This window comes from Nitrosospira sp. Nsp1 (genome assembly GCF_900100985.1).
Lineage (GTDB): Bacteria > Pseudomonadota > Gammaproteobacteria > Burkholderiales > Nitrosomonadaceae > Nitrosospira.
Genome location: NZ_FMUF01000004.1, coordinates 173,015 through 218,687, shown reverse-complemented (window position 1 = coordinate 218,687; position 45,673 = coordinate 173,015). Strand labels below are relative to the sequence as shown.

General features: G+C 53.6%; 40 protein-coding genes, 1 tRNA gene and 1 pseudogene (1 of these 42 only partly in view). 16 read left to right on the top strand and 26 right to left on the bottom strand.

The genetic code is table 11. The features are described from left to right. The 5 genes and pseudogenes from BLP78_RS04305 to BLP78_RS04280 all read right to left on the bottom strand — a co-directional run. Positions 1 to 182: pseudogene (locus BLP78_RS04305) on the bottom strand (cytochrome c oxidase subunit II); the annotation flags it as partial. Positions 183 to 695: 513 nt separating this feature from the next. Continuing rightward, a complete protein-coding gene (locus BLP78_RS04295) occupies positions 696 to 1,748 on the bottom strand; it encodes a metal-dependent hydrolase (RefSeq protein WP_090456859.1) in 1,053 nt (350 codons plus the stop codon). Positions 1,749 to 1,803: 55 nt separating this feature from the next. Beyond that, complete coding sequence (locus BLP78_RS04290) at positions 1,804 to 2,424, bottom strand: TetR/AcrR family transcriptional regulator (protein WP_090456857.1); 621 nt, start codon at positions 2,422 to 2,424, stop codon at positions 1,804 to 1,806. A 299-nt stretch (positions 2,425 to 2,723) separates the two neighbouring features. Then, positions 2,724 to 6,623 carry a translocation/assembly module TamB domain-containing protein gene (locus BLP78_RS04285; protein ID WP_176752778.1) on the bottom strand — a complete coding sequence of 1,300 codons (3,900 nt, stop codon included), beginning with the start codon at positions 6,621 to 6,623 and terminating at the stop codon, positions 2,724 to 2,726. Between the two features lie 46 nt (positions 6,624 to 6,669). Next, on the bottom strand, positions 6,670 to 8,475 hold the full coding sequence (locus BLP78_RS04280) for an autotransporter assembly complex protein TamA (RefSeq protein WP_090456853.1): 1,806 nt from the start codon (positions 8,473 to 8,475) through the stop codon (positions 6,670 to 6,672). A 453-nt stretch (positions 8,476 to 8,928) separates the two neighbouring features. Between BLP78_RS04280 and ftsH the strand changes: the two genes are divergently transcribed. After that, complete coding sequence (ftsH, locus tag BLP78_RS04275) at positions 8,929 to 10,764, top strand: ATP-dependent zinc metalloprotease FtsH (protein WP_218118914.1); 1,836 nt, start codon at positions 8,929 to 8,931, stop codon at positions 10,762 to 10,764. Between the two features lie 467 nt (positions 10,765 to 11,231). Continuing rightward, the gene (locus BLP78_RS04265; protein ID WP_090456845.1) at positions 11,232 to 12,596 is read left to right on the top strand and encodes a DEAD/DEAH box helicase; all 1,365 of its coding nucleotides are present in this window, start codon (positions 11,232 to 11,234) and stop codon (positions 12,594 to 12,596) included. 143 nt (positions 12,597 to 12,739) lie between these two features. Here BLP78_RS04265 and BLP78_RS04260 read toward each other — a convergent pair whose 3' ends face one another. Genes BLP78_RS04260 through BLP78_RS04240 form a run of 5 tightly spaced genes read right to left on the bottom strand, consistent with a single transcriptional unit; the run spans position 12,740 to position 15,856 of the window. Beyond that, complete coding sequence (locus tag BLP78_RS04260) at positions 12,740 to 13,126, bottom strand: group II truncated hemoglobin (RefSeq protein ID WP_090456843.1); 387 nt, start codon at positions 13,124 to 13,126, stop codon at positions 12,740 to 12,742. A 46-nt stretch (positions 13,127 to 13,172) separates the two neighbouring features. After that, entirely contained in the window at positions 13,173 to 13,997 is an 825-nt protein-coding gene (locus tag BLP78_RS04255) for an alkaline phytoceramidase (protein ID WP_256330038.1), read from the bottom strand. Positions 13,998 to 14,031: 34 nt separating this feature from the next. Then, the gene (radA, locus tag BLP78_RS04250; protein WP_090456841.1) at positions 14,032 to 15,393 is read right to left on the bottom strand and encodes a DNA repair protein RadA; all 1,362 of its coding nucleotides are present in this window, start codon (positions 15,391 to 15,393) and stop codon (positions 14,032 to 14,034) included. Positions 15,394 to 15,395: 2 nt separating this feature from the next. Further along, positions 15,396 to 15,650: a ParE family toxin-like protein gene (locus BLP78_RS04245; RefSeq protein WP_090456839.1), complete on the bottom strand. Its 255-nt coding sequence runs from the start codon at positions 15,648 to 15,650 to the stop codon at positions 15,396 to 15,398. Between the two features lie 5 nt (positions 15,651 to 15,655). Next, positions 15,656 to 15,856, bottom strand: a complete 201-nt coding sequence (locus BLP78_RS04240; protein WP_090456837.1) for a hypothetical protein — start codon at positions 15,854 to 15,856, stop codon at positions 15,656 to 15,658. A gap of 535 nt (positions 15,857 to 16,391) precedes the next feature. Here BLP78_RS04240 and BLP78_RS04230 point away from each other — a divergent pair. Then, on the top strand, positions 16,392 to 18,041 hold the full coding sequence (locus tag BLP78_RS04230) for an MFS transporter (RefSeq protein WP_090456833.1): 1,650 nt from the start codon (positions 16,392 to 16,394) through the stop codon (positions 18,039 to 18,041). Between the two features lie 276 nt (positions 18,042 to 18,317). Beyond that, entirely contained in the window at positions 18,318 to 19,016 is a 699-nt protein-coding gene (locus BLP78_RS04225) for a pirin family protein (protein ID WP_090456831.1), read from the top strand. Positions 19,017 to 19,101: 85 nt separating this feature from the next. Here BLP78_RS04225 and tilS read toward each other — a convergent pair whose 3' ends face one another. Together tilS and BLP78_RS04215 are read right to left on the bottom strand one after the other, a co-directional pair. After that, positions 19,102 to 20,532 carry a tRNA lysidine(34) synthetase TilS gene (gene tilS, locus BLP78_RS04220; RefSeq protein ID WP_090456829.1) on the bottom strand — a complete coding sequence of 477 codons (1,431 nt, stop codon included), beginning with the start codon at positions 20,530 to 20,532 and terminating at the stop codon, positions 19,102 to 19,104. Beyond that, a complete protein-coding gene (locus BLP78_RS04215; protein ID WP_090456827.1) occupies positions 20,501 to 21,469 on the bottom strand; it encodes an acetyl-CoA carboxylase carboxyltransferase subunit alpha in 969 nt (322 codons plus the stop codon). The genes tilS and BLP78_RS04215 overlap by 32 nt, the downstream gene beginning before the upstream one ends. A gap of 300 nt (positions 21,470 to 21,769) precedes the next feature. Here BLP78_RS04215 and BLP78_RS04210 point away from each other — a divergent pair, with 300 nt between their 5' ends. Together BLP78_RS04210 and BLP78_RS04205 are read left to right on the top strand one after the other, a co-directional pair. Further along, the gene (locus tag BLP78_RS04210) at positions 21,770 to 22,864 is read left to right on the top strand and encodes a porin (RefSeq protein ID WP_090456825.1); all 1,095 of its coding nucleotides are present in this window, start codon (positions 21,770 to 21,772) and stop codon (positions 22,862 to 22,864) included. Between the two features lie 206 nt (positions 22,865 to 23,070). After that, complete coding sequence (locus BLP78_RS04205; RefSeq protein WP_090456823.1) at positions 23,071 to 24,744, top strand: ABC-F family ATPase; 1,674 nt, start codon at positions 23,071 to 23,073, stop codon at positions 24,742 to 24,744. Here BLP78_RS04205 and ampD read toward each other — a convergent pair. The 4 genes from ampD to ispB form a co-directional block, all read right to left on the bottom strand. Beyond that, entirely contained in the window at positions 24,733 to 25,293 is a 561-nt protein-coding gene (gene ampD, locus BLP78_RS04200) for a 1,6-anhydro-N-acetylmuramyl-L-alanine amidase AmpD (protein ID WP_090456821.1), read from the bottom strand. The two genes, BLP78_RS04205 and ampD, sit on opposite strands and share 12 nt — an antisense overlap. Before the next feature lie 73 nt (positions 25,294 to 25,366). Then, positions 25,367 to 25,606, bottom strand: a complete 240-nt coding sequence (locus BLP78_RS15920) for a PP0621 family protein (RefSeq protein WP_090456819.1) — start codon at positions 25,604 to 25,606, stop codon at positions 25,367 to 25,369. A 468-nt stretch (positions 25,607 to 26,074) separates the two neighbouring features. Then, positions 26,075 to 26,151: transfer RNA gene (locus BLP78_RS04190), tRNA-Pro, on the bottom strand. 169 nt (positions 26,152 to 26,320) lie between these two features. Beyond that, on the bottom strand, positions 26,321 to 27,289 hold the full coding sequence (ispB, locus tag BLP78_RS04185) for an octaprenyl diphosphate synthase (protein WP_025041533.1): 969 nt from the start codon (positions 27,287 to 27,289) through the stop codon (positions 26,321 to 26,323). 190 nt (positions 27,290 to 27,479) lie between these two features. Here ispB and rplU point away from each other — a divergent pair, with 190 nt between their 5' ends. The 5 genes from rplU to BLP78_RS04160 all read left to right on the top strand — a co-directional run bounded on the left by rplU (position 27,480) and on the right by BLP78_RS04160 (position 30,980). After that, positions 27,480 to 27,791, top strand: a complete 312-nt coding sequence (rplU, locus tag BLP78_RS04180; protein WP_090456817.1) for a 50S ribosomal protein L21 — start codon at positions 27,480 to 27,482, stop codon at positions 27,789 to 27,791. Positions 27,792 to 27,802: 11 nt separating this feature from the next. Then, on the top strand, positions 27,803 to 28,060 hold the full coding sequence (rpmA, locus tag BLP78_RS04175; protein WP_090456815.1) for a 50S ribosomal protein L27: 258 nt from the start codon (positions 27,803 to 27,805) through the stop codon (positions 28,058 to 28,060). 82 nt (positions 28,061 to 28,142) lie between these two features. Continuing rightward, the gene (cgtA, locus tag BLP78_RS04170; protein WP_090456812.1) at positions 28,143 to 29,207 is read left to right on the top strand and encodes an Obg family GTPase CgtA; all 1,065 of its coding nucleotides are present in this window, start codon (positions 28,143 to 28,145) and stop codon (positions 29,205 to 29,207) included. A 284-nt stretch (positions 29,208 to 29,491) separates the two neighbouring features. Beyond that, positions 29,492 to 30,610: a glutamate 5-kinase gene (gene proB / locus BLP78_RS04165; RefSeq protein WP_090456810.1), complete on the top strand. Its 1,119-nt coding sequence runs from the start codon at positions 29,492 to 29,494 to the stop codon at positions 30,608 to 30,610. 40 nt (positions 30,611 to 30,650) lie between these two features. Continuing rightward, the gene (locus BLP78_RS04160) at positions 30,651 to 30,980 is read left to right on the top strand and encodes a protein tyrosine phosphatase family protein (protein WP_090456808.1); all 330 of its coding nucleotides are present in this window, start codon (positions 30,651 to 30,653) and stop codon (positions 30,978 to 30,980) included. A 65-nt stretch (positions 30,981 to 31,045) separates the two neighbouring features. Here the strand turns inward: BLP78_RS04160 and BLP78_RS04155 are convergent, their stop codons facing one another. The 5 genes from BLP78_RS04155 to BLP78_RS04135 form a co-directional block, all read right to left on the bottom strand. After that, positions 31,046 to 31,561 (bottom strand): CNP1-like family protein, encoded by a 516-nt coding sequence (locus BLP78_RS04155; RefSeq protein ID WP_090456806.1) that lies wholly within the window; start codon positions 31,559 to 31,561, stop codon positions 31,046 to 31,048. Then, complete coding sequence (locus BLP78_RS04150) at positions 31,561 to 32,148, bottom strand: DUF3501 family protein (RefSeq protein WP_090456804.1); 588 nt, start codon at positions 32,146 to 32,148, stop codon at positions 31,561 to 31,563. The genes BLP78_RS04155 and BLP78_RS04150 overlap by 1 nt, the downstream gene beginning before the upstream one ends. A 159-nt stretch (positions 32,149 to 32,307) precedes the next feature. After that, on the bottom strand, positions 32,308 to 33,639 hold the full coding sequence (locus BLP78_RS04145; protein ID WP_090456800.1) for a heterodisulfide reductase-related iron-sulfur binding cluster: 1,332 nt from the start codon (positions 33,637 to 33,639) through the stop codon (positions 32,308 to 32,310). A 120-nt stretch (positions 33,640 to 33,759) separates the two neighbouring features. Next, positions 33,760 to 34,179 carry a rubrerythrin family protein gene (locus BLP78_RS04140; protein WP_025041542.1) on the bottom strand — a complete coding sequence of 140 codons (420 nt, stop codon included), beginning with the start codon at positions 34,177 to 34,179 and terminating at the stop codon, positions 33,760 to 33,762. A 346-nt stretch (positions 34,180 to 34,525) separates the two neighbouring features. After that, complete coding sequence (locus BLP78_RS04135; RefSeq protein WP_090456798.1) at positions 34,526 to 35,476, bottom strand: D-2-hydroxyacid dehydrogenase; 951 nt, start codon at positions 35,474 to 35,476, stop codon at positions 34,526 to 34,528. Positions 35,477 to 35,828: 352 nt separating this feature from the next. Here BLP78_RS04135 and BLP78_RS04130 point away from each other — a divergent pair, with 352 nt between their 5' ends. Then, complete coding sequence (locus tag BLP78_RS04130) at positions 35,829 to 37,520, top strand: DUF262 domain-containing protein (protein ID WP_090456796.1); 1,692 nt, start codon at positions 35,829 to 35,831, stop codon at positions 37,518 to 37,520. 131 nt (positions 37,521 to 37,651) lie between these two features. On the opposite strand, the gene BLP78_RS04125 is transcribed toward BLP78_RS04130, so the two are convergent. Further along, complete coding sequence (locus tag BLP78_RS04125) at positions 37,652 to 38,536, bottom strand: DMT family transporter (RefSeq protein ID WP_090456792.1); 885 nt, start codon at positions 38,534 to 38,536, stop codon at positions 37,652 to 37,654. A gap of 105 nt (positions 38,537 to 38,641) precedes the next feature. Here BLP78_RS04125 and dapC point away from each other — a divergent pair, with 105 nt between their 5' ends. From dapC to prmB, 4 genes are all read left to right on the top strand, one after another. Beyond that, on the top strand, positions 38,642 to 39,886 hold the full coding sequence (gene dapC, locus BLP78_RS04120) for a succinyldiaminopimelate transaminase (RefSeq protein ID WP_090456790.1): 1,245 nt from the start codon (positions 38,642 to 38,644) through the stop codon (positions 39,884 to 39,886). Between the two features lie 8 nt (positions 39,887 to 39,894). Beyond that, positions 39,895 to 40,716, top strand: coding sequence for a 2,3,4,5-tetrahydropyridine-2,6-dicarboxylate N-succinyltransferase (gene dapD, locus BLP78_RS04115; RefSeq protein WP_090456788.1), 822 nt, complete (start codon positions 39,895 to 39,897; stop codon positions 40,714 to 40,716). Positions 40,717 to 40,934: 218 nt separating this feature from the next. Further along, complete coding sequence (dapE, locus tag BLP78_RS04110) at positions 40,935 to 42,068, top strand: succinyl-diaminopimelate desuccinylase (RefSeq protein ID WP_090456786.1); 1,134 nt, start codon at positions 40,935 to 40,937, stop codon at positions 42,066 to 42,068. A gap of 121 nt (positions 42,069 to 42,189) precedes the next feature. Continuing rightward, entirely contained in the window at positions 42,190 to 43,086 is an 897-nt protein-coding gene (prmB, locus tag BLP78_RS04105; protein WP_090456783.1) for a 50S ribosomal protein L3 N(5)-glutamine methyltransferase, read from the top strand. 151 nt (positions 43,087 to 43,237) lie between these two features. On the opposite strand, the gene rluB is transcribed toward prmB, so the two are convergent. From rluB to dnaX, 4 genes are all read right to left on the bottom strand, one after another. Beyond that, a complete protein-coding gene (rluB, locus tag BLP78_RS04100; protein WP_371128850.1) occupies positions 43,238 to 44,146 on the bottom strand; it encodes a 23S rRNA pseudouridine(2605) synthase RluB in 909 nt (302 codons plus the stop codon). Between the two features lie 108 nt (positions 44,147 to 44,254). Continuing rightward, on the bottom strand, positions 44,255 to 44,851 hold the full coding sequence (gene recR, locus BLP78_RS04095) for a recombination mediator RecR (protein WP_090456779.1): 597 nt from the start codon (positions 44,849 to 44,851) through the stop codon (positions 44,255 to 44,257). A gap of 107 nt (positions 44,852 to 44,958) precedes the next feature. After that, entirely contained in the window at positions 44,959 to 45,282 is a 324-nt protein-coding gene (locus tag BLP78_RS04090; protein WP_197272916.1) for a YbaB/EbfC family nucleoid-associated protein, read from the bottom strand. A gap of 15 nt (positions 45,283 to 45,297) precedes the next feature. Beyond that, a protein-coding gene (gene dnaX, locus BLP78_RS04085; protein WP_090456777.1) for a DNA polymerase III subunit gamma/tau crosses the window boundary here: on the bottom strand, positions 45,298 to 45,673 show its 3' end. It continues 1,253 nt past the right edge of the window; only the last 376 of its 1,629 coding nucleotides appear in the window; the start codon falls outside the window, past its right edge; its stop codon occupies positions 45,298 to 45,300.

The window sequence follows — 45,673 nt, the reverse complement described above, 5'->3', positions numbered from 1 at the left end:
ACGAATATCACCAGGCATATCCATAAAACCAGCGTGTGAAGATCATATATCTGCTGGGCTATCGGCGTTTGCGGCTCGGGCAAGTTTAACTGGTAAGGATCCGCCGCTGCCGCCATTCCCAGTCCGGAATACAATGCGGTCGCCACAATCCCAACTATGGTTGCTGCTGCTTTGCTACTCATATCTCCCCCCACCTGGTCGCTGATTGCCAATGATGAGAATCCTTATCCAAGCCGGATAAAAAACCTTGATAATTACCGGTCTTATCAGCTTCTTCCGGGAATGAATCCAAAGTCGCTCCGGTCGAACATTAAGGATAATCGGACTCTCATATCCGGTATCGAATCGTATTGCGCAACGCGTGTTGAAACCTTGATAAATGTCAACTTTCATGAAGATTTCCAGAAGAAAACGGGTTTGGGATCGTCGAGTGACTGATCTCGCGCCATGGCACTATGACGTCAGCAAGAGCGCGCGCACGAGCAGCTTGATTGCCGCATCGAGCGCAATTCCTGCCGGATGGCTAAGCCCGATGAGCGTAGCCATTAGTGACGCGTAACTTCGGGGTGGATGCTGAGTCGGGTGACTTTATGGATGAGCCCCGGGTCCTGGATGCTGAAGCGGAAAACTCTTTTCAGCTTTTTTTTGTATATTCGACTACGGATATTTCCGCTAATCCCTTCAGGTTGGTCTCTTCAAAAGAGTCCCTGCTTATGTTCGAGCCGCCAGGGACCTGCGGGACTGTCGCGGCACAGGCCGAATACCAGAGATGGCGGGAGCGAAGGAACGGTAAAGCGTAAATCGAGAAACGACACGCAAACGCCATTTCCTGTGGGCTCGATCCGGTTGAGCGCAGGAAATGCTGCGAACCGGCGAAACGGTGCAAAAATATCCTGCGTCCATGCTTCATGGGCAAGATGGCGCTGGGAATCCGTATCGCCAAATCGCCCACGTCGTATCCATTTTGCGGCCGAGGCTGGCTGGTAGCCTGCGGCAATCTTCTCCCACGTGCCCAGTATTCCACTTGCTGGATCCGGCGGCTTGCGGCTATGGGTTCGCCATAGATCGATCGAAGCAACCTGATAGTCATCGCCATGGCTGACGATGACCTTCCAGTAAAAAGGCGACAGCGGTTGAGGAAAAGCATGGACTTCGGCTTCGAACAACCCGCTATTTTCAGCGTAGACCTCGCCCACCTTGACTGCGTGAGAATGCAGAACGCCCTGAAACCCTACGTAGCCTCCTAAAACCAGGAGGGCGATCACGGCTGGACGCCGTCCCTGAGGCCGGAGCATGGCTGCTACCAGGCCGATTGCAATAATTGCGGTGAAATAGGGGTCGATTATAAACGTGAATGGAATGGCGAAACGATGACGGGAAAAGGGTGCCAGCAGCATCGTGCCGTAAGCGGTAAATACGTCGCCCGCGATATGAATGGCTATGCCCAGAGCGGCCGTACTATAGATCGCCCGCCACGAGTAGCGTTGTCGCAAGATAAGGGAAAGCAGCCAGGCTAGCAGCAATGCCCAGGCGGGCAAGAGTATGATCGAATGAGTAACGCCTCGGTGCAGGGTTACGTAGGTGAGCGGATCAAACAGGCGCAATACAAAATCGCAATCGGGAAACGCGGCTGCCACGAACCCGACCGTCGTGCGCACGCCTGACGTCAACTCACCCGGGGCCGGCCTCATCGGCGCGGTTGCCCGCGCCAGCAGTGCGCCGCTTAAAGCATGGGTCAGCGTGTCCATGCCGCTTCAGTAACGATGAGAGCGATACGTGCGTTTGGGCTCGGGCTCAGGTACCTCAGGTACCTTGTGGCGCTTTTTCGCTGCCTCCTCTTTCTTCCATGCTGCGACCGGTAAATACAAAGCGATCCAGGTTCTCGGCCATCGAGAGGCACCCGTTGAGAAACCGGCCGGTTCTGGCTGCACCGGGAGAGTTATCGCTCATCCAATGGATGAACGTAGCCAGATAAATCGTGGTGAGCCCGGTCTCTTCCAGGGCGCGCCGGAAATAAGTGGCATCCCGGCCCGCCGCCTCGCGCATCCATTGAACCGTACGGCTGATACGCATCAGTGCCGGAAGCTGAATATGGATGTGCCCCGGCTCCAGTTTGCCGTAGATCATCTGCCGGGTTGTCTTGCGATACGGATACAGCGCGCCAAGCCATGTCATGATCAAGCGGTGAAGCCGCCGGCGCGGCGTCAGATATATAAAGTCGGAAGCCTGCGCGGCTTTGAGCATGGCGCTATCGGCTCGCTCGAACCAGGCATCGACAATGTCCTCTTTCTCGCGAAAATGCGCACGCACATCGTCCAGGCTGATTCCCAGCACAGCCGCCACATCATGCAGGCGCACGGCTTCCCATGATTTCTGCTCGCCGAGCCCAACCGCGGCATCGACAATCTGATCGGATGTTGCCATATTTCCTCCGATGAGTTATTGATTCGGAATGGAAAAATATTTCAGCTCAATCTGGCTTAAAGTGTAAAACACATCCATCGCATTATCAATACCGGCGGCTCGTATGACGGGCGTGATCGGAAATGCCAATGAGATAGCCTGGTCACATCAGGCTTACATCAAGCGGCCAGGTATACCATGTGCCAGGTGTAATCATTAACCCCTTGCTCATGGCCGGCATGACCGCCCGGCCTGTGCTTCAGCGAAAATATGCTTTTGCTTTTATCCGGTTATCCTCGATCATCTCCCCTACCGCGAATTCAGTCGAACCGCAACGTATAAAGCACGTCTATTGCATTATCAATACCCGCTCGTGTGACGAGATTGATTCTGGGGGTAAGCGTATAGGTGAGTTTGGTTACGCCGACCACGGCAGTCAGTCCTTGTTCATAGCTGATATAGGCTCGCTTCGAAAGTCGTTTGCCGACAATGCCGACCTGCCCCATCAAGGCATCGCTTCCCGCCTGTTTTATGGTTAGCTCATCCACGCCGATCGCCTGGCTGATCTTGTCCGTGATGCCCCCCGATTGCCCACCCAGAATAGACGCGGCTGCGGCGAGCAGCAATGATGCATCAGCTTTTCCTCCAGGGGCGCGGCCCAGTGCGATCCATGAAAGTTTCTCGAGATCGGGTACAAGCGGGGTAGATACCAGCCGTACTTTAGGTTGACGTACGCTTCCGGTCACTTCGACGCCGGCCTCTACCGCCAGCCCTTTGCGCACGGCAAGTACATTCAGCGCGGGATCGTCAATCGGCCCCTTGAAATCAACGATACCCCGCTCTACCGCCAGACGCTGGCCATAAGCTTCGAAACTGGTATCGCGCGCAGCGATGGTGCCAATGGCTCGCAATCGATGCCCGGGCTCGCCGCGCAGGCTCAACTGGCCAGCCAGTCTTCCCTCGAGACCCGAGGCACGGATATAGAATTGATCGCCCAGATCGAGGTTGGCCTCCATATCGACCCGCAAGCCCTTTCGGTCGGGCTGATGGTCAGAGGACGCTCCTCCCGTAACGATGACATCATCCGGCAAGTGCGGGCTACCGGCAGTTGGCTGGGCAATCAACCCCGCCTTTGCGGCAAGGCCACCCTTCAAGGTGAGCATGTTGTTTTCCAGGCTGGCGCGACCATTTCCCGAAGCAATGATCCAGCGATCCGGCCGCTGTGCCAACGGCACGAGGTCGGCGATAATTTCCAGATTACCGCGCTGCCCCTTTAAATCCATCACACCCGATGCCCTCAAACTGCCCGGCCCTTTGGCAAGCTTCAGGTTCTTGAGCAGCCGGTCATTGGGCGGGGGCACGTGAGGAGCGGTAAAATTCAGAACATCCATATGTAAGGATTCCTGGTCGAAGCTCGCCGACAGTTTTCCCTGCTCAAGCCGCACGCCCTGCTCCAGCAGCGCCAACGCCAGATCGTCGCCGTATATCTGCCCGTCCAGACGAGGGCTGCCGAAAGTGCCGACGACATCCGCTCGCAAGGCAAGCCGCCCCCCCGTTCGTATATTGTCATCGAACGCCGGACCAGCCCAGGAAATATCGTCCATATCGACGAGTAGATTTCCCGTAAGGGTTGCAGCGGGCAGTACCGTCCAGTTCATGGCAGACTCGGCGGATCTTGTGACAGGCATGGAGAGTGAGGCACTCGCCTCACCCAGGCGCTTTCCTCTCGCCTTGAATTCTCCCGTCAATCTCCCGTCCACGGCCTGGGCAGCGAGCTGAAGCGTCTGCAAACCCAGCGGCAGCGGCGAGTCGCCCCCCGGTAATATCCAGTCGCCACTTTCACGTGCAACGCTAAGGCTCCCCGTCAGCCGCGCCCCCGATGCGATGTCCCATTTGCCGCCCAGCCGAAGTGCTTCATTATCTTTCGGCCCGTTCTCGACTGCATCGGCGCCAAGGCGCAGTCCAATCCCGGTAAAATTACCCCTGCTACTCCATATTTGGGGCGTCCACTCAATTCCATCGATCTGCGCGGTTCCGCCGGCAACGATAAACTTTGCTGCGCCAAACGATACGTGCCTGGCGCTCATGCCCAGCGGCGCCATACCCGCCAGCTGAAAGGAAAATCGACCGGTTCCCGACAGTTCGGATAATTCTCCCAACCATTGCGCGTTTTGCCACTGCTGAGCCGGTTTGTTCAATTCGCCCGCTGCTCGCACCACCAGGCTCTGGTGGTCATTCAGGCGAGCCGCTATCCGTACTTCGTGCCGCGATCTTTTACCTTCCACTTCCAGCTTCAGATTCTGCAACATGCTTTTTGTCTTCGTTGCATAATCCGCGGCCGTTATCGTTAATGCGACGACATCGCCATGCAGGCTGCCATCGGCCGCTACACTGCCAAAATGGTGCTCGCCTGGAAGCGCAAGATTATTCCCTTTTGCATTGAACGTCATATCCGGCCATTGAAAACCATGTTCTGAAAAATCGGCGGAACCGCTCTCCAGCACCGCCCTGGCAGCAAGGGAACCGCTGAGTCCGTGCCCGATCTGTACAAGAGCCGGTGCGGCAAGCTCGAATTGCAACTGGTCACCTTTGCGGCCGAAGCCGCCGCGCGCGGTGAAATGATTGCTACCGAGCCGCACCTCGACCTCACCCTTGACTCTACTGAAACCCGCAACCTCGACCCGCCCATGACCGCTCACGGGCTGTTTTACCACGTGACTGTTCCCCATCTTGAAATGTATCGCGCCTGCCGGGCCGGCTGCTGTCTCCCCGCCCGCCGCTCCAGGCTCCAGCTCGCCCGTCAACTCCAGCGCTGCGTTGAGGCTCGTTTGCGGCGCCTGTACAAATGCGGAAACATCGAAATTCTGGAGCCTGCCTTCGAAATTAAATGCCCGTGGTCCGCTTAGCCCAAGTTTGCCTTGACCTGTAAGCTGGGACCGGCCATGGCTGAGGCGCATCTTGTCCAGTGTCAAGGCGTCACCTGCCCGTACTACATGGGCATCCAGACGCAACTTCCTGTCGTGAAGCGACAGAATAGCGTCTTGATTCCGCGTGTCGCCGCTGAGCTTTACCTTACCATTCAGGCTTGCCGGGCGCAGGCGCGTATCAAGCTTGGCGGGATCAATGCGGCTGATTATCAGATCCGCTGATCCTGTCGCCTCCTTGAGCTGCCAGGCAAGGCTTCCCGAAACGGTTCCCCCGCCTGCCGCCACCAGCGTCAAATCGTTGAGCTGGAGCAATTCGGCAGATAATATCGGTTGCGCACGCGCCTGAAGCACAGGTAAGCCGCCCTGATCAAGCGGCTTGGGCGCATTGTTCTCCACCGAAACGCTACCTTCGAGCTGCCCGGCAACAACCTCGTGCAGGTTTGCCTGCACCGTGAGACTCGCTGTCGGCGCACCTGCAGAAAAAACATGCGGATCAAGTCCGCTCACAGACAAGCTCAGCCCGGCGATAACAATAGGACCATAAGGCTGCAGTTGCGCTTCGCCCTGCCCTGTCAACCCGGCGCCGCTCCCTTTCGCTGTCATGTCGAACCGCTCCAGGTTGCCTTTAATGATGGCTGAAATACGCGAACCGGTGGTTCCAAGCGCCGGGAAATCGGAATTCGCAAGCTCGGCCAGTTCAGCTTCGGCATGTAGATCGAATGGCCTGATACCGTCCAGCTGGCCCGACGCGATCAATCTGCCGAATTCGAGGTGGGTGCGCAACCCGGATAACCGATGCCTCCGGCCGTTGCTTTCCAACCCCGCCATGAGCTCTGCCGCGACAAATACTGGCCTGCCGCCCTCTTCATTCATTACGCGTAACGTGCCGATATCGAGTTTATGCAAAGACAGCGAAAAAGGCAGCTCCAGGCTTGCGGGCAAGGATTTTGGTTGCGAAGAGGGTGGCGAAACGATCTCCACTTCTTTCGCCGACAGTGCTGTAATCGTCACATGGCCCGAACGTAACTCACCGGGTTGCCAGTTCAGTTGTACATCTCTTGCGATGACAAGCAGATCGTCACTCGCGAAGCGAATGGTCCGTGCGCTGATCGATCCCGAAAGCGCTCCATCCAGTTCTTCAAACGAGAGATTGTCGCCGCTGATATGCGAGACTGCCGATGCGAGCGACTTCAGCCCGGAAGTGCTTGTCGATAGCCAGATGCCGATGCCCGCAGCCAGGGTAACGAGGGCAACAAGCACTAGCGCGGCCCATCGCCATCGCCATTTTTTCATGGCGGATTTTTCAGTCTGACCTTCCGGAAAGTTCGGCATGTTCTTTTTAGAATGCTACGGCAATCGAAAAATGCAGGCGCAATTTGCCGTCACGTTGCCCGCGCGCGAGATCGAGCGCCAGCGGCCCAACAGGGCTGCGCCAGCGGACACCTCCTCCGTATCCAACCGCAAGATCGAGCTGACGTACACTGTCGGCAGCATCACCGACATCGGTAAATACGGCGGCGCCCCACTCACGCGTAAACCAGTGATTGTATTCAATCGTACCGGTAGCCATGGTTCGGCCGCCCACTATGGCTTCACCTTCGCGTACACCCAGATGCTGGAATGCATAACCGCGCACGGACTGGATGCCACCGGCACGGAACAGGTATTCCTGAGGGATACCAAAGCGCGATGGAGCAAACGTATACCCCAGCTCGCCGCGCAGCAACAGCACATCGCGTTTCCCGATGGGGTACCAGAATTGATGCCTTATATAGGTGCGCAGAAAATTTTGATCAGATAACGCCTGTTTGCTTCCGCCTCCGATACGCACTTCCGTTACCATCCCATCCCGTGGGAACAATGGATCGTCCACTGAACGATAGCGCAACTGCGCGTCCAGTACCAAAGTCTCGTTTATCTGATGCAGTCCCCCCTTGGGCGCCCGGTCTTCCCGTTGCCAGTTAAGCGCAAAGCGGGTTTCCGTTTTGTCATACAGTTGATTACGGCTTATGCCTACCTTCTCGCGTACGGTTTCCAATTCCTGAATAAAAGTTCTTTCGGCACCTGCTCCCAGAGAAAACCAGCGGCCGGCCTGGTCCCGCACGCTTTCGACGGTAGTGGATAGCGTTTGGCGTTTTTGTTCCAGGCGCAATCCGCCATTCAGCAGCAGCGCACGGTCCAGAAAATTATTGTTGGTGTAATTGATCTCGCCTCGCCCGCCGGTATTGGAGCTGTAGCCTGCCCCAACCGAGACGCGCTGCGACTGAGCCTCCGATAAAACCACCTCCACCGGTGCTGCCTGATGCGTCACTGCATCAGGCTTAATGTTGACGGCTGCTGAGTTGAACTGCGGGAGGTTTTGCAGTTTCGTCTGGAATGAGAGCAATTGATCTCGCCGATAAGAATCGCCCACTTTGAATGGAGCCAGCCCGGTGATCAGCGTTGGATCATAGCGGCTGAGTCCCTTGATCTCCAGATTTCCAAAGCGAAAAGCAGGACCGGAGTCCACTATCACCAATAGCCGCGCCTTATGAGAATCTGAATCCACCTCCGCCTTGCTTTCTTCTATCTCCGCTGCGGCATAATCCTCCGCCGCCACGCTGGACAAGAGTATTGCTTTGGCTTCTTCCCAGGCTGGCGAGCGAAATGGCTGGCCCGCGCCCAGGGGCCAGGCAGCTCGCAGCTTTTCGATACGCGCGCGCCGCCCGGACTCATCAGTTGCCAGATCTCCCTTGAATTCGATATCGACTTCTGTAACGAGGGTGCGGGGTCCCGGTATGACTTCCAGCACCGGGATTGTCCCGGGAATGGCATGGGGCGTCGCGGAATGCAAGGTCATGGTCGGCGTGTAGTAGCCTTCGGTCGCGAGCAACTCGCTTATTTGCTTCCGTGCCCGGCGCATGAAAGTCGCGCGGTCGGTTTCATCGACCAGTTGCGTCATCGGTAGCTGAAAATGCGTTTTCAGCAAATCGCGCAACGGTTCCGGTGCTGAAATGGTGACTGCCGGCGGCGTGTTTTTGGCATCGGATTGCTGTGCATTGGCGACGCCGCCATTTCCCACCGTAAAAAGGATGAGCACCAGAAGGCGTACTGATATCCGTATTTGCGCCGGATGGATACGAGAAAGGGATTTCGCAACAGACATGAACGAGACAGGCTGTTTGAATACGCTACCGGAGCCCACTAAAAATAATAAGTGAATCCGGACGATGAGTTGAGAGACCGGCGTATGCCCCAACAGCCGTTTATCGAGCTGGGAGCCAACAATACCATTGATTTCTATGCAATTTCGCCTATGCTTCTATTTGGCGGTCCAGGCGGACCATCAAAGTAGAACTCATTTAGTGTTTCGCCGTCAAGCCGAGCGGTCGCAGGACCGGTCATTGCGTGCGTCGTTTTTAGCTGAAGAAATAAAATGCAGTTTCAATCCTGTACGCCCCTTGCGGAAGCGACTTTTTAGTGCATACCATGCATACGCCATGCCCAGATCTTCGCCCAGCCCGCGCCATGCTGAACAAACCCTTTGCTGAATTGTCTCTAAGCACAAGCACTTTGCAATAAGGATGGTATGGATAAGATAAAACAAATGGGGAATCCCATAGACAAGAAAACGCAAATCAATTTCTGGTACGTCATCATTGCGATACTCGGCATCCTGGTTGTACAGAATTGGTACACGAAATACACAAAGGTCGAGCCAATCCCCTATAGCCGCTTTCATGAATTGCTCGATCAGGACAAGATCGCGGAGATCGCGATCACCGAAAACCATATTTACGGCTCACTCAAGAATGAAGGCGCCGATGGGTTAAAGAATTTCGTTACCACGCGCGTAGAGTCCGAACTGGCTGATAAGCTGGATAAGCACAACGTTATCTATACCGGCGTGGTTCAGAGCACGTGGGTTCGTGACCTGCTGTCCTGGCTGCTGCCGATGGCGATTTTTGTCGGGATCTGGTTATTTATCATTCGACGCATGAATCCGGGGGGCATGAGCGGCGGCCTGATGTCGATCGGCAAAAGCCGTGCCAAGGTATTCGTGGAGACGGAAACCAAAGTCACCTTCGCGGATGTCGCCGGCGTCGATGAAGCAAAAGAAGAATTGGTCGAGATCATCAATTTCCTGAAGGACCCCAAAGAGTATGGCCGCCTTGGCGGACGCGTGCCCAAAGGTATCCTGCTGATCGGTCCGCCCGGTACCGGCAAGACCCTCTTGGCCCGCGCGGTCGCGGGCGAGGCGGGTGTCCCGTTCTTTTCCATTTCCGGCTCCGAATTCGTCGAGATGTTCGTCGGCGTTGGCGCCGCGCGGGTGCGCGATCTGTTCGAGCAGGCACGACAAATGGCGCCCGCCATCATATTTATCGATGAGCTGGATTCACTGGGGCGGGCTCGTGGCGCATATGGGATGGGTGGGCACGACGAAAAAGAACAGACACTGAATCAGCTACTGGCTGAGCTCGATGGTTTCGATCCGAAAAGCGGCGTAGTGTTGCTGGCCGCAACCAACCGGCCCGAGATCCTCGATCCCGCATTATTGCGGGCGGGGCGGTTCGACCGCCAGGTGCTGGTGGACCGGCCGGACAAATTGGGCCGTGAGCAGATTCTCGCCGTTCACCTGAAAAAAGTGGCGCTCGATACCGATGTCAAGCCTGAGCAGATCGCAGCATTGACGCCAGGATTCACCGGAGCGGATCTGGCGAATCTGGTCAATGAAGCGGCGCTGCTTGCAACCCGGCGTTCTGGTACCTCGGTCACGATGGATGATTTCAATAACGCCGTTGAGCGGGTCGTCGCGGGCCTCGAGAAACGTAACCGTCTGCTCAACCCGGAAGAGCGGCGCGTCGTCGCATTCCATGAGCTAGGCCATGCCCTGGTAGCCCTGGCCTTGCCGGGCACTGACGAGGTGCATAAAATTTCGATCATTCCCCGGGGCGTCGGCGCGCTGGGCTATACGATCCAGCGTCCGACAGAAGACCGGTTTCTGATGAGGCAAGCCGAGCTGGAAAACAAGATGGCGGTGCTGCTGGGCGGCCGCGCGGCGGAACAAGTGGTATTCAGCGAGATATCGACCGGTGCATCCGACGATCTTATCCGCGCGACCGATCTTGCCCGCGCGATGGTGTTGCGCTACGGGATGAGCGATGCCCTGGGCCACGTCGCCTATGACCGCGAACGATCGACTTACCTTCAGCCCGGTGTACCGATGCCTCAAAGCCGGGACTACAGCGAGGAAACCGCAAATGCGGTCGACAGCGCCGTGCGCGCGCTTGTCGATCATGCGCTGGAGCGTGCTATCGGCGTTCTAATGGTTAATCGTGCGCTGCTTGACCGGGCCGCGGAGGAACTGCTCAAGACCGAAACCCTGAACGAGCCCCAGATAGAAGTGTTGAAGCGCGAGATAATCGCTCAGGCCGCGCATCCGGCGAAAGCCTGATGTGAAGAAGAGGCGATAAGCACGGCGGCGTGCGTCCGAGTTCTTCATTTGCCAGTCCTTATCTTTTCTTAAAAATATTTTCTATACGAACACTGATTCGTGTATACTCGCCGCTTCGATGAAAAGCCCCTACTGTCTTTCCGGGTTTTTATCGGTTCATCGTTCCTGACCTCTCTTCGATTTTCAAGCCTCCAACGGAAATTGTGCGGTACCGTGGTTAGCGGCGATGTCTTATATGTACGCTTGCGCCAACGGTATTTTGCCCATCAATTTCGGCAACCTTTTCTGTTTGCGCGCGTTAAAGCGCCTCTATGAGTCCAGGTTTCTGGCCGAGACAAGCGCAAAAGAAATTGCTCCTCGCATGTCAATGACTGCAAGCAGCAAAACTTTTGATCACGCTCCGCTTGGCCTCGAACCTCGAATTCTCATGAGGTGCATATTTTTTCATTTAATAGGAAAAAAACAACGTGTCTTTTGAAAATCTGAATCTACACCCGCTTATCCTCAAAGCTATCATCGACTCAGGCTACACCACGCCCACTGCCATCCAGGAGCAGGCCATTCCCGAATTGCTGGCTGGTCACGACATCATGGCTTCCGCCCAGACGGGTACCGGCAAAACCGCTGCATTCATGTTGCCGGCGCTGCACCGCCTTGCCACGCCATCCAGCGTACACAGCCGTGGACCGCGCGTACTGGTCTTGACGCCGACGCGCGAACTCGCACTTCAGGTGTCCGAATCCGCTGCCAAATACGGCAAGCATCTGCCCCGCGTCCGGGTCGTAAGCATTCTTGGCGGCATGCCATACCCGCTGCAAAATAAACTGCTTTCACAACCGGTAGATATTCTGGTAGCAACGCCTGGCCGCTTGATCGATCACATCCAGCGCGGCCGCATTGATTTTTCGCGCCTGGAAATGCTGGTGCTGGACGAAGCCGACCGTATGCTGGACATGGGTTTTATCGATGATGTCGAAAGAATCGCTTCCGCCACACCCGCAACTCGCCAGACGCTGCTTTTTTCGGCCACGCTGGATAGCGCGATAGACAATGTCGCGGCACGGCTGCTGAAAACCCCCAAACGCATCCAGGTTGCGGCACAGCAGGCGCGACTCGACAATATCGAGCAACGTCTGCATTATGTCGACGATCTTTCTCACAAGAATCGGCTGCTGGATCATCTTTTACGTGATCTGGCCTTGAAACAGGCCATCGTCTTCACTGCCACCAAACGCGATGCAGATACGCTTGCCGACAATCTTTCCGCCCAGGGCCATGAAGCCGCCGCCTTGCATGGCGACATGAATCAGCGTGATCGCACGCGTACGCTGAGCAAGCTTCGCGGTGGCGCACTACGGGTGCTGGTGGCAACCGATGTCGCAGCACGTGGAATCGACGTGGTGGGCATCACTCACGTCATCAATTTCGATCTGCCAAAATTTGCCGAAGACTATGTGCATCGTATCGGCCGCACCGGCCGTGCCGGCGCATCAGGGATCGCGGTATCATTTGCTTCGGGCAAAGACGGCATTACTCTGAAAAAGATCGAACGCTTCACCGGCCAGCGAATCGAATCGCACGTGGTGCCGGGTCTTGAGCCCCGGTTCAAGCCGCGCACCGGAACAGGTGGTGCGCCCAGCGTCGCCCATAAACGCAATCGCACGTGGTCAAATGACGGCGGCCGCTCCAGCACCGCAAATAGTGCCAACGGTAACTGGGATAATAGCCGCAGCCGTTCGTTTGGCGATAATCGCACCGGTACGCGGGGTAATGCAGCAGGAAATACGTTCAGGAATAGCAGCGCTCCCGGATCTCACTTCAGAACCAAGTAACAGATCACATTTATAATGCAAATGGCCCGGATTCAGCGTCGAAATCGCTGAATCCGGGCCGTTTGCGTTAACTGATACAGTTCCCCGGATATGCCCATACCAGTTGCCGGAGTATTGCGGCGTGGCACGAATGAATCGTTCTCTTATTCCGGCTGGTTACGCATGAAATCGGCAGTCTGATAGAAAGCCTTGGCGAGATTTTTGCACAATTCCTCGTCCAATCCAACGTCCGCCATCGCACGATTCATGCAGTCCAACCACTGGTCACGCTCCGGAGCGGCTATCGGGAAAGGCTTATGACGGGTTCGCAGGCGCGGCTCGCCATGTTTTTCGGTATACAGGGATGGGCCGCCTGTCCAACCGGATAGAAACATGAACAACTTGTCTCTCGAACTGCCCAAATCCTGCGGATGAAGTTTACGTATGCCGTAATAGTCCGGGTCTTCATCCATCAGATCGTAAAAACGGTCCACCAGGCGACGGATAGCTGTTTCACCACCTATCAGTTCATAAGCTTCTACAAGATGCACTTCACTCTCCTATCTTATTCTTCAATCATCAGTCGCTATACAAGCGCTACGACAAGCGTGCAACGCTCGGCTCCGGCCGTTCCAGTTTCTCCGGCAGGGGCTCACGTTTTCCAAGCATGTGCAGGATACAGTAAACACCGGCGGCGGCAAGCAGATGCTTTACCGTATGACCGCTTATCACATGACCGAGATCATAAATTTCCTGATCCTCGAGTTCCGCAAGCTTGGCAAAGCCATAGAGCGCAAGCGCCACGTAAATATCAGCTCCGCGGGTATATCTCGACCGGAAAAAAATGGCAAGCAGAATAACCGCCAGCAATGAATAGAACTGTACGAATACGTAAAAGTTCAGATTGCCGATGCCACGCTGTTCACTCCAATGCCAGTGCACCACCGTTCCTGCTCCAATCGCGACCAGCACAGGCAGCAATCGCGAGCCCAGCTTTGGATTGACGCGTTCGTTGAGCGTTGCGGCGAGCAGTGCGGTTATACCGATGGCAATCGGTAGCCGGTCCCACATCAGGCGGTCGTTATCGGGCATCAGGTGATAATAGCCCGAGCCAAAGCAAGCCATTGCCACACTCAGGAAAAGAATCAGGTAGGGCCAGCGTTCGGACGGCTCGACGAATACCCCCGCTGCCCGCCACCCGCAAGGGTCCAGCAGAAACCGCAAACCTGCTACGCCGACAAACAGAAAGGCAACGCCGGAAGTGACATCACAAAAATTCGGTATGTCGAAAAAGTTGCGCGCATCGGCAAACTGATGATACGCCTGGGGCTGGGGAATAGGCGGCACAATCGCTGCAATCAGGAACATCCCGGCTGAAAGAATGCCCAGCCACCACAACCGGGAACGCATCCGACCCTCCATGTCCCTTCTCCCGACTTATACCCACTGCAGCGCTTCACCGCCGCATTTGCGCAACGGCTTCCTCCACCCGTTCCACCGCAATGACCTCGATACCGGAAATCGCCTGCTTCGGCTTGTTGGCCTTAGGGACGATGGCCTGAACAAATCCCAGCTTCGCGGCTTCCTTCAGCCGTTCCTGGCCGCGCTGGACCGGGCGTATCTCTCCCGCCAACCCGACTTCACCGAACACCACCGTTTTTTCCGGCAGCGGCTTGTTCTTGAGTGAAGAAACAATAGCCAGCAATACTGCCAGATCCGCACCCGGTTCCGTAATTTTCACACCACCCACCGCATTGACGAACACATCCTGGTCAAAACACGCGATGCCGGCGTGGCGGTGCAATACCGCCAGCAACATCGCCAGACGGTTCTGCTCCAGCCCCACGCTGAGTCTTCTGGCATTAGGCGCATGGGCCTCATCCACCAGCGCCTGGATCTCCACCAGCAGCGGCCGGGTGCCCTCCTGCGTCACCATGATGCACGATCCCGGCACCTGCCCCCCATGGTGGGAAAGAAACAGGGCCGAAGGATTGCTCACCTCGCGCAAACCCTTTTCGCTCATGGCGAATACGCCGAGTTCGTTCACCGCGCCGAAGCGGTTCTTGAAAGCTCGAATCAGGCGAAAACTGGAATGGGTGTCGCCCTCGAAGTAGAGTACCGTGTCCACCATGTGCTCCAGCACGCGCGGCCCCGCCAGTGCCCCTTCCTTGGTGACATGGCCCACCAGAATGATGCACGTGCCGCTGGCTTTCGCCAATCGTGTCAATTGAGCGGCACACTCGCGCACCTGCGCGACCGAACCCGGCACCGATTGCAGCGCGTCGGAATAAATCGTCTGGATGGAATCGATTACCGCGACATCCGGTTTGCGTTCCGCCAGTGCTATCTGGATTTTTTCCAGCCGTATTTCCGCCAGAAAATGTATCGCCTTGGCATCCAGGGTCATGCGTTGTGCCCGTAGCGCCACCTGCTGCGCCGACTCCTCGCCGCTCACATATAATACGTTACCCGTAGCGGATATTTTCGACATATGACATAGTGCTTGCAGCAACAGCGTGGATTTGCCGATTCCCGGATCTCCCCCCAGCAGCACCACGCCGCCATGCACCAGGCCGCCACCCAACACCCGGTCAAATTCGGCCATGCCGGTGGAGTAACGCTGCTCTTCCCCCGTCTTCACCTCGCTCAAGCTTTGCACCTGTCCTGTTTCGGATACCGGCGTAAAGCGGGTCACGGTTTTTTCGGCGATTGCCTCGACCAGTGTGTTCCATGCCTGGCAATGCGGGCACTGCCCCTGCCATTTCAAGGTCTGGCCGCCGCATTCGGTGCAGGAATAAGTGGATTTGGGTTTAGCCATTTTTAAGAAAATAATTTGTCATAGTCCGCATGGCTACCGATCCAGAGCCAGACCAATCCTTTATCGGTTTCTGCGGCAATTGCGCGGTAATGCACGCCGACTCTGGCGGACCAAACTTTTCCAATCTTTTTGAACTGTAATGACGGGTGGGAAGGATTTTGTTGCAAAAGCAGGAAATTCTTGTCGGCGAGGTCACGAACCGTTGTCGGCAATTGTTGATAGCAACGCCAGAAGCGAGTTGATGTGAAATGCTTCAAGGCGTCTAAAGTGGAGCCGTTTTTCCATTTCGGTGTTCAGTCAACGCTTCTTCCATGAAAGCATCGAATTTGCCGGCATAGGAATCTGCTTCAATTTGCCGGTCCCATCTGCTGCTTTCGTAATCGGCAAACCACGCAGCAAGCTCGGCGAAAGCTTTATCATCAAGGCCTTCAATCTGTTTTTCAATCAGTTTTATGTCGCCCATATCCTCTCCATTCGTTTGATATTTTGACAACACCATTTTAATCCGTTCGAAAGAAATTGTTCCAGTTCGGTAGTCGCAAAACTTATGAGCGCATTCATCGTATTTTTTTTCTTTGAAATATACCGCCTAACTTTTGCAAAAAAACTCTGTAAACAATATGCTTTAATTTGGATGATAAAACTGGGGGAGCGTCTTACAACGGCGAACAGCGCTAGCGAAATGAGTCTCAAACAAGCAAAAACTCCGAAAGCAAGCTCATGGGGCTCCGGGAATGTTAACAACAGCACTCAAAACCTACGAAAATAATGATAATAGTATCGGTTATTCTAACTCACCAATAAAGATACTGGATCACCAAACTGTAATACTTACACTGATGTCTTCGTACAGATTTCTTCACTCGAATCCAACCTGTTAGAAGGGGATAGACCTTGGAAGAACTTTAAATAACGCCTATCATTCATTCAGTCTGAATATCTATAGGTCAGGGTAAGCAAGAGCAAAACAGTCACATTTTTGTAGTCGGGGTTTCCTGATGAGCACGTCCACCAACGATAACCCCTCGAACACCTTGATCCCCGGCGCGTACTCGCCGCTCAAGATACAGACGTTCAGATTTTTTTGGCTCGCATCTCTCGGTTCCAATATCGGTACCTGGATCAATGCGGTAGCCTCCGGCTGGGTGATGACCGACCTTTCCCCTTCGCCGGTGATGGTGTCCCTCGTACAGGCAGCGGCATCATTGCCGATGGTACTGTTCGCGCTGGTCGCCGGTGCGCTCACCGATATCGTCGACCGGCGCCGCTATTTGCTCGCAACACAAATATGGATGGCGTTTGCAGCCGCCACGCTGGCTTTCCTGTCCGGCATCGATCAGCTCGATGCCTGGTATCTATTGATACTGACCTTCGCCATGGGCATCGGAGCATCGATGGCAACACCTGCAATGAATGTCACCGGCCTCGAACTCGTTCCCAGAAACCTGCTGCCGCAAGCGGTTGCCCTGAGTTCGCTGTCGATGAACCTCTCGCGCTCCATCGGCCCCGCCATTGGCGGCCTGATGCTGTCCCAACTGGGCCCATGGGCGGCCTATAGCCTTAACGCAATCTCGTTTATCGGCATGATACTGATGTTGTGGCACTGGAAACCTCAACCGGATGAGCGCTCTCTGCCGCCTGAGCGCTTCTTCCAGGCACTGCGTGCGGGATTGCGCTATGCGCGCATGGCATCGCCGTTTCGCGCCGTCCTGATCCGTGCCACCGCTTTCATTGTCTTCACGATTTCCGCATGGGCGCTGCTCCCGCTGATCGCGCGCAATGAGCTTGCGGGCGGACCGGCAACCTATGGATTTCTCCTGACCTTTGTCGGCATTGGCGCGGTCGGCGCTGTTATCAGTTTACCGAGGCTTCAGACACATGTCTCGCGTGACCGCCTGGTACTTGTCGCGAGCATAGTGTATGCGCTGACCACTGTCGCCCTGGCGACGATCCGGAGCGAAGCGGTACTGTACGGAGTCATGCTGATTTCCGGCGCCGCCTGGGTCACTGTCCTGTCTTCGCTGCAGGTCGCAGCGCAGATCTCGGTGCCCACCTGGGTTCGAGGCCGTGCATTATCGCTCTACATCATGGTGATCTCCGCCGGAATGGCACTCGGCAGTCTGCTATGGGGATGGTTTGCCTCGGAAGCCGGCATTCCAGCGGCTCTGGTGGTCTCGGCCGCAGGTGCCGTGGCGGCGGCATTGGCTGCGCGCGGATTCAGCCTGGGAGCACAGGAAGCGCCTGACCTGGCGCCATCCGATCATTGGGCGCCGCACCCGCCCGCCGCGGAGGAACTGGATCGGCGCCGGGGCCCGGTCCTGGTGACTATCGAATACGAGGTTGCGCTGGACCAGCGCGTGGCCTTCCTGGATGCGATGCAACCGCTCGGCGCGTTACGCCGCCGCGATGGCGCGTTTGCCTGGAGCATCTTTGAGGATATTACCGTGCCCGGCCGCTATGTCGAGCTCTTCCAACATGACTCGTGGCTCGATCATTTGCGTCAGCACACGCGCGTCACGCGCGAGGATCAGCGTGTTCAGGAAAATGCCCTCAGTTTTCACACAGGCAGCAAACCCCCAAAGGTTACTCATTTTGTCGGCGGTGCGCCAGTGACGCTCACGGACAGTTCAGTTGCAGCGAGCCCATAAAATGGTGGGCTTGCCTTGCTGGCAGCCTGTCGGGCTTGAAGAATCGCAGCGAAAAAGTGACTGGGTGAGGGCAGATTTTGCGGATTTTGAAGGCCAATAGTTATTCTATTGGTCGAAAAAGCGGCAAAATATGAACCGCCCAGACGCTTTTGCAGCCGATTTCCTTTAAGTCCGATAGGCTGCTAAGTTCGCCTGCTTCGTTCTCGCCAATTGCGGGTGCATTCGCCGCAAACGTTTCCCTGCCCTTATTTTCATTATCCACAAGGAGAACAAATCATGATAGATATACGTCGCGCCCAGGATCGCGGTCATGTCAATCTTGGCTGGTTGAATTCCTGGCACAGTTTTTCTTTTGGGGATTACTACGACCCCAAACATACCCAGTTTCGTGCGCTGCGCGTAATCAACGATGATACCGTCGAGCCGGGGGGTGGTTTTGGCACGCATGGGCACCGCGATATGGAAATCGTCAGCTACGTGCTGGAGGGCGCGCTTGCGCACAAGGACAGTATGGGCACCGGCTCCATTATTCGCCCGGGCAGCGTGCAGCGCATGAGCGCGGGCACGGGTGTGCAACATAGCGAGTTCAATCCCTCCCAGAGCGAAAAAGCCCATTTTCTGCAAATCTGGTTCTTGCCCAACAGGACAGGAATTTCTCCCGGCTATGAGGAGAAATATTTTGACGACACAGAAAAGCGCGGGAGATTACGATTGATTGCTTCGCCGGATAGCGCTGATGGGTCCGTAAAGATTCACGCCGATGCGAAGTTATTCGCCGCGCTGGTGGACGACGGCGAGCGGGTTGAGCAAACTATCGTACCGGGTGGCTATGTTTACGTTCACGTCGCGCGCGGCGAGGTATCGCTGAACGGTACCCGCCTGCACGCAGGTGACGGTGCCAGCCTTACGGATGAAAGTCACCTGGTTCTCGATCAAGGCCAGAAAGCGGAGGTGCTTGTTTTCGAGCTGGCATAAGCCAAGGATGGCGGATGACCGACGCTGAGTCCAGCTGCATCCTTCCCTCAACCGGCAGAATCGGCCCAAAGCATGCTGACGCTAATCAAACAAGTCGGGTATCAGGCTGCCACCGGATTACCAGGCTCGGTTCTCCTACCGTCGCCTGGAAGTCGGAATTCACGCCGATTCGCGGCACGCACACGAGATGTTCACCACTGAATATCAGCGGCAGCATTTCCCGCTCCCATGGCGGGAGCGATGCCTCGCGTAAAAGATTCTTGAGGCTGCGGCGCGGGCGTTTGCGATCCGGACGCAGACGCTCGCCGCCATGGCGCGGACGGATCGTTACCGGATGTTCCGAAAGTTTTTGCAGATTGATCCCCATGCCGCTATCGTGCGTGAATATAAGCGTACCACCTAGCTCGGCAATAACCAGTTGCTTTTCTCCATGCCAGGGCACCTGCCAATCCACGGCCAGCAAGTCATCAGGTCCTGGCATGTCCCGGTTGCGCATGTGAACCACGCCTTTGAAGCAACGAACTTCGGCATTGCCGAAAATCACCCGCAGTTTTGAGCCTGGGCCGGAAGACAGCAGTTGCCGCAGAATTTCTTCGAGCTTTATTGTACTGGGGAGTATCGCGCCCTGCTGCGCCAGGGTGTAGCGCAACAGATTTCTGGCACGAGGAAAACTCAATTTCCGCAAATCTTCAATGTGAAGTTTTCCAGGAACAATACATTCCCTGCTGTCAGCTTCGGCTAATTCATCCAGCAGAGTGGATGCCTCCGCCATATGTCGGCTTGCACGCAGGAAAGTCGTGCGATAAGAAGGAAAACGCTTCTCCAGTAGAGGGAAAAACTCATGACGCAGGAAATTCCGATCGAAAGATACATCTTCGTTGCTCTCATCGGTGACCCACTGCAAACTATTCTCTCTGGCATACTCTTCGATCTCGTGCCGGGACACGTCAAGTAATGGCCTGAGTATTCGCAGCCTGCCATCCAGCGGCCCCGACTGCTCGTCACCGGCTTCTGATCCTAGTTTACCGTTTCCCTGCGCCAGATTCCTGACGACCGGCATCGCGCTCAAGCCCTTCACACCCGCTCCGCGCAGCAATTGCAGCAACAGGGTTTCAGCCTGGTCGTCCAGATGCTGAGCCAGCACCACGTAATCCGCTTTGATTTTTTCGAATATCCGGTAGCGCTCGTCACGAGCGAGCGCCTCCAGGCTGACGCCGGGTTCCCGCCTGATTTTCAGCTCGGCAATTTCGAGGGGAATGCTTCTGGATCGGCATAGATCCCGGCAGAATTCGCTCCACTTGTCTGTGTTGGGGCTAATGCCGTGGTTGACGTGAATGGCCGAGAGCGAAAACTGCATTTCAATCGATGCCGGCACCAGCAAATCCAGCAGCACGACTGAATCCACTCCGCCGCTCAATGCAATAGCCAGATGATCGCCGCACTGAATCTGCTCACGCAGCACATTTTCAGTCCTGCGTGAAATGCTATTTGATTTTGACTTCCTTGAATTTGCCATATCCCATCAGCCGCTCAAAACGTTTCTCCAGCAATAATTCCGTGGAGTAGCCTTGTAACTGCTTGAGCGATTCCTGCAATGATTTCCTGGCGGACTGCATGGTAGCCAGATAATCGCGATGCGCTCCGCCTGGTGGCTCACTGATGATCTTGTCAATCAGTCCCAAGGTTTTGAGGCGATGAGCCGTAATGCCCATGATCTCGGCAGCTTCCGGCGCCTTGTCCGCGCTCTTCCATAAAATGGAGGCGCAACCTTCAGGAGAGATGACGGAGTATGTTGCATATTGCAGCATCTGCACCACATCCCCCACCGCCACTGCCAGCGCCCCGCCAGAACCGCCCTCGCCGATAACCGTGCAGATCACCGGTACTTTCAGTTCCGCCAGTACAAAAAGATTTCGTCCAATAGCCTCTGACTGGCCGCGCTCTTCCGCGCCGATGCCCGGTGATGCGCCCGGCGTATCGATGAAGGTAATTAAAGGCACACTGAATTTTTCCGCCAGGCGCATCAGGCGCAATGCCTTGCGATAGCCTTCAGGCTGGGGCATGCCGAAGTTGCGATGAATTTTTTCCTTGGTGTCACGTCCTTTTTGCTGTCCGATAACCATTACCGATTGCCCATTAAACCGTGCTAATCCGCCGATGATGGCGTAGTCATCGGCAAAACTCCGGTCTCCGTGAAGCTCTTCGAAATCGGTGAATAGATGCTGGATATAGTCAAGCGTATTAGGGCGCTGTGGATGTCGCGCGACCTGTGAAATCTGCCAAGGTGTAAGCTTCGCATAGATGCTGTTGGTCAGCGATTGACTCTTTTTCTGCAGACGCAGGATTTCGGCTGAAATATCCACCGCTGAATCGTCCTGTGCAAAGCGCAGTTCTTCAATTTTTGCTTCAAGTTCAGCGATGGGCTGCTCAAAATCCAGAAAAGTAATTTTCATGCAACACGGGCGTAAATTTAAAAACGCAATGATACAGGATCATGCGTCACCCAAAAAACGCATTCCGGGTAAAGAGTAAAAATGGATGAAATGCGGGCGTTACCTGCGCCGGGTTTTAACGAACCTTCAGGGTAGTTGCGTCTCATTTTCAAGGCCGGCGTATCAACAGCGGCGTCCCCTTTGCTGTAAGCTGTTGGAGATATCGTACACATAGATCCGGCCGCCTGTCGAGCCGAGAGATCTCCATCCATTGCCGTGATATATGCCAAATCCCGAGCGTCAAGATATTTCAGCCTGACAATGACAATGCTTCTCGCATCCGCTGCTTTCCTGCCGGTAAGCGGGATAGCGCATGCAAAGGATTACACGGCCGAAACAAACGGCCCGCCATCGCCGTTTTCCCTCAGTGGTTATGCGGAAGCCTACTATGACTTCGATGTCAATAATCTTGTCGGTAAAAAGCCGTCATTTCTGGTCAGCTATAGCAAAAACGATCAGCTTGCGCTAAATCTGGCTTTAATCACGGGCTCATATATGACAAACAATACCCGGGCCAACCTCGCGTTCGCCACGGGTAGCTACGTGACTGCGAATTATGCAGCCGAACCCGGTTTTTTAAAACACGTCTACCTTGCGAATGTCGGCATGAAACTATCCGCGGATAAAAATCTGTGGCTGGATGCCGGCATTCTTCCCTCTCATATTGGTTTTCAGAGCCCGATAGGCAAGGATAATTGGACATTGACCAGAAGTATCAGCGCGGAAAACACACCCTATTTCGAAACAGGCGCCAGAATCAGCTACACGTCGGAAAACGAAAAATGGTATTTGAGTGTAGTAGTTGTGGATGGGTGGCAGCGCATTCAACCTGTGGCGGGTAATACTACCCCCGCATTCGGTACACAAATCACTTATAAGCTTTCACCAAAAATAACCTTGAATAGCAGCACATTTATCGGCAACGACAAATCTGACATTGCCAGGCTCATGCGGTATTTCCACAATTTTTATGGGACCTTAAAGCTGAATGACAAGCTTACCGCGATGGTCGGCTTTGATATCGGTACCGAGCAGAAGCACAAGAACTCTTCCGGCATGAATACATGGTTCAATCCAGAGATCATGCTGAGATATACCCCTTCGGCAAAAACCGCTATTGCGGCCAGAGCGGAATACTACGATGACAAGCATGGCGTAATCATCCCATCCGGCACAACTAAAGGTTTTAAAATATTGGGCCTCTCGATCAATTTTGATTACAAAATAGCCAATAACATATTATGGCGCGTCGAGGCCAAGACATTGCGCAGCAATGACAACATTTTTACCAGGAATGACGGCAACACGTCCGCCAACAGCATATTTACGACAACATCGCTGGCGGTCAGCTTCTGATTAATTTACGCCTGCCGAACCCTTGCCGAAACTCCGCTGATTCAATAAGCATATTATTTTGGATGGTCAGGAGTAATCCGTTATTCATAAAGGATAATAGGAACCTTTCCGGAAACACTCCAGTATATTCGGCGGACCCTATCAAACTCCATTGCCAAAAACGTGTAAAATAGAGGGTTTTTCAAATCCTTTTCAGGCATATCACTTTGATCACCACAGCCAATATTACCATTCAATTCGGGGCCAAGCCCCTGTTCGAGAATGTCTCGGTCAAATTCGGCGACGGAAACCGCTACGGCCTGATCGGCGCCAACGGCAGCGGCAAATCCACTTTCATGAAAATCCTCGGGGGCGACCTCGAGCCGACTTCCGGCAATGTCAGCGTTGACTCCGGCGAACGTGTAGGCAAATTGCGGCAGGATCAGTTCGCTTTCGAGAACTGCCTGGTAATCGACACCGTGATGATGGGGCACGATGAGTTATGGCGCGTAAAGCAGGAGCGCGACGCGATCTATGCCAATCCGGACGCCACCGAAGCGGAGTACATGCACGCTGCGGATCTTGAAGCGCGATTTGCCGAGCTGGACGGGTATTCGGCCGAAGCGCGTGCCGGAGAATTATTGATGGGAGTGGGTATCCCGTTGTCCCAGCACACGGGTCCGATGAACGCGATAGCCCCCGGATTCAAATTACGCATATTGCTGGCACAGGCATTGTTTGCCGATCCCGACATCCTGCTGCTGGACGAACCGACCAACAACCTCGATATCAACACTATCCGCTGGCTTGAAGATGTCATCAACGCCAGCAAGAGTACCATCGTCATCATCTCTCATGACCGCCATTTTCTCAACAGCGTCTGCACTCACATGGCCGATCTGGATTACGGGGAGATCCGCATCTACCCCGGAAACTACGACGACTACATGACCGCATCCACCCAGGTGCGGGAGCGCATGCTGACCGACAACGCAAAGAAGAAAACCCAGATTGCCGAATTGCAGTCGTTCGTCAGCCGCTTTTCCGCCAACGCCTCCAAAGCACGGCAGGCCACCAGCCGTGCGCGCCAGATCGAGAAGATAAAACTGGAAGATGTAAAGCCTTCCAGCCGGCAGTACCCCTACATCCGCATTGATGTGGACGAACGTGAAAAACTGCATCGTCTGGCGGTGTCGATACAAAGCATCGACAAGCGGTTTCCCGGCATGGAAAAACCAATACTTCACAAATTCAGCCTCAACGTCGAAGCGGGCGAGAAAATCGCCATCATCGGCCCCAACGGTATCGGCAAGACCACGTTGCTGCGCTGTCTGGCGGGGGACCTGGCGCCCGATGCGGGAGAGGTGAAATGGACGGAGAAGGCTCGCCCCGGTTACTTTGGCCAGGATCATGCCGCCGACTTTGAAACAGATATGTCGCTCACAGACTGGATGACGCAATGGCGGCGCCAGAGCGATGATGATCAGGCTGTGCGCAGCGTGCTTGGAAGACTGCTGTTTTCCGGCGATGAAGTAAAAAAATCGGTGACGGTAATTTCAGGAGGCGAGGAAGGGCGGATGTTGTTCGGCAAGCTCATGTTGCAAAAAAACAATGTGCTGCTCATGGACGAACCGACCAACCATCTCGACATGGAATCCATCGAATCCCTCAATGCCGCATTGGAAAAATATACGGGCACGTTGATCTTTGTCTCCCATGACCGGGAATTCGTATCCTCGCTGGCAACGCATATCATCGAAATGAAGCCGGATGGAATCAACGATTTCAAGGGCAGCTATGAAGATTATTTGAGGGGAAGTCAGGTCGCCGTACCGGACAACGCCGGCTCCCGGAGCGGTAACCCTGCATCCAAGGAAAAAATCCGCGCTTCATCCCGCTGACCTGTTGTCCGTGCCAGGCAGCGCGGCACGGTAACGCTCCCAGTCGAAGCAGGAGCCCGGATCCGTCTTTCGGCCGGGCGCGATATCCGAGTGCCCGACAATACCGGTAATGGGATATCTGCTTTGAAGCGTTCGGGTGAGTGCTGCCAGCGCCTCGTATTGGAGATCGGTAAAAGGCGTCGTATCGCTGCCCTCAAGCTCTACACCGATGGAAAAATCGTTACAGCGACTCGTACCCTGCCAGCAGGATTCGCCCGCATGCCAGGCCCGTTTTTCGCAGGAAACAAACTGGATAGTCTCGCCCCCACGCCGGATGAGAAAATGCGCGGAAACCTTAAGGCCGCGAAGGGCCTGATAATAAGGATGAGCTTCGGGGTCGATCCTGTTGGTGAATAATTCGATCACGCCATCCCCGCTAAATTCTTCCGGCGGCAGGCTGATGTTATGGATCACCAGCAGGCTTATCGCGCATCCGGCGGGACGTTCGTCGCAATTGGGGGAAAGAATGAAACGTACCCCGTCCAGATAGCCTGCCGCATCGATTCGCATCCGATGGCCGCCTTTAAACACCGCTCTCACGCATGGACCTTGCTCACTGGCTCACTGGTCGGGACAGGTGGTTCTACGGCTGCAAGTGCAACCGGCGATGTTCATCGCTACAAAAAAACTTGCCTTCTGAAGCGATACTTTCACTTCTGGGCAAATGTACGCCGCAATGAACGCAGCGCACCATGTCCTCGCCTTCGATTGACGACGACGCTTTATTCGCCTCTTCTCGCTGCTTTTTGATTGCGCGCTGATAACCCCTTATCACCCAGATGAAAAATACAACGATAAGGGCAAAAAATAACAGTCTACCCAACGCGTGATCTCCGCTTCAGTATCAAGATTTGTCGTGTATGCCAGTGAAAGGCATGTCGACACATTCTACCGTTTGGGTGATCCTGCGCAAGCTTCATAGAGGGTATACCTGATTCCGCTCCATCCGGCCTTCATCCAGGCTTTTATTCCACGAAAGCGGATGCGCAGATCATCAACTCTGCGGAGGTGGATTATAGATGTCCGGGCCCCGCTATCGGCACCATGATCATTAAGCGACGTCAGTCGTTGCGCTGTGTGGCACAACCCGTTCAGCGTTCTCTCGGATACGAGTGCGGGAGGATACCGGGGGGTCAGGAGCAAAACCTGATCCCGCAGCGAATGCGCTATTATTGGCCTCGACCAGAAAACCGATTTCGCGTTGGAGGGTTAGGGGTCTACTTTCTATAACCCCTGTAAATCGCTCCGTTCAGGCGAGATAAAAATTGAAAAGACAAAAGAATTGAACGAATGGTCGGGGTGAGAGGATTCGAACCTCCGACTCCTGCGTCCCGAACGCAGTACTCTACCAGGCTGAGCTACACCCCGAACTAGTTGTTTTAAAACACTTATTTTTGTTATACGCAACTTGCTTCAACTTCTCAAGCCCGTGGGCAGCAATTGTACGCAGGAAGAGATATCCCGGCAATCCGGAACTGCTCGGAAAACGCTCAAAATTGAACAAAAACCCGATCATTGATCCCGGTGCGGAAACCGCCTAGTAATTTCGCGCCACTGCAAATATGCTCAGTTGTAGTAAGGACTCCTTGTAGTTGGAATCAGGCAGCGACGAAATCGTTTTGGACGCCATCTCGGATTCGGATTGTGCCCGTTGCCTGGCGTAATCCAGTGCGCCGGTTTGCTGGATAACCTCCAGGACCGGCTGGAAGCCGCCCTCGCCACCCTGCTCTATGGCATTGCGTATTATTGCCGCCTGCGCACTTGATCCTGTTCTCATGGCGTAAATAAGCGGCAGCGTAGGCTTGCCTTCGGCCAGATCGTCTCCCAGGTTTTTACCCGTTTCATGATAATCCCCCGAGTAGTCGAGCATGTCATCGGTCAATTGAAACGCGGTGCCGAGATGCATGCCATAAGCGGCCATCGCCTCCTCCTCCGCCGGTGTGGCATTGCCGAGGATCGCGCCGAGCCGGGTCGCCGCTTCGAACAGCTTCGCGGTTTTATAACGGATCACTCGCAGGTAATTTTCCTCGTCGACATCCGGATCGCGACAGTTGAGCAATTGCAATACTTCGCCTTCGGCAATGGTGTTGGTCGCATCCGCCAATACCTGCATGATGCGCATATTGTCCACTTCCACCATCATCTGGAACGCACGAGAATAAAGAAAATCCCCCACCAATACGCTGGCGGCATTCCCGAACAAGGCATTTGCTGTTGCCTTGCTTCGCCGCAACTCGGAAGCATCCACGACGTCGTCGTGCAACAACGTCGCGGTATGTATGAACTCCACGACTGCCGCAAGATTGTAGTGGTACCGCCCCGCATAGCGAAATGCATTGGCGGAGAGAATCACAAGTGCGGGCCGCAGGCGTTTTCCGCCGCTGTTGATGATGTATTCGCTTACCTGACGGATGAGCTCCACATCGGAGTAGAGTTTCTCTCGAATAACTGCATCTACCGCGCCCATATCCTGGGCGATAAGACTTCTGATACGTTCAATTGACACTGAGGTTCCTGCAAAAAAGATGCCATGGTAGAAACGTCCCTGCCACCGTGTCAAGTTCAACAGCGGGTGCATCCCGACATTTTGGCACAAAACTGATTCGCAACAGGCCTTTGACCTGAAGCGAGCGACTATGTATAATTCGCGCTCACCTCTTTCAGGTCACTCTCGTACGAGAGCATAGGAATCCAATATGTATGCAATTATAAAAACCGGCGGAAAACAGTATCGTGTTGAGGCCGGGCTAAAACTCAAAATAGAACAGGTACCGGCAGATATCGGGAGCGAACTCCTGATCGACCAGGTCTTGATGGTTGCCGACGGGGACAATGTTTCGGTGGGCAAGCCCTTGCTGGATGGCGCTTCGGTCAAAGCCACGGTGCTGGAGCAAGGCAGACACGCCAAGGTGCGTATTTTCAAGCTGCGTCGGCGCAAACACTACCAGAAACATCAAGGACACCGGCAGAATTACACCGAAATCCAGATTACTGGCATTTCGGTCTAGGAGAGTTTACCATGGCACATAAGAAAGCAGGCGGCAGTTCCAGAAACGGTCGTGATTCGAATTCCAAACGCCTGGGGGTAAAAACTTATGGCGGCGAATTGATTCCGGCTGGGAGCATCATCATTCGTCAGCGCGGCACGAGAGTTCATGCCGGCGAGAATGTTGGCATGGGCAAGGACCACACGTTGTTCGCCAAGATCGACGGCAAGGTCAGTTTCGGCATCAAGGGCTCGCCACAACGTAAAGTAGTGAGCGTCGTACCGGTCTAGTTTTACTGATCTCCGCTTAAAGAGCCCTGTCATACCGATAGGGCTTTTTTGTTTGTATCGCCGATAACAGGCAAGATCATCCATGAAATATATAGACGAAGCAATAATCCATACCATCGCGGGCAAAGGAGGCGACGGCGTAGCCAGTTTCCGCCGCGAGAAATTCATTCCCAAAGGCGGCCCTTCGGGCGGCGACGGCGGTCGCGGCGGCAGTATTTTTGCCATTGCCGACCGCAACATCAATACCCTGGTGGATTACCGTTTCGCGCATACGCATCGCGCCAAAAAAGGGGAAAACGGACGCGGCTCGGATTGCTACGGGAAGGGGGCCGACGACATTATATTACGCATGCCGGTAGGCACCGTTATCACAAACACCAATACCGGAGAAGTGATCGCCGACCTGAAGCAAAACGAGCAGAAAGTTTTGCTGGCCAAAGGCGGCCAAGGCGGCCTTGGGAACCTGCATTTCAAATCCAGCATAAATCGCACACCCCGTCAGTTTACGCTGGGCGAACCCGGAGAGGAATTCGACCTCAAGCTGGAACTCAAGGTTCTGGCGGATGTGGGGCTTCTGGGCATGCCTAATGCCGGCAAATCCACACTGATCCGCGCGGTTTCGGCCGCTCGCCCTAAAGTAGCGGATTATCCTTTCACTACGTTACATCCAAACCTCGGCCTGGTACGCGTGGACCAGAACCGCAGCTTCGTGATGGCGGATATTCCCGGCCTGATAGAGGGGGCGGCAGAAGGTGCGGGATTGGGCCATCGCTTCCTTAAACATCTTACCCGTACCCGTCTGTTGCTGCATATTGTGGACGTAGCGCCGCTGGATGAAAACGTTAATCCCGTGCGTGAAGCCAAAGCCATCGTGAACGAACTCAGCCAATACGACGAATCCCTGTATCAAAAGCCGCGTTGGCTGGTACTCAACAAGGTTGACCTGCTACCGGAAGATGAGCGGGAAAAAACATGCAAAAAATTCGTACGCAACCTCGGCTGGAAAGGAGAGACCTTTATTGTTTCAGCGCTGGCTGGTGAAGGCTGCAAAGAGCTGACCTACGCCATCATGAATTATCTGGAGCAAGAAGCGGGAATTGCAAATCAGGAGCCTGCACCAACTGACGCGCATCATCCGGAATCTTAGCTCGCGGGCTTTTCTTTAAACCCAGATAATCCATTAGGACGCGAGATGATGGTGAGCAGGTTGCGAGACAGTTTTGCCGGTTGAGAGTAGTCCATAGCTTGATCTATGGACGCCGCGCAGGTAGCGAAAATGGCCGCAAACTGACCGCCAGCACTCGGGTAGGCTCGCAGAGCCGCCTAATGAATTATCTGGGTTAAAGAGAAATGACGAAGCTGCATGCTATCTGCCTCATCCTTTGGCCTGGCGCATGCATATAATCCGGCGACCACAACGTAGAATCAGATATGGAATCCATTTTAAAACAATCGCGGCGCATCGTCATCAAGGTTGGCAGCAGCCTCGTCACTAACCAGGGGCAAGGGCTCGATCATACAGCCCTTGCGGGCTGGGCGGAGCAAATCGCCAAGCTCAAGGAAATGGGCAAGGAGGTCGTACTGGTTTCTTCCGGCGCGATAGCGGAAGGCATGCGGCGCCTGAAATGGAAAAAACGCCCTCATGCACTGCATGAATTGCAAGCCGCTGCCGCTGTGGGACAAATGGGACTGGTGCAGGCCTATGAACACTGTTTTCGCACCCACGGGATTCAGGCTGCGCAAATACTGCTCACTCACGAGGATTTGTCCGACCGGAAACGCTACCTCAATGCGCGCTCGACGCTGATCACGCTGTTAAACATGAACGTCATCCCGGTTATCAACGAAAATGACACGGTGGCGACCGACGAGATCCGCTTTGGCGATAACGATACGCTTGCTGCACTGGTAACCAATCTGATTGAAGCCGATGTGCTTGTGATTCTTACGGATCAGGGCGGATTATTTACGGCCGACCCGCGTAAGGATGCACACGCAAAGCTCGTGGAAGAGGCCAGGGCTGGAGACCCTGCCATTGAATCGATGGCTGGCGGGGCGGGCAGCGACATAGGACGCGGGGGCATGCTGACGAAGGTAATAGCAGCGAAGCGCGCGGCACGCAGCGGTGCTCACACCATCATCGCATCGGGTCATGAGGCTGATGTCCTGATTCGTCTCGCGAAGGGAGAAGCTGTTGGCACGCAACTGCTGGCGGAAACGCTGACGCTGGCCGCACGTAAGCAATGGCTTGCAGACCATCTGCAAATTCGCGGAAATGTCATACTGGATGAGGGCGCCGTGGAAGCACTTGCAGTGGGCGGCAAAAGTCTTTTACCGATAGGCGTTACAAATGTCATTGGTACCTTCGAGCGCGGCGAGCTGGTGGGCTGCCTCGATCCCATCGGACGGGAAATCGCGCGAGGACTCATTAATTACAATGCTGCGGAAACCCGGAGAATTCTGCGGCACGCAAGTAACGAAATCGAGACTGTTCTGGGTTATTTAGGCGAACCGGAACTCATCCATAGAGATAATATGGTCCTGCTTTAATATCGCAGAATATTGCCTTGTACACTCTGAGGAACATACAATGAAGCTCACGAAAATAGACGACAATTTTTCCACCAGCCCACAGATCAGTGTTGAGGATTTGCTTGATATTAAAGCGGCTGGTTTCAGAAGTGTAATCTGCAATCGACCGGACAGTGAGGATGGTGGCGCTCATCCGGATCACAACTTTCTTGAGTCGGCGGCAAGAGAGGCGGGCCTCGAATTTGCCTACCTTCCGGTTGTGCCGGGACAAATAAATGACGCTCAAATTGCTCGGTTCAAGCTGGCGATTGATGAACTGCCCGGGCCCATACTTGGCTATTGCCGCCTGGGGATTCGCTCTAAAGTGCTTTATGAGCGTGCGCGCTGAAAATCACGACCTGATCTGCCAGCCTCGAAGAAATTTTCACTTGGCCAGCAAAAGTACGCTTCCGCCTAATATCGTACCGCTCGCGGGTGGATTCCGGCTTTCAATGCCTGGATAGCCTCATCCGCATCCCTCACCATATCGAATCCAAGCGGACAGAAAAAATACCTGTAGAGCGCGCGCTGGGCGTAGTTCTGGTTAAGCGTTTCGAGATCGGCCCATTTCGACCTTCCCGCCCGCGTCCAGGTATGGTCATTTCGGCCATAGGCGTAAGTTCTTTTTTCGGCGGTTTGGCAACGTATTCCTTCGTAGCTCACGTTCATCCCGCCTGCCGATGATGTGATCACGAGGGTGTAACGCACTACGCCATCCTCTCCGACCGTGATGGACAAGGCGTCGACATAGTGAAGGTTTGTGCTGACGGGGCCCGCATCGAATTGCAGCAGATTTTCCGTCTCCGGATAGGGAGGCAATTGCGCCTGAAGTTCGACCCAGGGCCTCTCATGATCGAATTCATACTCGAATTTCTGTTGCTGGGCATAAACTGCAACCGGCAAGAAGCATAGCAGCAGGACTCTTTTCATTACGTGGTCAAGTCCTTGATCAACGATTCGCGTACCGCTGCCGGCACCGGCTCAGCCGTAACCTCATAGGCATGATGATCGATGCCCATGCTCAGGGACACACCCTGATGTAGCGCTTTTATCATTTCCCCGGTGAACTCAAAACGCAGAAAATGCACCGCAGATGTCTTCTCTTCGTTTTCACGCTCCATGTCTTCATCAGCAATGGCGTAAACCGGATCACAGCCATTTACCCTGACCCATACCTTATCTTCTATACCGATCAGTTTCGCCAGCCTGGCGGCGCGCTCGACCGGATCAGGGTATTCGATCATCATGGTCGCTTTCCAGTTGGCACCATCCGGAACCAGAGGACCGTATGCATCCAGCTCGGCAAGTATGCCGTCTTCATCAAAAATCTTCTCTGCCCGCAGCATTTCCTGGATTTGATACCGTACCGTCAACTCGTCTTCGAAAATCAGCGTGACATTCTCACCCAGATGAACCTTGCGGTTTTTCTTGTGCGCCATTACGCGAGCGCGGAATTCCTGCCTCACTTTAGCGTAGGTTTCCAGGGTCATCAGACTACCGGGAGTAATCGAAGGCATGAATTATTATTCCATTGCATTAAAAAATAAGGCGTTTTTGGTCTCGTTTCCGGTTCCTCACGGCACTCATGCGTACCGTCTCGTGTTTCGCCTTCGCTCTCCATTCTCGAACTGGAATGGCAGGAACGAAGCAAGAAGGCCGATTGCTCAGCCAACTGTTCAGTCAAGCCCGTAAGCAATCCGGATCAGCGTCAACGGATGCTGTTTCTGCGCCTTGGTGTCACCCATACCCTGCTCAATGTGCCGGGCAGCGATGGCGCAGTCGGAACTGATGTAATCGGGCGTGGAGGCCCCCATTTGCTTGAATACCGGTTTGCCGATTTTCATGGAATCGGCGAAGTGTTCACTTTTCACTCCCCAGGTCCCATCATGGCCGGAGCATCGTTCGACGACGCTCACTTTCGTATCGGGAACCATTTGCAGCATTTCCCTGGTTTTCTGCCCGATGTTCTGTACCCGCAAATGGCAGGGAATATGGTACGAAATATTGCCCAGCGGCTGTTTAAAATCGGTTTTCAGCAAACCGTCCCGGTTGCGCAACATCAGGTATTCAAATGGATCGAACATTGCTGCGGCTACCGCTTTCACATCCTCATCCTCGGGAAACATGAGCGGCAGTTCCTGCTTGTACATAAGCGTGCAGGAAGGCACAGGTGCAAGTATTGCGTACCCTTCCTTCGCAAGTTTCGCCAAAGGGGGAATATTCCTGATTTTAAGCGCTTTCACCGCATCCAGATCGCCCAGTTCCAGCTTTGGCATCCCGCAACAGGCTTCTTTTTCCACCAGGCGCGTGGGAATCTGGTTGTGGTCAAGCACCTTCAATAAATCGTGCCCTATGCCGGGTTCATTGTAATTGACATAACACGTGGCATAAATCGCAACTTTCCCCGATGTCCTGTCGCCGTCACGGACTTCATGAGATGGATTGATCCTCGCATTCGGGCGAAATTTATGGCTGTCATAATCCGGCAGTTTCCGCTCGGCGTGAATACCCAGTACGTTATCCATCAACTTGCGGGCGACCGGCGCCTTGTTTACCGCGTTTACCGCCTGAGCCACTACCGGAATGGCGGCCAGTTTACCCATGAGATCCGTGCTCGAAAGCAATTCATCACGGAAGCGGACGTCGCCTTTTTTGTGCTTGACAGCCTTTGCACGCAGCATCAGGTGAGGAAAATCGACATTCCATGGGTGCGGGGGCACATAGGGGCATTTCGCCATGAAACACATATCGCAGAGATAACAGCGATCCACTACCTCCCAGAAGTTCTGTTTCTCCACCCCATCGAGTTCACCGGTGCTTCCCTCGTCTATAAGATCGAACAAGCTCGGAAACGCCGTGCATAGACTGACGCAACGGCGGCAACCATGACAAATGTCGAAGACGCGCTCCATTTCACTGAATAGCTTCAGCTCGTCATAAAAATCCGGATTTTCCCAGTCGAGCGGATGACGCGTGGGGCGCTCCAGACTGCCTTCTCGAGTGGTCATGGTGATATGAAAATGTATAAGGATAAAACAGATGGAACTTCAGAACAGAGCGTCAGAGCGGACCAACCGACCGGATCGAATGCTGGCACTCGACCCGGTCCATTTCTGTCTTGCAACGACTCAATCAGCCAGATTATCCAGAACCTTCTGGAAGCGATTGGCGTGAGAGCGCTCAGCCTTGCCCAGCGTCTCGAACCAGTCGGCGATTTCATCGAAACCTTCGTCGCGAGCAGACTTGGCCATGCCGGGATACATATCGGTATATTCATGCGTCTCGCCCGCTATCGCCGTTTGCAGGTTGGCGCGGGATGAACCGAAAGGCATCCCTGTAGCCGGATCGCCACAAGCCTCCAGATACTCCAGGTGTCCATGAGCATGCCCGGTTTCCCCTTCCGCCGTCGTGCGGAAGATGTTTGCCACATCATCCTGACCTTCAACAGCCGCTTTGCTTGCAAAATAGAGATAACGGCGATTGGCCTGAGATTCTCCGGCAAAGGCAGCTTTCAAGTTTTCTTCAGTTTTCGATCCTTTAAGTTCCATGTTTCCCCTCCTGTTATTTAAGTACCAATAATCAAACTGATCATATCCACGAACCACCCGACCTGAATGCTCGAACCACATGAATTGAAGCGGCCCAAAACCAGGCCAAAACTTAACCCTGAGAGACTATCGAAGGGCCTTCACCTTGTCAACCGGTCGACTTGCATACGGTTTATGCTTGTGTGCGCCCAATTGCGTTTGACGTGGTTAATCGCACTGAACAATACGAAAAAATAACCTGCATTCACTTTAAGCCGGGTGGAGATGGCATAACTAAAAAGCGATAAGCTGACAAGGCAAAATATTGCCTTATGCGTACAGAATTCCGCTTGATCAGCCTCTTTACTCAGGTAACCAGATTCTGCGGCTTTCCGGCCACCCAGGCTTCGATATTGTCGATTAGCTGATCGGCGAGAAAGTGCATTGCCTCAGCCGAGGCCCAGGCAATATGTGGCGTAAGAATGAAATTGGGACGGCGCAGGTCGAGCAATGGATTGCCCTCCCTGGGTGGCTCGACGGTGAGTACATCGAAGCCGGCGCCTGCAATAATGCCTTCTTCCAGGGCCTGAACCAGCGCCGCCTCATCGACGAGTCCACCCCGTGCGGTATTGATCAGCAACGCGCTGCGCTTCATCTTGCGCAATTCATCAATGCCGATCATGTTGCGCGTAGCCGCCGACAAAGGGCAATGCAGCGAGAGTATGTCCGACTCGGCGAGCACCTGATCGAAAGGGGTGAGCAGCACATCTTTTTTCTTGGTGGACGGATGGTACCCAAACAGAACGCGCATGCCGAACCCGCGCGCGATTGCAGCGGTACCGCGCCCGATAGCGCCTTCTCCGATAATCCCCATGGTCGAGCCGAACAATTCGCTTATATTATGCGTAAACAGACAGAACTGTTCCGATTTCTGCCACGCCCCCTGCTCAATCTCCTGCCGGTACGCCAGCAAGTTGCGGCGCAACGCGAGCACCATCGCGAACACGTGTTCAGGCACGGTATGAATCGCATAATTACGGATATTCGCCACCACGATGCCACGCCTGCGGCAGGCTGCGATATCGATGGCGTCATATCCCGTTGCGGCAATCGCTATCATCTTCAGCCTGGGCAATTCCGCAAGGATCTCGTCGCTCAATCCCAATTTGTTGATGATGGCCACAGTCGCACGCTGCAGGTGCGGCACGATCTGATCAGAAGCCGTTTGCGCGTATTCCTCGTATGTATGCTCAAAATTCGGCCGGCGCACCTTCACCTTGAGTGAATCCCGCTCCGGAAAGACGATGTGATGGCTCATGTGTATCCACTTGGTCAAACGTTAGGGTTTTAAGAATATTGTCGTGTTGTCAATAGATCAGTGCTATCACAAGGCTGTCCAATCCGATCTTCCGATGTCAAATAATCAAGTCTGTAACTTTTGGAATGTCAGATCAATAGGAGGAGCTTTGTGGTAGTGTCTCAGTCCGAGCTTTATAAGTGCTATCCTTCTTTAATACTTCGTCACTCGAGTCAGACCGGCTTTGGCATTGCCAGAGTACTGCTTTCGACAGAGAACACACAACCTGCGAGAAGATCGGGGCAATCAGAGAAACTGAGGAAAATGAGGTTTAGGATCTTGCGTCTGTTCTGATAACTGATAACTTTTTAATATGAAAAATAAAGAAATCAACTTTGAGCACAAAGGCATCGGGGAAATTCTTGCCCACAATCGTCTTGTTGTTCCTTTAAACCAACGAGAATACTCTTGGCAACCAGATCATGTAAAAGATTTATTTGAAGATTTTGCACACGCCCTTGTGAAGAATCACGGAAGCTATTTTCTCGGTACCATCGTTCTCACTACAGGAAGCGGTGATCAACCGGAAGTTTCCGATGGACAACAACGGCTAGCGACCACGTCAATTTTGCTCGCGGCCATTCGCGATTATTTTCATGCTCACAGCGATAGTAAACGCGCCTCAGCCATTGCCGATAAATATTTAAGTACTGTTGATCTCAAAACCACCGAAACTGTTCCTAAACTTCGATTAAACGTTGATGATCAGGAGTTCTTCCGAAAACTAATCATTTCCGATCCACAAAGCAAAGATCGGGATGTGAAGGCAACTAAGGAATCTCACAAACGAATATCTCAGGCTGCCTCGATGGCCAGCGCTTATGTGAAAGAACTTCTTAAACCTCATAAGGAGGCGCTTCACGCTGACCGACTTATTGAACTTGTTACCTTTATTGAGACTGGAGCACAGGTAATTGCGTTAAAGGTACCTGATCATCTCAATGCGTTTATGATGTTCGAAACATTAAATGATCGCGGCCTCAAAGCTTCGCAAGCTGACTTATTAAAAAACCATTTACTAAGTTTATGCGGCGATCGCATTGTCGAGGGACAGCAGAAGTGGGCAATCATGATAGGGATATTAGAATCCCTCGGTCAAGACGATATAACGGTGACTTATTTACACCACTTATTGATTAATAAATACGGACCAATAAGAGAGCGGGATATCTTTGACAAGATAAAATCTTCAGTAAACAATGAACTTCGCGCGATCGAATTTCTGGATGAACTTGCTGAAAGTGCTAATCACTATGCTGCGCTCTTCAATTCTGAGCATAAAAAATGGAATGATTACGGAACCTTAACGCGAAAGAATATAACGACAATTAATCGTGATCTGCGTGTATCTCAGATTCGACCGCTAATGTTCGCTGTAGCGAGGAAATTCTTGATTAATGAAGCAAAATTAGCTTTTCGTCTGTTCGTGTTTTGGTCTGTTCGAATCCTAATCTCTGGCACTCGTGGTGGAGTATTGGATAGAAACTATTCAGTTGCGGCATATGAAGTTACTAGCGGAGTTATCACCACTGCCTCTGGTCTGTCAGAAAAGTTGGCAAGCATTCTACCAAACGATATAGAATTTGAATCTGCTTTTTCTGAGGCATCCATATCGCAAAACTATTTAGCTAGATATTATTTACGCGCTCTTGAGCAATATGCAAGAAATGCTCAGGAACCAGAATTTGTACCCTCGGATGATGAAAGCACGATCAACCTGGAACACATTCTGCCGGAAAACACAGGTACTGCTTGGGTTAATGTTGATGCAGATATGGCATCTGCTTGGTACAAACGAATTGGAAATCTTGTCCTGTTGCAAGCAAAGAAAAATGCCATGATTGGTAACAGCTCATATCAGGAAAAGAAACCCATACTGAGCGAATCGGCCTTCATTCTTACTTCATCAGCAGCAGAAAACCAAAATTGGGGGCCAGATGAGATTAAGGCGCGCCAGCAGAATCTAGCGAAACTAGCTATTAAAGCTTGGCCGCTTTCTTTATAGAAAATCCGATGTGGTTAGGACAACGTTTTAACCTTTGCTTCATCTTTTATTTGGGGCGGCGCTAGTCCATAATTTGTCCTTCGAAGCTAGGTTTACTATGGGGTTTGTACGAGATTGATAGAACGAACTAGCTACTCCCGATTCATCGAGGCAGAAAACAGACTTGCCGAAATAATCATCAGCCCGCCGATCCATTCCCTGGGCGTCATCGCCTCATCAGTCAGGAAATAGGCTGCAATCGCCGCCACCACTAATTCGAACAGCATGATTACGATGGCCTGATTCGCGGGCGTGTGCGCCAGGCCGTATTGCACAACCAAACTCAGGGCAAACACGATCAATCCAACGCCCAGCAGGAGCAGATACGTATCTGTGGAAATATCGCTCATTACGGGCAGGTCAACCAGAAACAGGCTGTAACCGAATGCTACCAGCGCGACACCGATCCACACCGCCACCGATTTTACCTGAACACTGTGGTATTGGTCTTTGCGGCTCAGCACATTCGAGAGTGCAAACATGAAGCCGGCCGATAATCCCATCCAGTCACCATAAGAGGAAGGCAACGAGAAGCCGTTTTCCGGTTGCCACAGCATGACTATCGCACCCGCCAAAGAAAAAGCGATAACCAGATAGCCGTGCAAACTCAACATTTCATTCAGCAGAACACGCGAGAACACGATAGTCCATAGCGGTGCGAGATAGAATAAAAGCAGGACACGCATGACTTCGCCGTGAATGACACCGAGTACGTATGCGAGATTGGTCCAGCCTGCAAACAGGCCAATCCAGAACAATAAATGCGGCTCGCCGCCGAGCACTTGAGATCTGTGCAAACTTTTCCGAAATATAACCAGCCCCAGCAGCAAGGCAATTGCGTAAGTGACCGAGGTCGCGATGGCCCCGCTTATCCTGGCTTGTTCCAGCAGTCGATAGGGATACCACAGCAGGCCCCAGATACTTGCTCCTATGAGCAATGCCGCTACGGGAAAATCATTTTGTTTTGTTTTGTTCATTTTGGTTGGTCGCGAGACGCCCGCCCTTTATAATCCTGCTTCGATCAATAGACTTAACCATAGAGGTGGCAGATTGTTGTTCAGAGCCTGCCCCAGCCTATCAAATTGAATCCCAATCTCGACCGCCTCCAACCTTACCCCTTCCAGAAGCTCAACAAGCTGTTTGAAGGAATCAAGCGAAATACGGCTCTTTCTCCCATCAGCCTGCACATAGGCGAGCCCAAACATACCACACCGGATTTTATTCGCCAGGCGCTGGCGGAGAATCTCGCGGGAATGGCTTTCTACCCCACCACGCTAGGCACCCGATCGCTACGGGCAAGCATAGCCGCCTGGCTGATAAAGCGTTATCACGTGCCTGCCGTCGATCCCGACACACAGGTTATTCCGGTTAACGGGAGCCGCGAAGCGCTGTTCTCTTTTGCCCAGGCGGTAATCAACCCATCGCTGCCGGAAGCCATTGTAGTTTGTCCGAATCCGTTTTATCAGATATACGAAGGCGCGGCTTTGCTGGCGGGTGCCACCCCATATTTCCTGAATACGCTGCCGGAAAATAATTTTGCACTCGACTATGCACAACTGTCGGGCGATATCTGGTCGCGCACGCAACTTGTATATGTCTGCTCCCCTGGCAACCCTACGGGCAGGGTAATGTCGATGGATGAGTGGGAGCACCTATTCGAACTTTCCGATCGTTATGGCTTCGTTATTGCGTCGGATGAGTGTTATTCCGAGATCTATTTCGATGAAGCTTCTCCACCGCTTGGCGCGCTCGAGGCTGCCCACCGTCTTGGCCGCACCGGCTTCCCCAGGCTGGCTATATTCAGCAGTCTGTCGAAAAGATCCAATGTACCGGGTATGCGCTCAGGTTTCGTAGCGGGAGATGCCGCGTTACTGGCAAAATTTTTGCTCTATCGTACCTACCACGGCAGTGCAATGAATCCGGCGGTGCAGGCAGCGAGCGAGGCCGCCTGGAGCGACGAGTTTCATGTTGTCGAGAACCGCCGCCTGTATCGGGAAAAATTCGATGCGGTTACCGGATCACTGCAAGGAACGCTGCAGGTGTCCATGCCGGATGCCGCATTTTATTTATGGGTGAAAACACCGTGCAGCGATGTCGAGTTCGCCCGGCGGCTTTATCGCGATTATAATGTAACGGTTTTACCCGGCAGCTATCTGGGACGATACGCGCATGGGGTCAACCCTGGCGAAAATTTCGTTCGCATCGCCCTTGTCGCCTCATTGGAAGAATGCGTTGCGGCAACTGGACGCATAAAAATGCTGGTAGCCGACTTGCAGCGCGAGCGTGGCGGAAAATTTGAATCGATAAAAATATCTAAAGTAGATTAAGGAAAATCATGGATCAGCTCCAAAGTACCATTGAAGAAGCATTCGAACGCCGTGCCGAGATTACACCACGTAATGTCGAAGCCAAACTCAAGGAATCCGTTGCCCAGGTACTTGAAATGCTCGACAGCGGCAAACTGCGGGTGGCGGAGAAAATAAACGGTGAATGGAATACGCATCAATGGATCAAAAAAGCGGTGCTGCTTTCTTTTCGCATAGAAGACAATAGCTTCATCAAGGGTGGCTTCTCCAACTATTTCGATAAAGTGCCCTCCAAGTTCGCGGATTACAGTTCAAAGGACTTCCGTAATGGCGGGTTTCGCGTGGTGCCGCCTGCGACAGTAAGAAAAGGCTCGTTTATTGCCGGTAACGTGGTGTTAATGCCTTCGTATGTCAATATTGGCGCTTACGTCGATGAAGGCGCAATGGTCGATACCTGGGCCACGGTTGGGTCCTGTGCTCAGATCGGCAAGAATGTCCATCTGTCCGGCGGCGTGGGGATAGGCGGAGTACTTGAACCGGTGCAGGCCAACCCGACTATCATCGAGGATAATTGCTTTATCGGTGCACGCTCGGAAATCGTCGAAGGCGTGATTGTCGGAGAAAATTCCGTCATTTCCATGGGCGTATACATAGGCCAGAGCACCAAGATCTATAATCGGGAAAGCGGCGAGATAAGCTATGGCCGTGTTCCGTCGGGATCGGTGGTTGTTTCGGGTAATCTTCCCTCCGCCGATGGGAAATACAGCCTTTATTGCGCGGTCATCGTTAAACAGGTAGATGCGAAAACCCGCGCAAAAACGGGTATCAATGAGCTTCTGCGCGGAATATAGGTCCGAAAAATTATTCATCACACCGATTGCGCAATCCACGCATGTTACGCATCGGTGAATAAATTATGTATTTCGCCGTTCGGGTTGAACGGGAAATCGGTCTGAATCTTCCGCCTGTATGCGCTCATATCGCCTGCCTCGATCAACGGTAAAAAATCAGTAGGTAATACTCAATTTCCGGCGCATCCATAAGCCAGTTTCTATTCAGGAAATATCCCATGCACAATGACACAATCGCGCTCGCAAAGACGCTAATCGCCCGCCGTTCCCTGACGCCATTCGATAATGGTTGCCAGGAAATCCTGATCAGCCGCCTGGAACCGATCGGCTTCAACATTGAAAGGATACGCTGCGGCGAAGTGGACAATTTGTGGGCACGGCGCGGAACCGGTTCTCCGCTATTGTGTTTCGCCGGACACACTGATGTGGTGCCGACTGGCCCGCTCGACAAATGGGAAAGCGACCCTTTCAAACCTGAAATCCGGGATGGCAAGCTTTACGGTCGAGGCGCGGCCGACATGAAAGGGTCGCTCGCGGCATTCGTTACCGCAATTGAGGCTTTTGTTGCCGAACACCCGAATCATGGCGGTTCTATTGCATTGCTTGTCACCTCGGATGAAGAAGGGGTCGCAACCGATGGCACCGTCAGGGTGGTGGAGGCTCTCAAAGCCCGTAATGAGCTGATCGATTACTGTATTGTCGGCGAACCCACCTGCGTGGACAAACTGGGCGACACCATCAAAAATGGCAGACGCGGTTCTCTATCTGGGACATTGACAGTGAGAGGCATACAAGGCCATATTGCTTATCCTCATCTGGCTAAAAATCCGATACACCTTGCCGCCCCCGCGATTGCGGAACTGGCACAGACCCAATGGGACGAAGGCAACGAATATTTCCCGCCCACTACCTGGCAGATTTCCAACATGAATGGCGGTACGGGTGCTACCAACGTCATTCCCGGCGAAGTCACCCTGTTGTTCAATTTCCGTTTCTCGACCGCCAGTACGGTCGAATCGCTAAAAGCCAGGGTGCATGAAATCCTGAACCGGCAAAACCTCGATTATCACCTGGTATGGGAGCTCTCCGGCAAGCCCTACCTCACCCCCAGAGGCGACCTCGTGGAAGCAGTGAGCTGCGCTATCAGAACCCTGACACGAATCGAGCCGCAGCTTTCCACTTCCGGTGGGACCTCCGACGGGCGTTTCATCGCGGACATCTGCTCGGAAGTAGTGGAGATGGGGCCGCGTAACGCCACCATTCACAAACTCAACGAATATGTGGAAGTAGAGGACCTGAAACAGCTGCCGCAAATTTATCGGCTGACGCTCGAGAATTTGTTGCTTAAATAATTCCCCTACCTGAACCGTAAGCTTCCGGCGGATGGACGGAGCATCGCAAACCCGTCAAGAATGGATAAGATGGGCTGCAACCAGTAGCAGCCGATAACGTTCATCACATCAAATAAAATTTATGTACCGTGAAGCAAAAACCCAACTTCAAACCGTCCGCGACCTGCTGCGCTTCGCGGTAAGCCGCTTTAACGACGCCGGTCTTTTCTTCGGCCATGGCTCAGCCTCGGCATATGACGAGGCGGTGTATCTGGTTTTGCACACTCTGCACTTGCCGCTCGATCAACTGGAGCCATTTCTGGATGCTCGCCTCACCACAGTCGAGCTGGATCAGGTATTGGACATAGTCAGGCGCCGCGCAACCGAGAAAATCCCGGCCGCTTATCTCACTAACGAAGCTTGGCTAGGCGATTTCAGTTTTTATGTGGATGAACGTGCGATCGTGCCGCGCTCCTTCATTGCCGAATTGCTGCAAGAGCAACTCGCACCGTGGATAGAAGAACCGGCCAACATCCATTCCGCGCTTGATCTTTGTACCGGATCGGGATGCCTTGCCGTGCTGCTTGCCCACGCTTTCGAAAACGCCGCGATAGATGCTGTGGACATTTCACATGAGGCGCTGCAAGTTACGCAGAAGAACGTATCGGATTATGACCTGGAACATAGAATCAGTCTTGTCCGGTCTGATCTATTTGCTGCATTGGCGGGATGCCGTTACGATCTCATCATCAGCAATCCGCCTTATGTCAGCGCGAAATCAATGGCATCTCTTCCCGAAGAATATCGCCATGAACCGCGCGGCGCACTGGCGAGCGGCGAAGATGGTCTGGAAGCAACCCGGGCAATATTGCTCCAGGCGTCCGATTACCTGACAGATCGGGGAATTCTGATTGTCGAGATCGGGCATAATCGTCAAGCGCTGGAACAGGCCTTTCCTCTGACGCCTTTCACCTGGCTTGAAACCAGCGCCGGGGATGAGTTTGTTTTTCTTCTGAGGCGCGACCAGCTTCCTGAATAGTTTCCCTGGGGTTGCGTTGAACAGTGGCTTACATCTACCGCAAGTGCAGTTGGGGTGATCACCAACGCCCACGTTTCCTATATTTCCATATTACGACATTTTGTAGCGGACTCCGGATGAGCCGCAAATGATGAGATGAGGTACTGTTTCCTTATTGGCTGATAGCCACCAGCTCCAGCAAACGCTTTATCTCCACCTCATCCAGTTCGATCCATTTTCCTCGCTTCAGACGCGGCGGCAGGTTAATTGGACCAAAACGTACGCGCATCAGGCGGCTCACTGTCATCCCCACTTTCTCGAACATACGGCGCACTTCGCGATTCCTGCCTTCCTTCAATATCACGCGATACCAGTGGTTGGAACCCTCTCCACCTTGATCCGACAAATGTTCGAATTTTGCCAGACCATCGTCCAACTCAACGCCAGTGGTCAGCAGTTCCGTTACTTCAGGCGTCAGGCGCCCCATGATCCGCACCGCATACTCGCGCTCGACTTCAAAGCGCGGATGCATCAAACGATTAGCCAATTCGCCATCTGTCGTAAAGATCAGCAGCCCGCTGGTGTTGTAATCCAGCCTGCCAATGGCTATCCATTTGGAAGACCGCATTTGCGGCAGTTTTTCGAAGACTGATGGGCGGCCTTGTGGATCGTCGCGACTGACTATCTCCCCTTCCGGCTTGTGATAAAGCATGACTCGGGGCAACCGTTCACGGGACTTGAGATGAATCACGCGCTTGCCCACCCGAACAATATCCTCAGGTCCCGCGCGGTCGCCGATAGTTGCGACCTTTCCATTGATGGTGGTCTGCCCGGCGGCGATCAACTCCTCCATTTCACGCCTTGATCCCAACCCTGCCTGTGCCAGCAACTTATGCAGTTTTTGCGTGATGGGCGGTACCCAGGCAGAAATCGGTTCAACCCCCGCTACCGTCGCAGCTATTTTTTTCTTTGCCGGCCTGAGCGGGCTGTGCGCCGCCGATCTCGACGGCCTGGACGATTTTGGCGGCTTCGGCAACCTGGCTGTCATCTTGGTCTCAACTTTCTGTTTGTGGTCTATCACGACTTACACTTCGGCACAAACCATTAACTGATAATGCGCCCTTACCTGCTCGGACCAGGATTCCAGGTCAAACCTGAAATAACAATCCTGGATGTTTTCTTGCCGGAACTAGATCTCTCTACGCTCAATCACCGCTTGCGCCAGCGTACCGCTATCCACGTGTTCCAGTTCGCCGCCAACCGGCAACCCGCGTGCAATGCGTGTGACCTTCATATCTTTGTTATGCAGCAACTCGCTAATATAATGAGCGGTCGCCTCTCCTTCCACCGTGAAATTGGTGGCAAGCACAACTTCCCGCACTACGCCATCCTGAGTCCGCCTCAACAGCCGATCAAGATGAATCTCCTTGGGGCCGATGCCATCCAATGGCGAAAGCCTCCCCATCAGTACAAAATACAGGCCTTTGTAGCAGTGCGCCTGCTCCATCATCAACAAATCGGCAGGCATTTCGACCACGCATAGCAATGCGGCGTCGCGCCGCTGGGAACGGCATAATTCGCATATCACTTCTTCTGTGAAGTTATTGCATTTCTCACAATGCCTGATATGTTGCAACGCATAATCGAGCGAACCGGCGAGGCGCCGCGCACCCTCATGATCACGTTGCAACAGATGATAAGCCATACGCTGTGCTGACCGAGGGCCTACCCCGGGAAGACAGCGCAAGGCGTCGATCAGGTCCTCGAGGCTGGTTGGCGTTTTCACTTAGGAGAAATGATAAAAAGCTCCGAAAACAAAACATAGAACCTATGGAAGTAAGTCGACATAACTAATCAATCCGTTAGTCACAGTCACGTATTTTCGGTATAAAGCTAAAATGGCAGCTTCATCCCCGGCGGCAGTGGCAGTCCGGAGGTGAAACCAGCCATTTTTTCCTGAGTGGTGGATTCCACTCGTCGTACAGCGTCATTTACCGCAGCAGCAATCAGGTCTTCCAGCATATCCTTATCGTCACCGATGAGGCTGCTGTCGATATTGACCCGCTTCACATCATAACGACAGGTCATTACTACCTTGACCATGCCCGCGCCGGATTGGCCTTCGACTTCTATCGAAGCCAATTTCTCCTGCATGTTTTTCATGTTCTCCTGCATCTGCTGAGCCTGTTTCATCAGATTGCCCAAGCCGCCTTTCATCATTTTTTACCTCCGCTATTGAATAGGTTTGATCGAAGAAACGATCAGTTTTGCATCGAAATGTTCCACCAGTTCCCGTACAAACGGGTCGGACTCGATAGCTGCAACGGCCTGCGATTGCTTCTCCTGCTTTTCACGATTACCAAGTTCCGCGGGTGTCAAGCCGGTGATCGTTCCTATGGAAAACTTCAGCCGGACCGGCTTTTCCAAGTGCTCCCTCAGAGCAGTTTGCATCCTTTCCTGGTAAGCCTTATCAAGCAGGTGTTTATGCGTTTCGAGCACGCAGAATTCGATTTCATTCGGCGAAACATTCTTCACTTCGCAGTGCTGGGCCAGCATTTTGGCCAAACCGCTCAGCTTTAACTGATTTACCATCACTCTCCAGCCATCG

Bases quoted from the DNA above. Each gene is read 5' to 3' on its own strand.
- BLP78_RS04295 (WP_090456859.1), bottom strand. From the start codon at position 1,748: ATGGACACGCTGACCCATGCTTTAAGCGGCGCACTGCTGGCGCGGGCA.
- BLP78_RS04290 (WP_090456857.1), bottom strand. From the start codon at position 2,424: ATGGCAACATCCGATCAGATTGTCGATGCCGCGGTTGGGCTCGGCGAG.
- BLP78_RS04285 (WP_176752778.1), bottom strand. From the start codon at position 6,623: ATGAAAAAATGGCGATGGCGATGGGCCGCGCTAGTGCTTGTTGCCCTC.
- BLP78_RS04280 (WP_090456853.1), bottom strand. From the start codon at position 8,475: ATGTCTGTTGCGAAATCCCTTTCTCGTATCCATCCGGCGCAAATACGG.
- BLP78_RS04255 (WP_256330038.1), bottom strand. From the start codon at position 13,997: ATGGAGGGTCGGATGCGTTCCCGGTTGTGGTGGCTGGGCATTCTTTCA.
- radA (WP_090456841.1), bottom strand. From the start codon at position 15,393: ATGGCTAAACCCAAATCCACTTATTCCTGCACCGAATGCGGCGGCCAG.
- BLP78_RS04240 (WP_090456837.1), bottom strand. From the start codon at position 15,856: ATGGGCGACATAAAACTGATTGAAAAACAGATTGAAGGCCTTGATGAT.
- BLP78_RS04230 (WP_090456833.1), top strand. From the start codon at position 16,392: ATGAGCACGTCCACCAACGATAACCCCTCGAACACCTTGATCCCCGGC.
- BLP78_RS04225 (WP_090456831.1), top strand. From the start codon at position 18,318: ATGATAGATATACGTCGCGCCCAGGATCGCGGTCATGTCAATCTTGGC.
- tilS (WP_090456829.1), bottom strand. From the start codon at position 20,532: ATGGCAAATTCAAGGAAGTCAAAATCAAATAGCATTTCACGCAGGACT.
- BLP78_RS04215 (WP_090456827.1), bottom strand. From the start codon at position 21,469: ATGAAAATTACTTTTCTGGATTTTGAGCAGCCCATCGCTGAACTTGAA.
- BLP78_RS04210 (WP_090456825.1), top strand. From the start codon at position 21,770: ATGACAATGCTTCTCGCATCCGCTGCTTTCCTGCCGGTAAGCGGGATA.
- ampD (WP_090456821.1), bottom strand. From the start codon at position 25,293: ATGCGAATCGATGCGGCAGGCTATCTGGACGGGGTACGTTTCATTCTT.
- rplU (WP_090456817.1), top strand. From the start codon at position 27,480: ATGTATGCAATTATAAAAACCGGCGGAAAACAGTATCGTGTTGAGGCC.
- rpmA (WP_090456815.1), top strand. From the start codon at position 27,803: ATGGCACATAAGAAAGCAGGCGGCAGTTCCAGAAACGGTCGTGATTCG.
- cgtA (WP_090456812.1), top strand. From the start codon at position 28,143: ATGAAATATATAGACGAAGCAATAATCCATACCATCGCGGGCAAAGGA.
- proB (WP_090456810.1), top strand. From the start codon at position 29,492: ATGGAATCCATTTTAAAACAATCGCGGCGCATCGTCATCAAGGTTGGC.
- BLP78_RS04160 (WP_090456808.1), top strand. From the start codon at position 30,651: ATGAAGCTCACGAAAATAGACGACAATTTTTCCACCAGCCCACAGATC.
- BLP78_RS04155 (WP_090456806.1), bottom strand. From the start codon at position 31,561: ATGAAAAGAGTCCTGCTGCTATGCTTCTTGCCGGTTGCAGTTTATGCC.
- BLP78_RS04150 (WP_090456804.1), bottom strand. From the start codon at position 32,148: ATGCCTTCGATTACTCCCGGTAGTCTGATGACCCTGGAAACCTACGCT.
- BLP78_RS04145 (WP_090456800.1), bottom strand. From the start codon at position 33,639: ATGACCACTCGAGAAGGCAGTCTGGAGCGCCCCACGCGTCATCCGCTC.
- BLP78_RS04140 (WP_025041542.1), bottom strand. From the start codon at position 34,179: ATGGAACTTAAAGGATCGAAAACTGAAGAAAACTTGAAAGCTGCCTTT.
- BLP78_RS04135 (WP_090456798.1), bottom strand. From the start codon at position 35,476: ATGAGCCATCACATCGTCTTTCCGGAGCGGGATTCACTCAAGGTGAAG.
- BLP78_RS04130 (WP_090456796.1), top strand. From the start codon at position 35,829: ATGAAAAATAAAGAAATCAACTTTGAGCACAAAGGCATCGGGGAAATT.
- BLP78_RS04125 (WP_090456792.1), bottom strand. From the start codon at position 38,536: ATGAACAAAACAAAACAAAATGATTTTCCCGTAGCGGCATTGCTCATA.
- dapD (WP_090456788.1), top strand. From the start codon at position 39,895: ATGGATCAGCTCCAAAGTACCATTGAAGAAGCATTCGAACGCCGTGCC.
- dapE (WP_090456786.1), top strand. From the start codon at position 40,935: ATGCACAATGACACAATCGCGCTCGCAAAGACGCTAATCGCCCGCCGT.
- prmB (WP_090456783.1), top strand. From the start codon at position 42,190: ATGTACCGTGAAGCAAAAACCCAACTTCAAACCGTCCGCGACCTGCTG.
- BLP78_RS04090 (WP_197272916.1), bottom strand. From the start codon at position 45,282: ATGAAAGGCGGCTTGGGCAATCTGATGAAACAGGCTCAGCAGATGCAG.